This is a genomic window from Duganella callida, assembly GCF_004614165.1.
In the GTDB taxonomy this organism is placed as follows: domain Bacteria; phylum Pseudomonadota; class Gammaproteobacteria; order Burkholderiales; family Burkholderiaceae_D; genus Rugamonas; species Rugamonas callida.
In genome coordinates this window covers 1-57,671 of record NZ_SPVG01000264.1, presented here as the reverse complement: position 1 = coordinate 57,671, position 57,671 = coordinate 1, and the positions used below count along the sequence as shown (strand labels likewise).

The window sequence follows — 57,671 nt, the reverse complement described above, 5'->3', positions numbered from 1 at the left end:
GCCATCGGCTGCCTGGACGCCGCCCGCCACGCGCTGGGCCTGGACGTGCCGGGCCAGTTGTCGGTGGCCGGTTTCGACGCGGTCGAACCGTCCAACTGGCTCAGCTACAACCTCACCACGCTGCGCCAACCGATGCAAAAAATGGCGGCGGCCGCCGCCGAGCTGCTGAGCAATCTGATCGACAATGGCGGCAGCGAGGCCGAGCGGCGCGTCTTCAGCAGCCAGTTCATCGAAGGCGCCACCGCGCGCCTGACGCCGACCGGACCGCGCGCGGCGCCCCTGCCGGCGGCGGCGGTGGCAGCGACGGCCGGCATACGCCAGCTGGTCGCTATAATGTAGGGGATGAACCCAGCCAATCCTCCCCGTTTCACACCGCAAGGCCTGATTCCCACCGCCGAACAGCTCGCCATCCAGCTGGCACAGAACAAGGTGGTGCTGGTCGACGCCAACGCCGGCGCGGCCAAGACCACCACCCTGGCGCTGCGCATCGGCGAAGCGCTGGCGCGCAAGCTGGCGCCCGAACAGATCCTGGCCCTGACCTTCACGCCGGAAGCGCGCGAGGTGCTGCGTCGCCGCCTGCTGGACATCGGCGTGCCGCAAGCGCTGACCGAGCGCGTTGCCGTGCTCACCTTCGAGGACTTCGCCGCCTGGATGATGGACCTGGTCGATAACGACCACGTGCGCCAGTGCCGCGACCCGCGCGCGCTCAAGGAATATGCGCTGATGGCGGTGGACCGCACGGCCGAGCGTTACGCCGGCAGCGCCGACGGCCTGGAACTGCATACCCACAGCGTCGCGCTCAGCCAGTTCCTCGACGTCCAGCTCGGCTTGAAAGCCACCATGGCGCTGGAACGCGACGTGGAATTCATGGGCGCGGAAGAAGCGGCGGCACTGCTGGAGGTGCCGCTGACCGATTACCTGACCACGCTGGAATATGAAATCCTGCGCCTGGACGGCGGCGCCGGCGCCACCTTCCGCGGCCCGTTCGACGCCACCTACGACCTGGCCTGCAATCTGGACGGCGGCGCCCGGCTGGCCGGGCAGTTTCCCGATTACCGCCTGGTGCTGTGCGACGAGCTGCACGACCTGAACGAAGCCTCGTTCCGCATCCTCGACGCCCTGATCGGCAAGCCGCAGTGCTTTTTCGTCGGCGCCGGCGACAAGGATCAGGTGATCCACGCCCGGCTGGGCGCCAGCGCCGAGTATTTGAGCAGCCGCTTCGGCGAACGCCACCCGCGCCTGGTGCGCTACCCGCTGACCCAGACCTTCCGCCACGGCCCGCATCTGGCTTACGCCATGGCCGAATTCAAGCAGAAACCGGTGGAATCGGGCCTGCGCCTGCGCACCGAGATCCAGCAGGCGCATTATGCCAGCGCCGACGACTGCGCCGGACGCGTGCTGGCGGCCGTGCGCCAGTGGCAAGCCGATGGTTACGACATCGACGGCTGCGCCATCCTGATCCGCGACCGTCACCAGTCGATGGCGATCGAGAACGCGCTGATCGAAGCCGATATCGCTTACCGCACGCCGCCCATGGCCGGCTATCTGCAGCGCGACGAAATCCTGTTCCTGCGCGGTTTGCTGGCCATCGGCCTGCGCGATTTTGGCGCGGTCAAATCGGAGCTGGTGCGCACCGCCATCGTCGATGCGCTGGTGGCGTTCAGCGAAATGCGCTTTTCGGCGCGCAGCATGGACAACTTCAAGCAGCAGATCCTCAAAAGCCCCGATCTGCTGGGCGAGCTGTTCCTGATCGAAGACGAGCGCCGCGACATCGACCTGCCCGGCTACCGCGACGTCGCCGCCGAGGGCACGCGGCGCGCGGTGGTGGCTGCCATCGCCTGGCTGTCGACGGTCGACCCGGCGCTGCCGGCGGCGGCCGTGCTCAGCGAGCTGTGCGAACGCGTGCAGCTGGTAGCCACCGCGCGCCGCATCTTCGTACGCCCCTACGACGCCGGCGTGATCAATAAATCCGTGGCCAGCCTGCTGGCGGCGGCCGCCGCCTCCGGCCAGAGCCTGCGCGAATTCTGGGCCGCCATGAACGCGCGCGAAGCCTTTATCCGCCGCAAGCGCGACCGCAAGTCGGTGCTGATCGAGTGCGTTGCCAACGCCAAGGGCAAGGAATTCGACCACGTGATCCTGCCCTTTCTGGAAGAAGGCGAATTCCCGCACCCGTCCCAGCCCAAACGGGATGAGGAAAATCTGTTCTATGTGGGGGCGACCCGCGCCCGCGCGCGGCTTACACTGATTTCACCTGCCGATCCGGCCAGGCGCAGCGCCTTCATCAACCAGCTGCGCCTGACCCGATCGGCGGCCGCCGCCGAGGCGGCGCTGACGCGCAACGAACGCGCGCCGGTCGCCGCGCCAAGCCGCTATTATCTGCATGCCGGCTTTGCCGACAAGGATCAGGTCAAGGCGCTGGGCGCGAAATTCGATATCGCACGGCGTGCGTGGTATGTAGAAAATGGCATGGATCTGTCACCTTTTTCACTTTGGTTGAAAAAATAATGCATGTGACCAATATTTCCTAGGGAAACCCTTATATAATACCGGTCGCGGCTGCAGAACAGCCTCACACCTAGCGTGTAACGTTTATGTCCCTCAAACAAAACCAATTCGGGAGTTTTTTCGATGAAAGCTAAAACCCAAAGCCTGCTGGCTGCCTGCACCGTAGCCCTGCTGAGCGCCTGCTCGACCCCTGCTCCAGCCCCAACCCCGGCCCCAGCGCCTGCGCCAGCCCCGGCTCCAGCTCCCGCGCCAGTGGCCGCACCGGCTCCGGCCCCGGCACCAGCCCCGCTGCCAGCCTACCTGGACCCAAACAGCTCGATCTACAAAAACCGTAGCGTTTACTTCGACTTCGACAAGTACGCTGTCAAGCCGGAATTCGACGCCCTGGTCGCCGACCACGGTAAATTCCTGGCCGCCAACCCGAACGTGTCGGTTAAAGTCGAAGGCAACACCGACGACCGCGGCGGCGCCGAATACAACCTGGCGCTGGGCCAGAAGCGCGCTCAGGCGCTGATCACCGCCCTGAAAGTACAGGGCGTGAAAGACAACCAGATGGAAGCCGTGTCGTACGGTAAAGAAAAATCGACCGGTACCGACGACGCCGCCCGCGCCCACGACCGTCGCGACGACATCGTCTACCCAAGCAAGTAATCCATTGCTTAAAATGCTGTAACATGGAACGCCCGGCCCCGTGCCGGGCGTTTGTCATTTGGGCTCCCGGAACCGCATGAAAAGCAGCCACGATATCCGCAACAACTTCCGTAAAGAATTCAGCGACTGGCCGACCTGGCGCGCGCGCGTGCTGGTGGTGGCGTTCGCCGCGCTGGCCGGTCTGGCCGTGGTCGGCTTCAGCGCGGTGTCCGAGCGGGCGTTCGGCCTGTTCTCGGCGATGTATCAGCGCTGCTGGTGGTCGCCGCTGCTGTGGACGCCCGCCTGTACCGCCGCCATCGTCTGGCTGACGCGCCGGTTTGCCGCCGGCGCCGGCGGCTCCGGCATTCCGCAGGTGATGGCCGCGCTGGAGCCGGCCGCGGCCCAGGACAAACTGGGGCGGTTCGTCTCGCTCAAACTGAGTGTGGCGAAGGTGCTGCTGACCACCTGGGGCTTGCTGGCCGGCCTGTCGCTGGGGCGCGAAGGCCCGTCGGTGCAGGTGGCGGCCGGGGTGATGCTGACCGCGCGCCGCTGGTTGCCCGAGCGCAGCGGCGTCACCGCGCACGGCCTGCTGGTGGCCGGCGGCGCGGCCGGCATCGCCGCCGCCTTCAACACGCCGCTGGGCGGCATCATGTTCGCCATCGAAGAACTGTCACGCACGCCCGAACAGCGCCGCAGCGGCCTGCTGATGTCGGCCATCGTGCTGGCCGGGCTGATGGCGGTATCCATCAACGGCAATGCCACCTATTTCGGCCTGATCCACGCCACCGGCATCGACAGCGGCCTGCTGGTGCCCGGCCTGATCGTGGCGCTGGCCAGCGGGCTGGCGGGCGGGCTGTTTTCGCGGCTGTTGATCGCCTCGCTGAACAGCCCGCCGCGCGACTGGTTCAGCCGCGTGCGCGCGCGTCGGCCGGTGCTGTTTGCCGCCGGCTGCGGCCTGGCGGTGGCGGCGATCGGCCTGTTTTCGGGCGGCGCGGTGTTCGGCAGCAGCTCGGAACACACGCGCGAACTGGTGGCCGGCGACGGCCAGGCGGCCGGCCTGTTCTTCTTCCTGAAATTCATCGCCACCTGGCTGACGGCCTGGTCGGGTGTGCCGGCCGGCATCTTCGCGCCGTCGCTGGCGATCGGCGCGGCGCTCGGCAACGACATCGCACTGCTGCTCAGCTATCCGCATGCCGGCGCCCTGATCGCACTCGGCATGGTCGGGTTCCTCGCGGCCGCCACCCAGGCCCCGCTGACCTCCTTCATCATTGTGATGGAAATGGTCGATGGTCATGCAATGGTGCTGAGCCTGATGGCCTGCGCGATGGTGGCGCGCACCGTGTCGCGGGTATTGAGTCCGCCGCTGTACGCCAATCTGTCGCAGGCGCAACTGCGGCGTCTACCCCAGCCCGCCTCCCTGTAAAGAGAGAGGCGAAACCGGGCGGTAGTCGTTATGCTGGAAGTTTCCATTTACCCACTCAAGGCAGAAGGAAGTTTCATGAAAAACCTCACTACCGCAGCCGGCGCCCCGGTCGTCGACAATCAAAATACCCAGACCGCCGGCCCGCGCGGTCCGGTCCTGCTCCAGGACGTATGGCATCTGGAAAAACTGGCCCATTTCGCGCGCGAAGTGATCCCGGAACGCCGCATGCACGCCAAGGGCTCGGGCGCCTACGGCACCTTCACCGTCACCCACGACATCACCAAGTACACGCGCGCGGCGCTGTTCTCGGAAGTCGGCAAGAAGACCGACATCTTCATGCGCTTTTCCACCGTGGCCGGCGAACGCGGCGCGGCCGATGCCGAGCGCGATATCCGCGGCTTCGCCGTCAAGTTCTACACCGAGCAGGGCAACTGGGACGTGGTCGGCAACAACACGCCGGTGTTCTTCTTCCGCGATCCGCTCAAGTTCCCCGACCTGAACCACGTGGTCAAGCGCGATCCGAAGACCAATCTGCGCAGCCCGGAAAACAACTGGGACTTCTGGACGCTGCTGCCGGAAGCGCTGCACCAGGTGACCATCGTCATGAGCGACCGCGGCATCCCGAAAGGGTACCGCCACATGCACGGCTTCGGCAGCCACACCTTCAGCTTCATCAGCCCGAACAATGAGCGCTTCTGGGTCAAGTTCCACTTCGTCACCCAGCAGGGCATCGACAACCTGAGCGACGCCGAAGCGACCGCGCTGGTCGGCGTCGACCGCGAAAGCTCGCAGCGCGACCTGTTCGACGCCATCGAGCGCAAGGAATTCCCGCGCTGGAAGCTGGCGGTGCAGATCATGCCGGAAGCCGATGCGTCCAAGGTGCCGTACAATCCGTTCGACCTGACCAAGGTCTGGCCGCATGGCGACTATCCGCTGATCGACGTCGGCGTGCTGGAACTGAACCGCAATCCGGAAAATTACTTCGCCGAAGTCGAGCAATCGGCCTTCTCGCCGGCCAACGTGGTGCCGGGCATCAGCTTCTCGCCGGACAAGATGCTGCAATCGCGCTTGTTCTCGTATGGCGACGCCGCGCGCTACCGCCTCGGCGTCAACCACCACCAGATTCCGGTCAACGCGCCCAAGTGCCCGTTCCACAGCTATCACCGCGACGGCGCCATGCGCGTGCATCCGAACGAAGGCGGCCAGACCCCTTACGAGCCGAACAGCCGCGGCGAATGGGCGCAGCAGCCGCAGTTCGCCGAGCCGCCGTTGTCGCTGGAAGGCGCGGCCGGCCACTGGGATCACCGCGTCGACACCGACTACTACTCGCAGCCAGGCAATCTGTTCCGCCTGCTGACCGCCGAGAAGAAGCAACTGCTGTTTGAAAACACCGCGCGCGCCATCTACGGCGTATCGAAGCCGGTTCAGGAGCGTCACATCTACAACTGCACCCAGGCCGACCCGGCCTACGGCGCCGGCGTGCAAGCCGCCATCGCGGCGCTGGAAGGCAGGTAAGCTCGGCGCACGCGTCGTTGCGTCAGATTCCGGGACGGCCGAGCAAATCTCTGCCGTTCCGGCGCTGCGTCACGCGAACAGCCGCCAGATCGCCAGCAACTGCGCGCGCAAGACGTCAGACTGTCGCCATCACGCCCGAACGGTGCAGCAGCGTGGTGCAGCGCTGCGACAGATGCCGCACTTGCAGCGACTTTCCAGCCTTGGCGTAACGCTCGCTGAGCGCGGCGACCGCCACCAGCGCCGAATGATCGGCCAGGCGCAGATGGCGGCCATCGATCACCACTTGCCGAGGATCGTCCTGCGGGTCGAACAACGCATGGAAGTGCGTCACCGAGGCAAAGAACAGCGTGCCGTGCGGGACATAGGTCTTGACGCCGTCCGCCACTGACACTTCGACACGCACTTCGCGCGCATGGCGCCAGGCGAAACTCAGCGCGGCGATCACGATACCGCACAGCACCGCCGTCGCCAGGTCGGTTGCCACCGTAATTGCCGTCACCGCCACGATCAGCAGGGCATCGTGACGCGGCACCTTGCCCAGCACCTGCAGCGAGCTCCAGGCAAAGGTCTGCTGCGCCACCACGAACATCACGCCCACCAGCGCCGCCAGCGGGATCCGTTCGATCAGCGGCGACAGGAACAGGATAAACAGCAGCACCATGCCCCCCGCCACCGCGCCGGACACGCGCGTGCGGCCGCCGGAACCCAGATTGATCATGGTCTGGCCGATCATCGCGCAACCGCCCATGCCGCCGAACAGGCCGGACACCAGATTGGCCGCGCCCAGCGCCACGCATTCGCGGTTAGGCAGGCCGCGCGTTTCGGTGATGTCGTCGGTCAGATTCAAGGTCAGCAGGGTTTCCAGCAGGCCGACCATGGCCATCAGCGCGGCGTACGGCAGCACGATGCGCAGCGTCTCCGTATTCAGCGGCACCTGCGGCACGGCCAACGACGGCAGGCCGCCGGCGATGTGCGCCATGTCGCCCAGCGCATGCACCGGCAAATGCAGCAATTGCGACAGCACGCCCACGCCGACAATGGCCACCAGCGCCGGCGGCAGCGCCTTGGTCAGACGCGGCAACAGATAAACGATGGCCATGGTCAGCACCACCAGCGCGGCCATCCAGACCAGCGCCGTGCCCTGCAGCCACTGGCCATCGGCTTTAAAATGTTGCAATTGAGACCAGGCGATCACGATCGCCAGGCCGTTGACGAAACCCAGCATCACCGGATGCGGCACCATGCTCACCAGCTTGCCCAGGCGCAGCACGCCGAACAGCAGCATGATCACGCCGCCAAGCACCACCGTCGCCAGAAAATACTGCAGGCCATGCTGGGCGACCAGCGCCACGATCACCACCGCCATCGAACCGGCGGCGCCGGAAATCATGCCCGGCCGGCCGCCGAACAAGGCGGTGATTGTGCAGATAAAGAAGGCGCCGTACAGACCGACCAGCGGATTGAGATGCGCAACCAGCGCAAAAGCGATGCACTCGGGCACCAGGGCGAAGGACGTGGTCAAGCCCGCCAACGCGTTTTTACAGAAAGAAGACATGGGGGAGTTATCAACGGAAACGATGCGGTAACGCTACAGCCCGGCTATTTTACACGGGCCGCTTTCATTTCTCGTTGTCATGGGTGAAGTGGCGCACATTAAAAACGCCGTCGAGCGGGCACAATGGCAAGGCATCTCCGATCAACCTCAGCCGGTCAAACTACGCCATGACTACCCTGATCTCTGCCAGCCGTGCCCTGCATCGTCAAAAAATTGCCGTCGAACGGACGCTGTACGCGCGTTCGGCGGAAGAGTCGCAACTGGCGGCCCGCTGGGCCAACGCCTGGCACAAGCTGGTGCAGCGCAAACTCGATCAGAACCTGGCTACCCGCTCCGCCCCTGCGGGCATCTACTTTGGCGGACTGTTCACCAATCCGCCTTCCCGCGTCCTGCACTGATTACGCCGCGTAACGTACCTGTTGTGCTTGTGGTTGCGCCGTGCTGGCTTTCTTGGCCATCGACTGGTAGCAGCTGCCTGCGCGGCGCTCCATGCCATCGCGGTCCAGCACCGTCACGCAACCGCGGCGATAGGTGATCAAGCCTTCCTGGGCCAGCTTGCCGGCGGCGCCGGTCACACTTTCGCGCCGCACGCCCAGCATGTTCGCGATCATTTCCTGAGTGACTTTCAGCTCATTGCTCAGCGAGCGATCCAGGCGTTCCAGCAGCCAGCGGCACAGCTTTTGCTCGATGCTGGTGTGGCGGCTGCCGGCGACGCTCTGGGCCAGCTGGGCGAACATCATGCTGGTGTAGCGCATCAGCTGCTGGGCCAGCGGACCGCCGGTATAGAACACCTCGCGCAGCACCGCGGTTTTCAGACGGTAGCCATAGCCGGGGGTCTGCACCACGGCGGCGTAGGACGCGCGCTCGGTGGGATGCAGCGCCACGCCGACCACGCCTTCGCGTCCGACGACGGCGATCTCCGTAGTGGCGCCATCTTCCATCACATATTGCAGGGAGATGATGGCATTGGTCGGGAAATACGTATATTCGACGGCGTCGCCGTAATCGAACAGATGCTTACCTTCCGGCAACGTCACCAATTCCAGGTCGCCGAACAGAGCGAGCAGATCGTCGCGCGACAGGGCGCGGAGCAGATCGTTCTGTTGAGCGCCGATCAGGCTGATGGACTGTTGTGGCGCGGTGGAAGTCTGGATAGCGTTCATGTTCTGCCTCTCTCGATATAGTGTCTGTCCGGTTGATGTAGACACTATACCCAGCGGCCTAAGCCACCGGTATAGGAGCAATTTGCAGGCCTATGTAGGTTGCGAACATTGCAAAATGTCATCTTAGTCCTACGTGACCTACCGAACGGAACTTCCCGGGTCGCACTCCGGGGTCAGGTCTTCCATTGCGTCACGAGCTCGTGTGTCGCGTGTGTGTGTGATGCACCTCAAGACACCTAACTCGCCGTTGAGTACTTTGACGATATGGCCAGACCACGCAGGCTACAGTTCGCCGACGCGCTTTATCACGTCACCAGCCGCGGCGACCGCAAATCACAGATTTATCGCAATGACGGCGATCGTCTGACGTGGCTGAACATTCTGGACGCGGTATGCGCGCAATATGAATTTACGGTCTATGCCTATTGCTTGATGGGGAATCATTATCACTTGCTGGTGCGTACCGCGCAGGCAAATCTTGATCAAGGTATGCGCCAGTTGAACGGCGTGTATTCGCAATATTTTAATCGCCATCACGAACTGGTCGGGCATCTGTTTCAGGGGCGATACCACGCGGTCGTAGTCGACGCCGACAGCTATTTGCTCGAATTGGCGCGCTATGTGGTGCTCAATCCAGTGAGGGCCGGGTTGGCCGCCAGGCCCGGGGACTGGTTCTGGAGTAGCTATAACCACACCCAGGGAGTTTCGGCAGCGCCCAGTTGGCTCGATGTCGAATGGCTGTTGTCGGCATTCGACATCGATCCTGAAGCGGCGCGCAGTAAATACGCTAACTTTGTGGTGGCCGGCGTGGGACTTGCCAGCCCGCTTCAGCAAGTGCACCGACAGTTGATACTTGGCCCCGATTCCTATATCGAGAAACTGCGCCAGCCAACAAGCCTGCGCCATTCAGAGGGCATATCCAAACTCCATCAAGGGGCACTTGCGCTCCCACTGCAAGACTATCAGGAAAAATTTCCAAACCGCGACGAGGCAATCGCCCACGCTTATTTAAGCAGGGCTTACGCCATCATGGAGATAGCCCGCCATTTCCGCGTATCGCGCGCAACAGTTGACCGTGCTTTAAAAAAACACCGAGCCAAACCGTCGAGCTCGTGACGCAATGGGAGACCTGACCCCGGAGTTGCTGCCGTTAGTAGACGAGGCGCAGTTGCAGGTAGGCGGTGCGCGGGGCGCCGGCCATGCGGCCGAGGTTGCCGTCGATGTTGCGCGTGTAGTAGCGCTTGTCGGCCAGGTTGTTGACGCCCGCCGCAATTTCATAGGCTTTCAGCTTCCACGCGACGTTGGCGTTCCACAGGCGGAAGCCCGGGATCAGGCCGGCGCCGGCGTTGGCCGCTTCCGCCACCGTGTTGGCCTGGTCGGCGTATTGTTTGCTCTGGTGCGTGGTCGACAGATTGAAAGTCCAGCCTGCCAGCTTGTAACGCGCGCCCACGGTGTCGGTGTTGCGCGAGTAGAACGGTACATCCAGTCCCGCCGTCGCCCCCGATTCCTGGAGCGCCCTGGTGTAGGTCCAATTGGCGTAGACGTTCAGGCCGGCCAGCGCGCCAGCTTGGTCGAAGGTGTAGTCCACCGCCGATTCGATGCCGTCGTGCTTGGTGGCGCCGATGTTCTGGAAGGTCGCCGGCGTGACGCCCGGCACCTGCAGGATCTGGTTGTCGAATTTTAGTCTGAAGAGGGTCGCTTCGGCGCTCAGCGAGCCGGTCTTCCAGCGCGCGCCCAGTTCGGTGGTCCTGGCTTTTTCCGGCTTCAGCGGATTGGTCGGCGTCTGCGAATTCAGCTGGGTGTTCTGCACCGCGCCGAACGAGGTGGTGTAGTTGGTGAATACGGTCAGCGCGCTGTTCACCAGGTAGGCGATGTTCAGCGACGGCAGCGCCTTGTTGTTGTCGGTGCTGAACGAGGCTTTGCCGCTCAGGTCGTCTCGGGTGGAGCTGATCTTTTCGTAGCGCACGCCCGGGGTGATGCGCCAGGCGCCGACGGCGATGCGGTCGTCGATGTAGGCCGCATGCGCGTCGGTGCTGTTGACGAAGGTGGTGGTGGCGCCATTCGCGCCGGTCGCCACGGTCTGGACGTAGTTGTTGTCGTCGCCGCGCTCGCGCAGGTAGCGGTAGCCGACGGTGACGTCATGCGTCATGCCGCCGCCGTTGAAGCGCCGGGTGTAGCGCGGCTCGATGCCCAGCACTTCGTAATTGCGCGGCTGCCAGGTGATCTGGGTCTTGGCGGCGTTGATCAGCGCGCTCTGACGGAAGCTTTCGTTGTAGTACGCCTTGATTTCGAATTCCTGCGTGCCCGAGATGGTGTTCAGGTAGCCGACGTCCACGCCATGGCGGTCGCCGCTCCAGAAGTCGGTCGGACGGGTGTTCTGGAATGGATCGGCATGGTACTGCGCCACCGTCAGGCCGCCCGGCGTGCGCGACAGCACGTCGTAGTAGGACACCTTGCCATACACTTCGCTGTGTTCGTTCAGCGGATAGCGGAATTTCAGGGCGACATCATTGACGCGTTCGTCGCTGCCCTGGCGCCACTCGGTGCCTTCCATGCCGGAATACATCAGTGCCACGCCAAGGCCGTTGCCGGCGGTGCCGCCGACAAACGCGCTGTACTGGCGGTTGCTGCCGCCTTCGCCAAAGTCGTTGTAGCGCACGCTGGCGTCGCCGCTGATACCCTCGCCGGTCGGGATCTCGCGGCTGCGGAAATTGATGATGCCGCCCACGTTCTGCGGGCCGTAGCGTACCGCGCCGCCGCCCCGTACCACGTCGATCGATTCGATATTGTTCAGGCTGACCGGCGCAAACGACAGCTGCGGCTGGCCGTACGGCGCGACCGCCAACGGAATCCCGTCCAGCAGCACGGTCGAGCGCGGCGAATAGCGGCCGGTCAGGCCACGCACGCCGATGTTCAGCGAAATCGCGCTGCCCGCCGTGCCCGAGTTGTCGGTCGACTGCACGCCCGGAATACGGCGCAGCACGTCGCCGATATTGGCGGCGCCGGTCTCGGCGATATCCTCCTTGTCCACCACGGTGCGCGCGCCGGCGAAATTCTTCACGCTGTTCTGCAGGCCGGAACCCAGCCAACTGCCCGAGACCTGAATCGATTCGATAGTCGCGTCGGCCTCGGTTTGTTGTTGCGCCTGCGCGTTGGCCGCGGCCAGCAGGGAAATCGCGGCAGCCAGTGCCGTCAGCTTGAAGGGAAAATCGGACATGAGAAGAAACATTGTTGGAAATAAACGGATTGAATGATAACACTTCTCATTCTCACCGACTACTGTCCAGCGGCGTTATAATTGCGCCATGCTTGCCACGCTACGCCGTCAAACGCTGCAGATCTGGATCGCCATGCTGGCCGTCCTGTTCTCGGCGCTCGCGCCGACGGTCTCGCACGCGATTTCGGCATCGACCAGCGGCGTGCTGGCGGAGATGTGTTCGGTCGACAGCGCCGCACCCGGCAAGAAAGCGCCGACCAACATCCCGCACGGCATGGAGCATTGCCCGTATTGCGCCACGCACGGCGGCGCACCCGCCCTGCCGCCGTCGGCTATCCATGGCTTCGCCGTCATCGGCGGCCATGACGCCTACCCGCCGCTCTACTACAGCGCGCCACGGCCGCTGCACGGCTGGGGCGCCGCCCAGCCGCGCGGACCACCTGCCCTTTCCTGATCGTCAGCCTTGCTCCAGCGCCGCACATACCGTGCGCCGGCGCTGGTCACCCATACGCATCATCAGGAATACCATGAAAACCAATCTGTCCCCACTGGCGATGGCGCTGTTTGCCGCCTTCGCCGCCGCCCATGCCGAAGACGCGCCCGATCGTCAGCTCGGCACCGTGACCATCAACGGCACCCGCCCCACCTCGCTGCCAACGCAGATCCCGACCACCATCGAAGGCGTGACGCGCGATGAGATAGAACGCGGCATCAACGCCACCGATGCCGAAGACGCGCTGAAATACCTGCCCAGCCTATTGGTGCGCAAGCGCTACATCGGCGACTACAACCACGCCGTGCTGTCCACACGCGCCTCCGGCACCGGCAACAGCGCGCGTTCGGCGGTCTATGCGGACGGCATCCTGCTGTCCAACTATCTGGGCAACGGCGCCACCTTCGCGCCGCGCTGGGGCATGGTCAGCCCCGAGGAAATCGAACGCGTCGACGTACTGTATGGTCCCTTCTCCGCGGCTTACGGCGGCAACTCGGTCGGCGCCGTGGTCGATTACGTCACGCGGATGCCGACCAGCTTTGAGGCGCACGCGAAGCTGACGCTGACGCATCAGCCCCTCAAACTGTATGGCACCGACGACCGCTACGACGGCGGCCAGGGGCGCTTCGCGCTCGGCAGCCGCGATGGCGCCTGGTCGTGGTTCATCGACGTGAGCCGCACCGACAGCGAAGGCCAGCCACTGACCTTCCAGACCCGCGCCGTCGGCGCCGGTGCGGCAGGCAATGCCGGCTTACCCGTCACCGGCGCCGTGACTGGTCTGGACCGCACCAACACGCCATGGTATCTGCTCGGCACCGCCACCCAGTACCATACAGTGCAGGACCAGATCAAAGCCAAACTGGCCTACGATTTTTCGTCCACCATGCGCGCCACCTACACCTTCGGCCTGTGGCGCAATGAATCGGAAGGCCGGCCGGCCAGTTATCTGCGCGACGCCGCCGGCAATCCGGTCTATAGCGGCACGGTCAATATCGCCGGCCGCAGCTACACGCTGGGGCAGACCGACTTCAATCTGTCCAACGAAGACCTGCGCCACACCATGCATGGCCTGACGCTGAAGACCAACTCCAAGGGCATTTTCGATTGGGAGCTGACCGCCAGTCTGTATGACTACGGCAAGGACCAGCTGCGCGCCGCCACCATTGCCCTCCCCGCGGCGCTGAACGGCGGCGCCGGCCGCATCGTCAACCAGGGCGGCACCGGCTGGAGCACTTTTGCGGCCAAGGGCGTGTGGCGTCCCGGCGCCGCGCATGTGACGGAATTCGGCTACCAGCGCGAAGCCTACAAATTGGCCAGCATCGAGAACGCCACCAGCAACTGGATCGGCGGCGATCCGGCCGCCCGCAATGCGGGCTTCCGCGGCAAGACTGAAATCGATGCACTGTATGCGCAGGACACCTGGAAATTTGCACCGGCATGGAAGGCAGTGCTGGGTGCGCGCTTCGAACACTGGCGCGCACACGATGGTGCCACTTCCAACGCCAGCACCACGGCCTATCACCCCGAACGCAGCGAAAACGACGTTTCGCCCAAGGCCGCAGTCTCGTATCAGGCCGACGGCGACTGGGTGCTGAAAGCCTCGTTGGGCCGCGCGGTGCGCATGCCGACCGTCTCCGAACTGTATCAGGGCGGCATCAATGCCGCAGGCCAGCTGACCGCGAACGACCCCAATCTGCAACCGGAAAAATCCTGGACCTCGGAGCTGACGGCGGAACGCAGGCTGGAACAAGGCTATCTGCGCCTGACCGCGTTCGGCGAGCGCACCACCGACGCGCTGTACTCGCAGACCAATGTGCTGGTGACGCCCAACGTGACCAATATCCAGAACGTCGACCGCATCCGCACCAGGGGAATGGAACTGTCGTATGTTGCGGAGAACGTCTGGCTGCACGGTCTGGATCTGAACGGCAGCCTGACCTGGACCGACTCGAAGATCGCGCGCAACGACAAGTTCCCGGCCAGCGTGGGCAAGTGGCAACCGCGCATACCGGAGTGGCGCGCCACCGGCGTCGCCAGCTATGCCGTCAACGACAAGCTGTCGCTGACGCTGGCGGCACGCTACAGCGGCACGCAGTACTCGACGCTGGATAACACCGACATCAACGGCTTCGCCTACCAGGCCGCCAGCAAGTACTTCACCGCCGATACGCGGCTGCGCTACCGCTTCAATCAGCAGTGGAGCGTGGCGCTGGGCGTGGACAACCTCAATAATTACCAGTACTGGAACTTTCACCCATACCCGCAACGAACCTATGTGGCGGAGCTGAAGTTCGACCTGTAAGCATGGCGTGAGACGCCACCGAGAACCGGTGGCGTTTCCTGCACACATAAACATTCATGTGATATACTGCTTTTCATCGAATTCAACCCGGAGTCCCGTATCATGCTGAGCACTGAACATAAAGCCATCATTACCGCCACCGTCCCCATTCTGGAACAAGGCGGCGAAGCCCTGACGCGCCACTTTTATCTGACGCTGTTCAAGGACCATCCCGAAGTAAAACACCTGTTCAATCAGGCTAACCAGAACGACGGCAACCAGCAGCGCGCGCTGGCGAATGCGGTGCTGATGTACGCGAAGAATATCGAAAAGCTGGAGCAGCTTGGCCCCTTGGTCAACACCATCATCAACAAGCACGTTTCGCTGCAAATTCAGCCCGAACACTACCCGCTGGTCGGCGCCTCGCTGCTGAAGGCGATCCGTGAAGTACTGGGCGCCGAGGTCGCGACCGACGCCGTGATCGACGCCTGGGGCGCCGCCTACGGCCAACTGGCGCAGATCCTGATCGGCGCGGAGGAAAGCATCTATGCGCAAAACGAGCAGGCCGAAGGCGGCTGGCGCGGCGCGCGCAGCTTCGTTGTCGTGGTCAAGACCCCGGAAAGCGACGAGATCACCACCTTCATTCTGGAGCCGGCCGACGGCGAAAAGGTCGTGATGCATCAGCCTGGCCAGTACATCGGCCTGGAAGTGGAAGTCAACGGCGGAAAGCACCGCCGCCAGTATTCGCTGTCCGCCGCCGCCAATGGCGTCAGCTATCAGATCAGCGTCAAGCGCGAGCCGGGCGGGCTGGTGTCCAACTTCCTGCATGACTCGGTCAACGTCGGCGATACCATCGACCTGTTCCCGCCGTCGGGCGACTTCGTGCTGGCCGACAGCGACAAGCCGCTGGTGCTGATTAGCGGCGGGGTCGGCATTACGCCAACGCTGGCGATGCTGACCAAGGCGCTGACCACCAACCGCCCGATTCACTTCATCCACGCCGCGCGGCACGCCAATGTACACGCCTTCCGCGACCATATCGACGCGCTGGCTGCACGACACCCGCAACTGCAGCGCTTCTACTGCTACGAGACGACCGATGCCGACAGCCCGCAGCCGCACGCCACCGGCTATCTGAACACCGAGCACCTGTCGCAGTGGCTGCCGGAGTCGCGCGATCTGGACGCCTACTTCCTGGGCCCGACGCCGTTCATGAAGGCGATCAAATCGCACCTGGCCTCGCTGGGCGTGCCGCAATCGCAGACTTACTACGAGTTCTTCGGTCCCGCCGAAGCGCTGGCATGATGCGGTTTTTCAACCGGTGAAGGCGGCCATCCCCGGCAGCCTTCACGTTCAAGCACGTCAGAACTTGGCGCGCACCCCAAATACCAGATTACGGCCAGTCAGCGGCGCAATATCCTTCAGTACCGAAGTCGAAACGCGGATCTCGTCATTGGTCAGATTCTTCGCCAGCAGGAACCAGGTGAGATCATATTGATCGACCTTCTGCGTGTAAGACAGGTTGGCGTTCAGCTGATTGTAGGATGGCGTATCGGTGGTCTCGAATGAGGCCAGCCGATCCTGCGATTGCGCGTGAACCAGCGACAGGCCGGCGCGCCAGGCGCCCATCTTGTAGGCGGTGCTGACGCCGAATCGGGTGGCAGGCTGCAACGGCAGACTGCCGCCGCCTTCCAGCTTGCCGCGCGACGTATCGGCGAACACCCGCCCTGACCAGCCGGCGCCGGTCGGGTTGTACTCCAGTTCCGCTTCCGCGCCGTGGATCGTGGCATCGGCCTGCTCGAAGATCCGCTCGCGCAGCTCCTCGCCCGGATTGCCGTCTTCATCCAGCAGCTTGCCCGTGATATGGCCGTAGATGAAATCACTGACCTTGTTGCGGAAGATGTTGGCCTTCCAGCGCACCAATCCCGTGGTCTTCTGCACATTCAGCTCGATGTTGCGCGAGGTCTCCTTCCTGAAATCGGCATTACCGACATCGAAGGTCACGGTGGCGTCATGCGGCCCGCTGGAGTACAGCTCCTCGGTCGAGGGGGCGCGCTGCGCATAAGAGAACGTCGCACCCAGCGCATACCCCGGCACGAAGGCCCACATGCCGCCCAACGAACCGGATTGCAGATTGAAGGAGCGGTCCACGCCGGTCACCGGTTCGCGCTTGACGTGTTCCAGGCGCGCGCCGGCATTGAACTTGACCGGACCAAAGCCGGTTTCCTCCACCACGAAGGCCGCCTGCGACGCCGAGTGCGTGACCGGCACCGTATCCGGACCGCCTTCAGCGCTCAGCGCCGAGAAATTCACGTTCTCGGTCTGCACGCCAAAAGTGCCGTGCCAGCCGGCCAGCGGCTTGTGGGTCAGTTCGAACCGGGTCTCGGTCGAGTGGTTCTGGAACAGCACCTCCGGCGCGCCGTCTTCGCCGATTTCCGCATGCTTGTAGTCGGTGTAGCCAGCCTTGAATTTGAAACTTTCGAAGCCGTCAAACGGTACTTTCACCAGGCTGTCGATGTCGTAGCGAGTCTGCTTCTGGTCGATCCTGGAACCTTCGTCGCTCGGAATGCCGTACACGTTGGTCAGGCGCGAAACCGAGGCGCCGATGAAGCCCCAGCTGTCGATATACGAACCGCCGATGCCGGCGTTGCGCTCGCGCGTATCCGAATGGGGCAGGCGCCCCGACGCCGATTCCGGATCGCCGTAGACGCGGTTACCGGGAATCTTGTAATCATCGGCATTGCGGAAATTGCCATCGATATGCCACGCGAACTTGTCGGCCGCGCCGTCGATGGTGCCGGAGGCATTGCGGCCGCTGTCGACCGTGCTGCCGCGCACTTCGAGCTGGCCGGTGGTTTTCGGCTCCAGCGCGGTCGGAATCCGCTCGTTGACCACGTTGACCAGGCCACCGATGGCGCCTGAACCGTACAGCAAAGCCGCCGGGCCGCGCAGGATCTCGATCTGCCGCGCCACCGCGCCTTCCGCCGCCACCGCGTGGTCGTTGGACAGGCCGGATACGTCCGAGACGGTCATGCCGTTCTCCAGCATCTTGACGCGCGGCCCTTCAAGGCCACGGATGATGGGACGGGACGCGCCCGCGCCGAACGCCGAAGCCGACACACCCAGTTCGCTGGACAGCGTCTCGCCCAGCGAGCTGCCGGCCTTGTCGCGCAGCTCATCGCCAGCCAGCACCTTGGCCGGCGCCAGTATCTGTTCATTGGCGCCCGCGCCGAACGGGTTGGCGGTGACGACCACTTGTTGAACGGCGTCCTGGCCGGCGGCCAGCGAAGAATAGGCGGACAGGATCGCGCCGGCCAGCAGCGTACGTTGGATATTCATGAATAAAACCTCTAGCAAATGGATGACACGCGCGCGGCCACGCCTTGGCGCCGCGGCGTCGGAAACTCAAAATTCGGAACGGATTTCGGGTGTCAGGCCAGAGGGGGAGCTCTTGAATCGAAGACGCAGGTTGTGCGCTCGCAGGCGGTCAGCGTTGCCGGCAGCGAGACCGGACCGGCGCCGAGGGTGGCCAGCGCCAGCGTCAGCGGCGAGCTGGTGACGGCGGCCGCCATCTGCGCCACCGAAACGCATTCGGCGCAGACCTTGTGGGCCGCCACACCCTTGCGGTGTTCGGCGTGCGCTTCATCGGACAGCTGCACGCCTTGTTGGGACAACTCCGACCAGTGCGTGTAGACGTGCGTCACCCCGATCTGCTGCGTGAGCAAAAGCAGGAGCGCGAGGAACACATGGATGAAGGAGCGGCGTTGCATCGCAATATTCTAACCGCAAGCTTGCCGATCACGCCAGCAACTTCGGACTGATGTTATGATGCAGCCCCATGAAAAAGACCCTCATCACCGTGGCCTGCGCGCTGGCCCTTTCCGCATGCGCGCCGTTTGCAAGCAAACAGTCCACCACTTCGGAAACCGTCTCCGGCCTGCGCTTCATCGGCGAACAGCGCATTCCGCTGCGACAGCAGTATCACAACACCGTGATCGGCGGGCTGTCCGGCATCGACTATGACGCCGCCAGCGACGAGTGGGTGATGATCAGCGACGACCGCTCCAACATCAATCCGGCGCGCTACTATCGCGCCAAACTGAAATACGACGCACAGTCGTTCCAATCGGTGCAGCTGACCGGGGTGGAGACCTTCCTGCAGCTTAATGGTGCGCCTTACCAGTCCAAGGAAGAACACAAACGCGCCATCGGCGAAGTGCCGGACCTTGAAACCATCCGCGTCGATCCGCGCGACGGCAGCATCTGGTACGGCAGCGAAGGCGATGTGGACCTGGAGCTCGATCCCTTCATCCGCCACGCCACGCGCGATGGCAAGCATCTGTACACGCTGCCGCTGCCGCCGCTGTTCAAGGTATCCAGGGATCAGAAGTCCGGTCCGCGCAACAACCAGAGTTTCGAAGGGCTGAGCTTCACGCCGGACGGCCAGACCATGTGGGTGTCGCTGGAAGCGCCCATGTACCAGGACGGCCCGGAAGCGGCCCCCGAACACGGCGGCGTGAACCGCTTCACCCACTTCACGCGCGACGGCAAGGTGCTGGGCCAGTACGCCTATCCGCTGGAAGCGATACCGGCCAGACCGGGCAAGGGCAAGTACGCCGACAACGGGGTGTCCGAGATCCTGGCGCTGAGCGAGCACCGCATGCTGGTGATGGAACGCTCCGGCGTGCAGGCCGACAACGGCACCTGGGCCGACTACGTGCGGATCTATGAGCTCGACACCGAAGGTGCCTCGGACATCCAGCATCTGCCGACGCTGAAGGGCGCCAGTTACACCCCGGCGAAAAAACGCCTGGTGCTGGATCTGAACAAGCTGAATCTGCCCATCGTCGACAACCTGGAAGGCCTGGCCTTCGGTCCGCGTTTAGCCAACGGCCACGCCAGCCTGGTGATGATTTCCGACGACAACTTCAGCAAGACCCAGGTGACCCAGTTCCTGCTGTTCGAAGTCATCCCCTGATATCGACGGCGGATTCAGGCAGTTGTCGCAGCGGCAGCAGTGCTCGAAGCCGGGCACCGGGTCGCCGAAATAGTCGAGCAGCAGCTTCCAGCGGCAGAAGCCGCTTTGCGCGTAGCCGATCATGCGCTCCAGCTTTTCGCGGTCCAGCTCATGCTTTTCGTCCGGCGCCTTGCTCTTCATGAGGAAGAATTTCTGCAGCCGGGTGTCGTCGTGGTAGTACAGCAGCGTGCACTCGGCATCCTCGCCATCGCGGCCGGCACGGCCCGACTCCTGGTAGTAGGCTTCCAGATTGGCCGGCACTTGCAGGTGGATCACGAAGCGGGTGTCGCTCTTGTCGATGCCCATGCCGAAGGCGTTGGTCGCCACCATCACGCGGCGCGCGCCGTTCATGAACAGTTCCTGATTCTCGTTGCGCTCCGCCGCCTTCAGTTTGCCGTGGTAGATGGTGACGCTTTCGCCGGCCGCCGACAGCAGTTCATACGCTTCCTTGGCCGCCTTGACGGTGGCCGCGTAGACGATGCCGACACCCTCGGTGCCACGCACCAGGTCCAGCATCACCTCGTATTTTTCATCCGGATTGGTGACCTGACGTACCCGATACTGCAGGTTGGGACGGTAGATGCCGGTGTTCACCACCCGCAATTTCGGCCGGTCCAGCTGTTGCCGGATATCGGCAATCACGTCTTCGGTGGCGGTCGCGGTCAGCGCCAGCACCTGCGGACGGCCGAGCGCCTCCAGCGCCGCGCCGATTGCCATGTAGGCCGGACGGAAGTCGTGGCCCCACTGCGAGATGCAGTGCGCCTCGTCGATCACCACCAGCGCGATATTGGCCTGCTTGAGCAGCGCCTGGAATTCGGGCGTGGCCAACCGTTCCGGGGTGCAGAACACCACGTCCTTGCCGGCCTTTTCGATCGATTCCAGCGCCTCCAGCTCCTCGGTTCGGGACAGGCTGCTGTTGACCTGGGCGGCGCGGGCGATGCCGGCCTCCTCCAGCTTTTCCGCCTGGTCCTTCATCAGCGAGATCAGCGGCGAAATCACCACCGTCTGGCCTTTCAGCAGCCGCGCCGGCAGCTGGTAGCACAGCGACTTGCCGCTCCCGGTCGGCATCACGGCCAGCGTGTCGCGGCCGGCCAGCACGCTGTCGATGACGCGCCGCTGTCCGTCGCGCAGGGCTTCGATGCCGAAGACCTTGCCCAGCAGCTTGTCGACTTGTTTATGTAAAGGTGTAGTAGCCATGTCGCCCAGCGTAGCCAGGACGCGCCGCGCCGTATGTGCGAAGGCGCACCGTGTGGCGCTGAGCGCCCCGCATCTGTCATACTATTGTCTTTACCGCCTATCCCAAACAACGATGGACGCGAGACGTGAGCATGTACGGCGCCTTTTGCAGGTGGACGCCTACGTCACTGACATTCATGGCAGGAACACCGAGACTGTACAGATCATCGACATCTCCCGCATGGGTGTGGCCTTCGTCAGCGAGCGGCCGATGCCGCCGGACGAGCAGTACCTGCTCAGCTTCGCCTTCCCCGGCAGCGCGATCCGCAACGAAATCACGCTGACCATCGTCCACAGCAATCCCGTCGGCACGCACGGCCGGTTTCGCAACGGCGCGCGCTTCATCGCCATCGCCGAGGCCTGTGCCGACCGTATTGTCGATTACGTAACGACCGCCCCGGCGCACCCCGATTCCTTGTAACGCACTGTATTAGTAAGTATCTCTGGGCTGTTCAGGTGCTCGGTGACGCTGTGTCCATGCTATGATTTTTGGCTGAAGTGACAACCGAAGATGCGGAACCTACAGCATGTGGATCGTTCAAATCGCTTTACGCAGGCCGTACACGTTCATCGTGATGGCTTTGCTGATTTTGCTCTCGACGCCTCTGGCCCTGACCAAGATGGCGACCGACATTTTCCCCGAGATCGACATCCCGGTGGTCAGCATCATCTGGCAATACGGCGGCCTGTCCGCGCAGGAGATGGGCCAGCGTATCGCCTCCACCAATGAACGCAGCCTGACCACCACCGTCAACGACATCGAACATATCGAATCGACATCATTGGCCGGGTCGACCGTGATCAAGGTGTTCTTCCAGCCCGGCGCCAACATTCAGACCGCGCTGGCTCAGGTGGTGGCGGCCGAGCAGGCGCAGCTCAAGCAGCTGCCGCCGGGCGTGCAGCCGCCGCTGATCATCAAGTATTCCGCCTCCAGCATCCCGGTGATCCAGCTCGGCCTGTCGAGCGCCAGCATGAGCGAACAATCGATGTTCGACACGGCGGTGAACTTCCTGCGGCCGCAGTTGGTGACCATCCCCGGCGCGGCCGTGCCCTACCCCTACGGCGGCAAATCGCGCCTGATCTCGGTCGACCTGGACACCCGCGCGCTGGCCGCCAAGGGCATGACGCCGACCGACGTGGTCACCGCCATCAGCGCGCAGAACCTGATCCTGCCGTCGGGCACGGCCAAGATCGGCATCACCGAATTCAACGTCAGCCTGAATGGCTCGCCCGACACCATCGCCGGCCTGAATCAGATTCCCGTCCTGAACAAGAACGGCGCCGTCACCTACCTGTCGGAAGTGGCCCACGTGCGCGACGGCTTCTCGCCGCAGACCAATATCGTGCGTCAGAACGGCGAGCGCGGCGTGCTGCTGTCGGTGCTGAAGAACGGTGGCGCTTCGACGCTGGACATCGTCAACAAGCTCAAGGCGCTGCTGCCGCAGGCCGAGCAGACCATGCCCAAGGAACTGAAGATCACGCCGCTGTTCGACCAGTCGCTGTTCGTCAAGGCCGCCATCAGCGGCGTGATTCACGAAGCGCTGATCGCCGCCCTGCTGACCGCCGCCATGATCCTGATCTTCCTCGGCAACTGGCGCAGCACCTGCATCATCGCGGTGTCGATTCCGCTGTCCATCCTGTCCTCGATCCTGACCTTGTACGCGCTGGGCGAGACGATCAACATCATGACCCTGGGCGGCCTGGCGCTGGCGGTCGGCATCCTGGTCGATGACGCCACCGTCACCATCGAAAACATCGAGCGCCACCTGCACCAGGGCTCCGACCTGCACACCGCCATCATGGACGGCGCCGGCGAGATCGCGGTGCCGGCGCTGGTATCGACCCTGTGCATCTGTATCGTGTTCGTTCCGATGTTCTTCCTGACCGGCGTCGCGCGCTACCTGTTCGTACCGCTGGCGGAGGCGGTGGTGTTCGCGATGATCGCCTCCTACATCCTGTCGCGCACCCTGGTGCCGACCATGGTGATGCTGATGATGGACCACGCGCCGGGCGATCCGGACAAACCGAGCCTGCTGCAACGCATGTACAAGCGCTTCGACGCCGCGTTCGAGCGTTTCCGCGGCGGCTACATCCTGATCCTGTCCTCGCTGCTAACCCATCGCAAGCGCTTCGGCAGCGGCTTCCTGCTGTTCTGCGTGCTGTCGCTGGGCCTGGTGTTCGCGCTGGGCCGCGACTTTTTCCCGGCGGTGGATTCGGGCCAGATCAAGCTGCACATGCGCATGCCGACCGGCACCCGCATCGAGGAAACCGCACGCACCGTGGATCTGGTGGAGAAATCCATCCGCGAGATCATCCCGGCCAACGACCTGCAGACCATCCTCGACAACCTGGGCGTGCCCTATTCCAGCATCAACCTCTCGTACAGCAATGCCGGCACCATCGGCACGCTGGATGCGGAAATCCTGCTGTCGCTGCATGAAGGCCACGAACCGTCGCAACGCTACATCACTGAGCTGCGGCGGCAGCTGCCGGCGCGCTTCCCGGGAGTGGAGTTCTTCTTCCAGCCGGCCGATATCGTCACGCAGATCCTCAACTTCGGCCAGCCGGCGGCGGTCGATGTCAAAATCTCGGGCAAGGATCTGTCGGCCAATTACCAGATCGCGTCGGAGCTGATGAAGCAGATCAAGCAGATACCGGGCACAGTCGATGTGCACATCCACCAGCGCATGGACCTGCCGACCCTGGGCCTGAAGATGGACCGCACCCAGATCAAGCAGCTGGGCCTGAACCCGACCGATCTGGCGCAGAACCTGCTGCTTACCTTGTCGGGCAGCGCGCAGACGCAGCCTGCCTTCTGGCTCAATCCCGGCAACGGCGTGGTGTACAACCTGGCGGTGCAATCGCCGCAGTACAAAATCGACGACCTCGACGCGCTGCTGCGTATCCCCGTGCGCGCGGTCGGCACGCCCGGCGCGACCGGCGACGGCGCCAGCGCCACCCAGCAGCTCAGCAGCCTGGTGAAGGTGGAACCGGCCGTGCAGTCGGCCGTGGTGTCGCACTACAATCTGACGCCGGTGATCGACATCTTCGTCAGCGTCGAAGGCCGCGACCTGGGCGCGACGGCCGCCGACATCCAGCACAAGATCGACGCCATGCACGGCAAGCTCCCGCGCGGCAGCAAGATCGACATGCGCGGCCAGGTCGAAACCATGCAGAGTTCCTTCGTCGGTCTGGGCGTGGGCCTGGCCATGGCGATTGTGCTGGTGTACCTGCTGATCGTGGTGAACTTTCAGTCCTGGGTGGACGCCTTCATCATCGTCACGGCACTGCCTGCGGCGCTGGCCGGCATCGCCTGGATGCTGTTCCTGACCCGCACCACCCTGAGCGTGCCGGCGCTGACCGGCGCCATCATGACCATGGGCGTGGCGACCGCCAATTCGATCCTGATGGTGTCGTTCGCGCGCCAGCGCCTGAACGACGGCCTGCCCGCGCTGTCGGCCGCGCTGGAAGCCGGCGCCACGCGCATCCGGCCGGTGCTGATGACGGCGCTGGCCATGATCATCGGCATGGTGCCGATGGCGATCGGCTTCGGCGAAGGCGCCGAACAGAACGCGCCGCTGGGCCGCGCCGTGATCGGCGGCCTGCTGTTCGCCACCCTCTCCACCCTGCTGTTTGTGCCGGTGGTGTTTGCGTCGGTACACCGTTATCTTGAACACCGGGCCGGGCGCCGCGCGCAGGTCCACCCCGCTGCCGCTGAAGGGAATCCCTGATCATGTCCGAAAACCGTCACGCCATCCTCGGCATCCATCACGAAGGTGATGCGCACGCCCACCCGCATCGCGGCCCTATCCTCAAGCGCGCCAGACTGGTGGGCGCGGTGTCGCTGGCGGTGCTGCTGCTGGGGGGCGCCGCCACGGTGGCGCTGCGCGTGGTGCACGCCGATGCGCTGGCCAGGTCCAACGCGGAGCTGAACCGCCAATACGTGAGCACCACCAGCGTCAAGCCGGCCAAGGGTGGGCAACCGCTGTCGCTGCCCGGCACCCTGCAGGGCATGATCGAATCGCCGATCTACGCGCGCGCCAGCGGCTATGTGCTGCGCTGGAACAAGGACATCGGCAGCCGCGTCAGCAAGGGCGAGGTGCTGGCCGAAATCGATACGCCGGAAGTCGATCAGCAGCTGTCGCAGGCCATCGCCGCGCGCCAGCAGGCGGCGTCCAGCCTGGAACTGGCAAAAAGTTCGGCCGAACGCTGGGAAGCCCTGCGCAAGAAGGATGCGGTGACGCAGCAGGAGCTCAATGAACGCAGCAGCGCCTATGCCCAGGCCCAGGCCAATCTGGCCGCGGCCGAGGCCAACGTACGCCGCCTGCAGCAGACGGAGGGATTCAAGCGCGTGACGGCGCCCTTCTCCGGCGTCATCACGGCGCGCAATGTGGAGGTCGGAGACCTGATCAACGGCGGCAACGGCGGCGCCAGCAGCGCGCTGTTCCGGCTGGCGCAAGTCGATACGTTGAGGGTGTACGTGTTCGTGCCGCAGGCCTATGCGCAGCGCATCAAGGCCGGCGACAAGGTCACGATCACACAAGCCGAATTGCCTGGCAAGGAGTTCGAGGGCACCGTGGCGCGCACCGCCGGCGCCATCGACGCAGCCACCCGCACGCTGCAGATCGAAGTCAATCTGCCGAACAAGGACAACGCGCTGCTGGCCGGCGCCTACGTGCAGGTGCAACTCCCGGTGAGCGGCAGTTCGGGCGCGATGCTGGCGCCGACCAATGTGCTGCTGTTCCGTCCCGAAGGGCCGCGCGTGGCGGTGGTCGGCGGCGATGGCAGGGTCAAGCTGCAGCCGGTCACGCTCGGTCATGATCTGGGCAATAACATCGAGCTGCTGAGCGGCGTCTCGCCGACCGACAAACTGGTGGTCAACCCGCCCGACTCGCTGGCCGACGGCGATGCTGTGCAGGTGCGCCAGCCCACGGCAAAGGCGGAGAAATGAGGCCTGCGTTCCGTCCGTGCGTCTTGAGCGCCGTGCTCGCATTGGCCGCGTGCTCGCAGGCGCCGGTGTATCAGAAGCCGGCCATTGAACTGCCGGCGGCATGGCAATCGGCGGCACCGTTCCAGACCGCCGCGCCCAACGACCATGCGCTGAAGGGCGACTGGTGGGAAGTGTTCAACGACGCGCAGCTGAATCAGCTGATGGCGCGAGCGCTGGCCGGCAATCAGAATCTGGCCGTCGCAGCGGCCCGGCTGGAACAGGCGCGCGCGCAGGTGACGGTCAGCTCGTCCGGCCTGTTCCCGCAGGTCGGCCTGCAGGCTGGCGCGGCGCGGCAGAAGACCTCGGCCAACCGGCCGCTGTCCTCGACCACGACGGTCAACCAGTCGCTGGTGCAGAACAATTTCCAGCTGGGTTTTGCGGTCAACTACGAGGCCGATCTGTTCGGCCGCGTGCGCAGCACGGTGCAGAGCGCGCAGGCGTCGGCACAACAGGCCGTGGCCGATTATCAGAATGTTAGCCTGGTGCTGACCGCCGAACTGGCGGCCGACTACTTCAACCTGCGCGAACTCGATGCGGAAATCGATGTGCTAAACCAGGGACTGGCGCTGCAACAGAAAGCCTATGACTTCATCCAGGCGCGCCACGAACTGGGCGCCGCCACCGGCCTCGACCTGGCGCAACAGCAATCGCTGCTGGACGCCAGCCGCACGCAGCTCGAACTGCTGAACACCCAGCGCGCGCAATACGAACATGCGATCGCCACGCTGACCGGCACGCCGGCGCCGTCGTTCAAACTGGCGCCGGCCAACGCACCCCTGACGCCGCCGGCACTGCCGGTCGGGATGCCATCCGACCTGCTGCAGCGCCGTCCCGACATCGCCGCCGCCGAGCGCGCGGTGGCGGCGGCCAACGCCAACATCGGCGTGGCGCGCGCCGCCTATTTCCCCAGCCTGATCCTGCAGGCCAACGGCGGCTGGGACAGCAACCAGATGAGCCGTCTGATCGAGGCGCCCAGCCTGCTATGGTCGCTCGGCGCCTCGCTAACGCAAACCCTGTTCGACGCCGGCAAGACCGATGCCACGGTCGCCGTCGCGCAGGCCGCCTATACCGGCGCGGTCGCCAGCTACCGCCAGAGCGTGCTGACGGCCATGCAGGAAGTGGAGGACAGCGTGGAAAGCCTGAACACGCTGCAGCGCGCCCACGCCTCGGCCGAGGCCAGTGTGAACAGCTCGCGACGGGTGCTGGAACTGGCCAACGACCGTTACAGCGGCGGCGTCGAAACCTATTTCGACGTCATCACCGCGCAGCAGACCTTGCTGAACAACCAGCGCCTCGCCACCCAGCTACGCGGCAAGCAGATGCTCAGCTCCGTCTACCTGATCAAGGCGCTGGGAGGCGGCTGGCACAACGATCAGCAGTAAACCTATTTTGCGCTCCTCAGGAAGCACATTGAAGCGCGGGATGTACTTCACAATTTTTCAGCCGCGCGATGATGACCAGAACGATTTGCGTCAGAATTCCGCATGAAAAAGCCCGGCATGAGCCGGGCTGGCGTCAGTGGACTGGGGTGAAGATCGGTTTGTTTTTGTCCTTCAGCAGGAACACCACAAACTTGGCGGGCCGGGTCTTGCTGGCGTTGCGGCCGACCGTGTGGATGTCGTCCGGGCCTTCGTAAAAGGTGTCGCCCGGCTTCAGCGTGACTTCCTTGCCGCCTTTGACGCCCATCACGATCGAGCCTTCCAGCACGTAGATGAAACCGTACGCGTCGTGGCGGTGTACCGGATCGGCGCCGCCCGGGGCGTAATCGACGGTGATCATCGCGACTTCTTTGCCCGGCAGGTTGGTCAGGTCTTTGGACATCAACGCGGTCACCACCGGGTCGGGAGCGGCGGCTGCCGCCCATTGCGCCAGCACGATGCCGGCCGCGCACACGGCGCTTTTGAAGTGGTTCATCCCGTCCCCGCTTATTCCAGATGCGCCTTGTCCAGGCCGAAGGCTTTGTCGTACGAGCCCGGCACCATCTTGAACGCGATATTCACACGGTTCCACGCATTGATGGCCATGATCTCGAAGGTCAGGTCCGACAGCTCCTTTTCCGAATACTGGGTGCGCACGCGCTCGTACAATTCGTCCGGCACGCCCTGCTCCGGCAGCTTGGTCAGCACTTCTGTCCAGGCCAGCGCGGCCCGTTCGCGTGGCGAGAACAGCGTCGATTCGCGCCATGCGGCCAGATGGTAGAGACGCAGCGGCCGTTCGCCGTGGATGGTGGCTTCCTTGATGTGCATGTCCAGGCAGAAGCCGCAACCGTTCATCTGCGAGGCGCGGATGGCGACCAGATCGCGCACCGATTGTTCGACCACGCCGGCTTTCACCGCATGATTGACTTCGACCAGTTTCTTGAACAGTTCCGGCGACTGTTCCTGATAATTGAGGCGCTGTGTCATGATAAGACTCCCTTAAGTGATGTACGACGGGAGTCAGTGTAGGAAAACCGCGGCCACCCCGGTAGCCCCGCGGCAGGCCGCAGACTGGTGCCCTGCAAGCACCAATGTGCACCGACACGCAGCGATCAGCCCAGCGCGGTATCGATGCGCGTGCCAGCCTTCAGCGTCAGCGTCACCGGCGTCTTCTCGGCGATTTCCATCATGCGTGCGCGTTGCGCCTCATCGACGGTGCCGGTGATGTGCAGGGTACGGCGTATCAGCAGCGCGCCGTCTTCCGCGTGGGTCAGATGCAGGTCGACGTCCACCGCATCCACCGGCCACTGCTTGCGGTCCGCGTACATGCGCAGCGTGATCGCAGTGCAGGCGCCCAGCCCGGCCAGCAGATAGTCGTACGGCGCCGGGCCGGCGTCCCGGCCGCCGTTGCGCTCCGGTTCATCGGCCAGCAGCGCGTGGCCGCCGACATCCATGCTGGTGGTATAACCGTCCTTGCCTATGTGTGCCGTGCTGCGCGCCATGCCGTTCTCCTCTTGTAAAGGCTTATTCTAGCGCGCCCGCCGTGTGTCCGGAGAAGCGCTGGCGGTATTCCGAAGGAGAGACCCCGAGGTTGCGCTGGAAGGTGACGCGCATGCGGTTTTCGTCGCCGAGCCCGCACAGCACCGCGATCTGATCGAGCTGGCGCTCCGATTCCTCCAGCATGCGCCGCGCCGCCTCCAGCCGGAACAGCTCCACCGCCTTGGCCGGCGTGCGGCCGGTCTTCTCCTTGTAGACGCGGGCGAAATTGCGCGGGCTCATATTGGCCTTCTGCGCCATCACCTCCACCGTCAGCTTGTCGCTGGCCAGGTTCGCCGTCAGCCACAGATGCAGCTCGTCGAAGCCCTCGCCGCCCTTGATCTGCGCCCGCAGCAGCGAACTGAATTGCGCCTGGCCGCCGGGCCGCTTGACGAACACCACCAGCTCGCGCGCCACTTCCAGCGCGATCTGGCGGCCGTAATCCATCTCCACCATCGCCAGCGACAGATCGATACCGGCGGTTACACCGGCCGAGGTCCAGATGTTCCCCTGCCGGACAAAGATGGCGTCGCGGTCGATCTCGATCGTCGGGTGCAGCTCCACCAGCCGGTCCGACATGCCCCAATGCGTGGCGGCGCGCTTGCCGTTCAACAGACCGGCCTGCGCCAGCATGAACGCGCCGCTGCACACCGAGGCCGTGCGCCGCGCCTGGCCGGCGGCCGCCCGCAACCACTCCATCAGTTCCTGCGATTGCGCGATCGCCTGCTCGATCCACGGCGAGCCGGGAACGATGATGGTGTCTACCTGCGTCGGATCGAAGTCCGACAGCGGCAAGGTGTGCATCGGCACCCCTTCCAGCGTCTGCACCGGCCCGCCGGCCAGGCTGACGGTGCGGCGGTCATACCCCGGCAGGCCGCGTTCGCCCAGCCATCGGCAGGCGCTCCAGAACACCGTCTGAGGTCCGGCCAGGTCCAGCATGCACATCCCGGGGAAGGCCAGGAACAGCACCAGCCTCTTTTGGTAGACCGCCTCTGGCGGGATTTGCACGGTATTTGTCATTGTCGGGAAATTCTTTCATCACTAAGATTGACTGTCAATTAACAAGGAGGGGGCATGAGCCTGGTCTCTGCAAGCAATCCACCTGGCGACGCGCTGGCATCCAGCTTCGCCACCACCTACGCGGGCGTCGTGGCGTTCATCGCCGTCGTCAGCGAAGGCAGCTTCGCGCGCGCCGCGGACCGGCTGGGCATCGGCCGCTCCGCCGTCAGCCGCAGCGTGCAAAAGCTCGAAACCCAGCTCGATACCCGGCTGTTCCTGCGCACCACCCGCAGCACCGTGCTGACCGGCGAAGGCGAGCTGTTTTACGAGCGCTGTCATGCCGGCGTCGAACGCATCGTGCAGGCCGTCGACGAGATGCGCGATTTGCGCAGCGGCGTGCCGCGCGGCCAGCTGCGCGTCTGCTCCACCACCGATTTCGGCCGTCAGATCGTGGCGCCGCTGCTGCGCGGTTTTCGCACGCAGTACCCGGACATCGCGCTGGACCTGATCCTGGACGACCAGCCGACCGACTTCACCAGCCGGCGCATCGACGTCGCCTTCCGCAACGGCCGCATGGACGACAGCCAGGTGGTGGCCAAGCAGATCATCCCGATGCAGCTGCTGGTGTGCGCCTCGCCGGCATATGCCCGCGAACACGGCCTGCCGCACAGCGTGGACGAATTGAGCCGCCACCGCTGCATCAACTACCGTCAGGCTTCCGGCCGCGTGGCCGAATGGGAGTTCAAGGTCAACGGCCTGCCGCACAAGCTGACGCCGCGCGCGGCCACCACCTACAACGACGCCGGCCTGATACTGCAGGCGGTACTGAACGGTGACGGCCTGGCGCAGCTGGCCGGCTACCAGCTATGCGAACTGCTGCGCAACGGCCGGCTGCAGGCCTGTCTGGTGCAGCACGCGCCGGACGATCGCGGGCATTACCTGTGCTATCTGAATCGCCGCCACCTGCCATCGCGCGTGCGCGTGTTCGTCGACTACATGACGGCGCAGATCCGCGCCATGGACCTGCATTGCGCCACCAATTTCTCGGAAGGCTTGATCGCCGCCTGACAGCGGCGCGATTGGTGCGCAGTATGCACCACAGTGCGCCCTCCCGCGTATCTACCGCGCGGCAGACACGCATCCTAGACTGGCGGCATACCGCAATCGGGCGGTTCAACTGGAGAATACTATGAAAATCGTCATCATCGGCGGCACGGGCCTGATCGGCAGCAAACTGACGGCCATCCTCAAGCAGCGCGGTCACGAGGCGCTGGCCGCCTCCCCCAACACCGGCGTCAACACCATGACCGGCGAGGGCCTGGCCGAAGCGCTGGCCGGTGCCGACATCGTGGTCGACGTGGCCAACTCGCCCTCGTTCGAAGACCAGGCGGTGCTGGACTTCTTCACCACCTCCGGCCGCAACCTGCTGCGCGCCGAGGCCGAAGCCGGCGTCAAGCACCACGTCGCGCTGTCGGTGGTCGGCACCGACAAGTTGGCGGACAGCGGCTATTTCCGCGCCAAGATCGCCCAGGAAAAGCTGATCCGCGAATCAGGCATGCCCTACACTATCGTGCATTCGACCCAGTTCTTCGAATTCCTGGGCGGGATCGCGCAGTCGGCCACCAAGGGTGCGGACGTGCACCTGTCGCCAGCGTGGATACAGCCGATTTCCTCGGACGACGTGGCCGCCGCCATGGCCGATTTCACCCTCGGCGCGCCGCAGAACGGCACCGTCGAAATCGCCGGCCCGGACCGCATGCGCCTGTCCGATCTGGTGCAGCAGTACCTGGCATCGATCAAGGACGACCGCAAGGTGGTGGCCGACCGCAACGCGCGCTATTTCGGCGCCATCCTGCAGGACGACACCCTGGTGCCGGCCGGCGACAAGCCGCGCCTGGGCGTGCAGCACATCGCCGACTGGCTGCAGCGCTGATCCCATGCCGCCGATGCCGCTCAAGCCTCCTCCCACCTCACTGCTGGACCGCTACACCGGCGACGTTATCCAGCCGGTGTACACCGCGCGGGTGCGCGTCACCGGCGGCGAGGCGGAACATGCGCGCGCCTCCGGCGTCGCCCGTTCGGACGACGGCAACCTCGATGTGCAACTGCGCCTGCCGGCGGAGCTGGGCGGCGAAGGCGGCGGCACCAATCCCGAGCAGCTGTTCGCGGCCGGCTATGCGGCCTGCTTCCACGGCGCCCTCTGCCTACTGGCCGCCCGCTCCGGCATCGCCATCGGCGGCGCCAGCGTCGACGTGGCGGTGACGTTCGCGCGCGACCCCATGGACGGTTTGTATCTGCTGTCCGCCGACCTCACCATCGCCCTGCCCGGCGTCGAGCGCGCGCAGGCGGAACAACTGGTGCGCAATACCGAGCGATTCTGCCCATACGCCAAGATGGCGCGGCACGGCATTAACAGCGTGATTACTTTGGCGCCGGATAGATGCTAAGGGGCGGTCAAATTTGCCTGGCTTTCAGGGTGAAGACCAACAACGGGAAATGCCCTCTTAAACTCATCAGTACCGCGCGGAGGAAGCGGTGGCTGCGATTTAACGCCCAAAACGGAGGCTCTTATGCGATACCCATCCCCGTCCGGGACTAGCCACGTTTCGCAGTTCACGCAGGGCATCCAGACTTCGTTGCCTTGTTTCGCCGATCGAAATCGATAGGAAGAGATATCCCCACCACCGCCTAAAATTACCTGGGCTAAGGCGTCGGCCTCCGCACAGGAAAACGCAACCCTGGAAGTGGAATTTGCCTTTTGTAGTCCTTTCATGTGAGCCGCCAGCACCGAATCGCGACCGCGAATCACAGCTTCAACTTTCCAATTATCTATTGGGTTTTGTGAATTTGCGGTTCTATCATCATGGTTAAATCCTTCCTTTTCCACAGATGGGAATAGTGAAGTACAAATTACCTTGGGCATGATTACCTCCATATTCGGACCTGACTGGCGCAGTATCCGAGAAGAGTACCAAAGGCCATCATCGACAAAACTTTCCGATTGTCACAAAGGCAAATAATTTAGCGATTTCGGGTCAGTCAATAGCTTTTGTAAAAATTCAACGAAATTGGACAAAGGCTGAGCGATCCGCAGTTGCAGCGCCGGTCACACTCGCAGATTTGCCTTTGTAAATGCCAGGTAAAGAAGGGTAAAAGGCGTTTTTTGCCAAAATAGTCACTGGTACAATGGCAACTCTCGTAAAGTTCAAGACGGGTTGCCGTCGTCACCATGCAAAAGATACTGCTTACCTGCTGCCTCACCGGCAGCGCCCTGATGCCCGCATACGCTCAAACCTCCGCACCAGACAAGCCAGCCGACAAGCCAGCCGTCAAGCCCACCACGGCCACCAAGCCGAAGGAAGCAGCCCCGGTTGTGCCCGAAGTGACCGTATCCGCAGAACGACCCACCAATCGCATCGACCGCCAGGTCTATGACGTCAAGTCCGACGTCTCCAGCACCAACGGCAGCGCCGCCGATGCGCTGAACAACGTGCCTTCCGTGAACGTGGACCCGGACGGTTCCATCACGCTGCGTGGGAGCAGCAACGTGCAGATCATGGTCGATGGCAAACCGTCGGCCATGCTGCAGGGCGATAACCGCGGCCCGGCGCTGCAGGCCATGCCGGCCGACGATATCGAGTCGGTGGAGGTGATCAACAACCCCGGCGCCGAATTCGGCAACGAAGCCGGCGGCGGTCCTATCCTGAATCTGGTCATGCGCCGCAACCGCAAGCCCGGCGGCCAGGGCGCGGTTAACGCCAATGCCGGCACCGCCGGCCGTTACAACAGCGCCGTCAACGGCAGCTACAACGAGGGACCGTGGGGTTTCCAGGGCAGCGCCAACGTACGCCACGACGGCCGCAACTCGGTGGCCGAAGTCACGCGCGACCGCCTGGACCCGATCAGCGGCGCCTTTGTCCACAGCAGCCAGGATTCTTCCGGCCGCGGACTGAACGACATGGCCGCGCTGAACGGCACCATCAGCTACAACCTCGGTCAGAAGGACACGCTGACCGCCAGCGGCAACTACAATACGCGCACCAACGACCAGCATGGCCTCGACCATTACATCAATGGCGCCACCATGCTGGTGCCGGCCACCGATTATCTGCGCACCACGACGCGCGAAGGCGAAAGCAGGAACTTCAGCTGGGGCGGCCGCTATGACCACAAGGGCGCGCTGCCGGGTGAAACGCTGAAGATCGACCTGCGCGTGTCGGCCTCGGAAAACGAATCGGACAACGATTACGCCAACGACTACCTGGTCGGCAATCTGCCGGACAGCCGCGCGGCTCAGCACAACAACAACAGCGTGCGCATCGTCGACTTTACCGGCGACTACGAGCGACCGCTGTGGGCCGGCACCGCCAAGGCAGGCTACAAGATCGCCACCAACGACGCCGCCGCCAACACGGTGTACACCGACATCGATCCGGCCACCGGCTTCGCCACCATCAATCCAGGTCGCACCAATGCTTACGAGCTCGATGAAACCGTGTACGCGTTGTACAGCAATTACCAGATGCGCCTGAACGAGCGCTGGGGCGTGCTGGCCGGCCTGCGCGCGGAGTACACCGACATGGACATCCACCAGATCACCGGCGGTGTCGAGGCCAAGAACCACTACATCAACTACATGCCGAGCGCCTTTGCCACCTACAAGGTGAACAAGGACGCCAATCTGCGCATCGCTTACGCGCGCCGTATCCGGCGCCCCAACGCCAATGACCTGAATCCGTACGTGACCTACCGCGACGAATTCAACGTCTCGTCGGGTAATCCGAATCTGAAGCCGACCAAGACCGACTCCTTCGAACTCGGTTACGAGACCCATTTCGGCGCGCTGGAAGCCAACCTGCGCGGCTACTACCGCCGCGACACCGACGCCATCGTCGACTATCGCTACTTCGTCGCGCCCAACGTGCTGCTGACCACCAAGGCCAACGGGGAAGGCAGCCATTCGAGCGGTCTGGAATTCACGGTGAGCGGTAAACTGACGCCGACGCTGACGCTGAACACCAGCGGTAACCTGATGCGCGCGCAGCAAAGCTTCTACGACGACAGCAGCCAGCTGGTGACGCGCACGGCCAATTCGCTGAGCGGGCGCGTGCGCCTGAACTGGCAGGCGGCCAGCACCGACCAGTTGCAGGTGGCATTGCAAATGATGGGCAAGACCTTGTCGGGCCAGGGCTACCGCTCGCCCAACCACACGGTCAACCTGAGCTGGCGTCACACGCTGTCGTCGCAGTTGACCATGGTGGCCAACGTCACCGACGTGTTCAACACCAACAAGATGGAAACCATCATCGACAGCGCCACCCTGCGCGAAACCAGCACCCGCCGCTTCGATGGCCGCGTATTCTACGTCGGCCTGTCGTACCGCTTCGGCGGCCTGACCAGGAACAGCGATGCCGGGCACGAAGGCTGGGGTGGCCGCCCCGGTCCGGGCGGCCCTGGCGGACCTGGCATGGGTCCCGGCGCGGGCGGTCCGCCACCGGGCATGTGATCCGCGGGCCCGCGGCGTCCAGCCGCGGGCACCGCGTTACTTCGGTTACTTCATCACCGTCAGCTTCTGGCGCTTGCCGTCCTTGAAGGTGAAGATGGTCAGCACGCCGTTCTGGATGTCGCCGCGCGCGTCGAAGGCGATATTGCCGGTCACGCCTTTGTGATTGACCTTGGCCAGGAACGGCAGATACTTGGCCGGATCAGGCGAGCCGGCCTTTTGCATCGCTTCCACCATCGTCATCAGCGCGTCATAGGCGTACGGTGCGTAGGTCTGCACCTCGATGCCGTAACGCTTTTTGTAGGCCGCGCGGAAATCGGCCATACCCTTCTCTTGCGACGGCTCGACGCCGCCGGCTTCGGCGCAGATCACCTGGCCGTCGCTCATGCCGTCGCCGGCCAGGCGCGGCACCGAGTCGGAGCACATGCCGTCGCCGCCCATGAACTTGATCGGGAAGCCCAGTTGCTTCATTTGGCGCAGCATCGGCGCCGCCACCGCATCCATGCCGCCGAAGAAGATCATGTCCGGCTTGGTGGCCTTGATCGCGGTCAGGATCGCGGTCATGTCGGTGGCCTTGTCGTTGGTGAACTGCGTCGAGACGATGCTGCTGCCGCTGGCGGCGCCGGTCTTCTTGACAGTCTTGCTGAATTCATCGGCCAGGCCCTTGCCGTACGAGGTGCGGTCGTCCACCACGGCGATGCGCTTGGCGCCCAGGTTCTGCATGGCGTAACGCGCCAGCGCCGGGCCCAGTTGCTCGTCGTTGGCGATGTTGCGGAAGGTGGTGTTGTAGCGCTGGTGCGTGTACTGCGGCGCGCTGGCGGACGGTGTGATCTGCGGGATGCCGGCATCGTAATAGATGCGCGAGGCCGGAATCGTGGTGCCCGAGGTCTCGTGGCCGATCACGCCCTGCACCTTGGCATCCACCAGTTTCTGCGCCACCGAAGTGGCCTGCTTCGGATCGCCGGCGTCGTCCTCGGCCTGCAGCACGACCTTGTACTTCTTGCCGCCGATGACCACGCCCTTGGCGTTCAGCTCCTCGACGGCCATGCGCGCGCCGTTTTCGTTGTCCTTGCCGAGGTGGGCGATCTGGCCCGAAGTGGCGGCCACGTGGCCGATCTTGATGGTGTCGTCGGCGTGAGCGATAGCGCCAGTGGCGCCGATAAAGGCCAGCGCAAGCGCGCGGCAAACTGTTTTTGTTGTGAACTGCATAAAATCCTCATTGATTAACCCCGCTAGCATAGCAGACCCCGACGCACGATTGCCAATCTCCCCTTACACAGGGGGCGGATTGAAGTAGAATAAATATTTCCAAAAGAGAATGAATATGGACCTCTCGCGTCGCATCGCCCGTTCCCGGCCGCTGGCCACCGCTGACCTGCACGGCAGGGTCGATGCCATGAAACTGCGCGGCGAAAACGTCATCGATTTCTCCATCGCGATTTCGCACTTCCCGGCGCCGCCGGCTGTGCTGGACGCGGTACGCGATGGCCTGCGACAGCCCTCGCCCTACACCGCCGTGGCGGGCGATCCGCAAATCCGCGCCCGGCTGGCGGCCAAGGCGACCCGGGACAACCGCATTCCCGCCACGGCGGCCGAGATCCTGATCACCAATGGCGCAAAGCAGGCGCTGTACCAGGCCTTGTACGCGATGGCCGATCCGGGCGATCGCGTCATCATCTTCAAGCCGCACTGGCCGGCCTACGTCGCCACCTGCCGCCTGCTGGAGCTGGAGCCGGTGCTGCTGGACTTGCCGGAGCAATTCACCGACGCAGTGCTGGATGGCCTGCCGCCGGCGCGCGTCCTGATCATCAATAAGCCGCACAATCCCACCGGCAAGCTGCTGAACGAGGCGGAGCTGGACCGTATCGCCGCCTGGTTGCGGCGCACCGGCACCCGCGCCATCGTCGACGAAAGCTACGAAAAGCTGATCTTCGACGGCGCCCATCTCAGTCTGGCCGCGCGCGCGGACTGGCAGGCATTGGGCATCGTCACGTTGTTCTCGACCTCGCAGAGCTACGCCATGATGGGCTGGCGCGCCGCCTTCGCGGTGGCCCCGGCGCATCTGGTGACGGCGATGGAGACCGTGCAGGGACCGATCACCGCAGCCGCGCCGATGCTGATGCAGCAGGCCATGGCGGCGGCCTTCGACAGCGGCGCTCCGGAAGCCATGCTGGCCGATTACCGCCAGCGCCGCGATTTGGTGATCGACCTGCTGCGCAATGTGCCCTGGATACGTGCTCACAGTCCCGCCTCCGGTCCCTATTTATGGATGGATGTGTCGCGCCTTGGCGTGGATACCGTGGAGTTCAGCGAACGGTTGCTGAGCCAGAGCGGCGTCGCCGTGATGGCCGGCGACGCGCTGGGCGCGCCGGGCCACATCCGCATCGGCTACATCTGCGACGACGTCGACACGCTGCGCCGCGGCGTGCGCGCCATCATCAGCTGCGGCAACCAGCTGTTCCAGGACGCCTGACGCCAACATGGCTTTTCTGCTCATCCAGCTCAACACCCTGCGCAGCCGCCTGATCCTGCTGGTCCTGCTGGCCATCGCGCCGATCGCCGTCATGACTTTCGTGAACGGCGCCCGCGAACGTGCGCACGCGGTGCGGGTGGCCGAAGAAAACCTGCAGCGTCTGACCAACCTGGCCGCAGCCAACGAGGCGCAATCGATCGAAAGCGCGCGCCAGATCCTGCGCGATCTGTCCAGCATTCCCGATCTGCTGGGCGATCAGGAGGACTGCAACGCCCTGCTGGCCAACATCCAGCGGCAGAATCCCGACTACGCCAATCTGGGCCTGATCCAGCTGAACGGCAACGTCACCTGCAACGCCGTGAAAGCGCAGAACATCGTCAACCTTGCCGACCGTCCGCACTTCCGCCGCGCCGTGCACCTGCGCCGTTTCGTCGCCGGCGGCTATGTGTTCGGCCGCGTGATCCAGAAGCACACCGTGAACCTCACCTATCCGGTGCTGGACGAAGGCCAGAACGTCAAGGCAGTGGTGTTCGCCGCGCTGGACCTGACCAAGCTCGATCGCTTCGTCGCCGACATCAGGCTGTCGCCCGGCTCGCTGCTGCTGACCGCCGATTCCGAGGGCAAGATCATCTCACGCAAGCCGAATCCGGAACAGTGGTTCGGCAAGCAGATCTCGCCCGAGATGCGCACCGCCATGGCGGCCGAGGCGGGCAAGCCGGTGGTGCTGACCGGGCCCGATGGCGTCGAGCGGCTGCACCGCTTCGCCCGCGTCGGCAACAATGGCCTGACCGACTACACCGTCACCATCGGCATCCCGGTGGACGACATCACGGCCAGTGCGCGCCACGACCAGCTGCTCGACCTGCTGGCGCTCGGCGCGACGATCGGCCTCGCCTTGCTGGCCGCCTGGTTCGTCGGCGACGTGCTGGTGCTGCGCCGCGTCAAGCAGCTGGCGATTACCGCCAACAGCATCGCCTCCGGCTCGCTGGACGCGCGCAGCGGCATCAATTACGGCAAGGAAGAGATCAGCGAACTGGCGCGCGCGCTGGACGCCATGGCCGAATCGCTGCAGGAAAAGGAGCTGCAACACCTGAAGGCCGAGAGCCAGCTGCGCGACGCCGACCGCCGCAAGGACGAATTCCTGGCCATGCTGGCGCACGAGCTGCGCAATCCGCTGGCGCCGATCAGCGCCGGCGCCCAACTGCTGCAGAGCGGCCATGCCAGCGAGGCGGCCGTGCAGCGCACCGCCTCCATCATCGTGCGCCAGGTCCATCACATGACCCGGCTGGTGGACGACCTGCTCGACGTCTCGCGCGTAACGCGCGGCCTGGTGACGCTGACGCGCGCACCGCTCAACGTCGGCAAAATCGTGGCCGACGCGGTGGAACAGGCGGAACCGTTGATCAAGTCGCGCCAGCACAGCTTTGAGGTGGTGCTGCCGCCGGAACCGCTGGTGGTCACGGGCGATCACAAACGCCTGGTGCAGGTGCTGGTGAATGTGCTCAACAACGCCGCCAAGTACACGCCGGCGGGCGGTGCGATCCGGCTGGCGGTGACGACCGATGGCGGCCATGTCCACATCAGCGTCAGCGACAACGGCATCGGCCTGTCGCCGGAACTGCGCGGCCACGTATTCGAACTGTTCGCCCAGGCCGACCGCAATTCGGCCCGCTCACAGGGCGGGCTGGGACTGGGCCTGGCGCTGGTCAAATCGCTGGTGGAACTGCATGGCGGCACGGTCGGCGTTGAAAGCGAGGGTGAAAACAAGGGCAGCACCTTTACCATCACCCTCCCCGCCACCAGCCACACGCCGGCGATCGAGCAACCGAGCAGTCCGGTGAAGCCGGCGCGCAAGATGAAGGTGCTGGTGGTGGACGACAATATCGACGCGGCACAAACCCTGCAACTGCTGCTGGAGGCCGGCGGCCATCATGTCAGCGTGGCGCACACCGCGCTGGCCGCGCTGGAAACGGCGCAGGCCAGCTCGCCGGAACTGTGCCTGCTCGACATCGGCCTGCCCGACATCAGTGGCTACGATCTGGCGCGCGGCCTGCGCGCCCTGCCGCACACGGCGCACGCCACGCTGGTGGCGGTGACCGGCTACGGCCGGCGCGAAGACCGCGAACTGGCGACGGCGGCAGGCTTCGACCATTACTTCGTCAAGCCGGTCGACGTGGATGCGCTGCTGGCATTGATCGCCACCCTGCCTTAATCAATGGAGCGACCTTGAAACGACTGCTGACCAGCCTCACCATGGCCTGCGCCCTGAGCGCGCATGCACAGGAACAAAGCTTGGCGAAGATCGCCGCCGCCCCCGCCGTCCGGCAGGCGTTGGCCTATATCGAAAAGAACGAGCACACCACGCAGGCGAATATGCTGGCGATTAACGCCATCCCCGCGCCGACCTTCGCCGAGGCGGAACGCGCCCGCGATTACGCCGCGCGCCTGAAAGCGGCCGGCCTGACCGACGTCCATCTCGACCAAGCGGGCAATGTGCTGGGCACGTATAAAGGCAGCGGCAAAGGCCCGCTGGTGGTGCTGGCGGCGCATCTGGACACGGTCTACCCGGCCGCCACCAGCCTGGCAGTGCGCGAAAAGGACGACCGCATCTACGCGCCCGGCATCGCCGACAATGGCCGCTCGCTGGCCGCCATGCTGACCATCGTCCACGCGCTGCGCGAGGCAAAAGTGAAGACCGAAGGCGACCTGCTGGTGGTAGCCAACGTCGGCGAGGAAGGGCTGGGCGATCTGAAAGGCGTAAAGTATCTGTTCAGCCAGCGCAAGGATATCAAGGCCTTCGTCGGCCTGGAGCCGGCGCTGGGCACGGACGGCGACCCGGTGACGCATATCGGTACCGGCAGCCGCCGCTACAAGGTGACGCTGCGTGGCGCGGGCGGCCATAGTTACGAAGGCTTCGGCATCCCGTCCGCCATCCACGCCGCCGGGCGCGTGATTGCCCACATCGACGAGCTGCAGGTGCCGGCCGAGCCGAAAGTGACCTTCAACGTCGGCGTGGTGCAAGGCGGCCAATCGGTCAACAGCATCTCGGCCGAGGCGACAATGCTGATCGATATCCGCTCGGCTGACGCGCCGCTGCTGGCAAAAGTGGAACAGCAGATCAAGGAGGCGATCCAGCGCGGCGTGGACGAGACCAACGACCGCTGGGCCGCCAAGGACAATAAGGTCATCAGCGCCGACGTCACGCTGATCGGCGACCGTCCGGCCGGACAGATGGCGAGAGACTCGGTGATCGTCAGGACTGCAATGGCGGCGGCCACCGTGCAGGGCCGCCCGGCGTTGCTGGACAGCGCCCACTCCACCGATGCCAACCTGCCCATGAGCCTGGGCATCCCGGCCATCACCATGTCCGGCGGCGGCAGTTCCGGCGGCTACCACTCGGAGAAGCTGGAATGGTGGTCGGCGCGTCATGCGCATACCGGGCCACAGAACGTGCTGCTGACGGTGCTCGGGCTGGTCGGCGTGCAGGGCGTGGCGGCGCCACTGGCCAAATAGTGGAGGCAGTCAGGCTTGCAAGCCACATGGAAAAGAATGATAATGCAAATCATTCTCATTTATTAGATTCATCATGCGTCTCAAGTTTCTCGCCGCCTGCGTGCTGTCCACGCTGACCGTCCTCCCCGCTCTCGCCCAAACCGCCGATGATCCGGTCCAGACTGTGGTGGTCAGCGCCAGCGCCGACGCCTCGGCGGCCGGCCTGTCGAAAACCTACGGCGGCGGCCAGGTCGCCAGGGGCGGCCGCGTCGGCCTGCTGGGCACCATGGACCTGATGGACACGCCGTTCAACAGCACCAGCTACACCCGGCAATTCATTCAGGACCAGCAGGCCAAGAGCGTGGCCGACGTGTTGCAGAGCGATCCCGGCGTGCGCGTCGCGCGCGGCTTCGGCAACTACCAGGAGCTGTATGTGATCCGCGGCTTCCCGGTCAATTCCGACGACCTGGCCTACAACGGCCTGAATGGCGTGCTGTCGCGCCAATACATCGCGGCCGAACTGCTGGAGCGGGTGGAAGTCTTCCGCGGCGCGAACACCTTTCTCAACGGCGCCACCCCGGGCGGCGGCAGTATCGGCGGCGCCATCAACCTGCTGCCGAAGCGCGCGCCGAACAGCGATCTGACCGAAGTCTCGGCCGGCCTGCAGACGGGCAAACAGACGTATCTCGCTGCCGACGTCGCGCGCCGCTTCGGCGACGAAAACCGCTACGGCTTGCGTTTCAACCTCGCCCAACGCAAGGGCGACACTGGCGTCGAAGACGAGGACCGCGAAGTGCGACTGGGCGCGGTGGGCGCCGACTATCGCGGCCGAGGCTTCCGTCTGTCGGCGGACCTGGGCTGGCAGAACAGCAAAATGGCCGAGTCGCGCCCGGCCGTGAATGTCGGCGTGGGACTGGCCGTGCCGGCGGCGCCGGACAGCGCCGCCAACTTCGGCCAGCCATGGGATTATTCGAGCGAGCGCGATGTCTTCGGCACCGTGCGTGGTGAATGGGATATCGCCAAAGACGTCGTGGCCTGGGCCGCGCTCGGCGGCCGTCAGGGCAATGAGCAGAACCGCCTTGCCAGCACCCTGAACCTGAACAGCGCCAGCGGCGCCGGACAGATACGCCGTTTCGACAATGCGCGCGAAGACCACGTGAAGACCGCCGAAGTGGGCGTGCGCGCGGCCCTGCGCACCGGTCCCGTGAACCACAAGATCGCCGTCACCAGCAACGGCTTCAATCTCGATTCGCGCAATGCCTACGCCACCTCGGCCTACCAGAACACCACGCTGTACAACCCGGCCGCGCTGATCCTGCCGCCACTGACCACCTTCGGCAACAGCATGGCCGCTCCGCGCACGACCAACAATGTCACGCTGGTCAGCGCCGCCGTGGCAGACAGCATGGGCTTCCTCAACGATACCCTGCTGCTGACGCTGGGCGTGCGCCATCAGAAGATCAAGCAGGTCGGCTATGCCTATAACACCGGCAAGCAGAGCGCCTACTACAGCGAAACGGCCAATACGCCGATCGCCGCCATCGTCTACAAACTGGCGCCGCAGGTGTCGCTGTACGCCAATCGCGTGGAGAGCCTGCAGCAAGGCGCAGTGGCCGGTTCCACCGCCGTCAACGTCGGCCAGGTGTTCGATCCTTATAAACCGGTGCAGAAGGAAGCCGGCGTCAAATTCGATGGCGGCCGTTACGGCGCCACCGCCGCCCTGTTCACCACCAGCCAGCCCATGGGCGTGCTGAATCCGGCCACCAAAGTGTTCGGCATCGACGGCGAACAACGCAACCGCGGCCTGGAATTGACGGCCTACGGCGAACCGCTGCGCGGCCTGCGCGTGCTGGGCGGCGCCACCTTCCTCGATGCGGCGCAGGCGCGCACCGCCGGCGGCCTCACCGACGGCAAGGACGTCATCGGCGTGCCGCACTCGCAGATGAACGTCGGCGTGGACTGGGATGTGCCGGGTGTACGCGGTGTGGCCGTCTCGGCGCGCGCGCTGCACACCTCGTCGCAGGCGGTCAATGCCGCCAACACGCAGACACTGCCGGCGTGGAACCGCCTGGACCTGAGCGCGCGTTACGAGTTCAAAGTCGATACCCATAACGTGGCGTTGCGCGCGCGTATCGACAACGTCATCGACAAGAGTTACTGGGCCTCGGCCGGTGGTTCGCAGGGCGCCGGCTACCTGGTACTGGGCGCGCCGCGCACCTTTGCGCTGACGGCGACCACGGACTTCTGAGTTGTCCGCTTCGTGCTAGGATAAACGCCCGGCATGGCCAGACAACAAAGTGAAGCTCAAACTCATCCTAGGCGACCAGCTCAACCCGCAGCACAGCTGGTTCGCCGAACCGCGGGAGGACGTGGTATTCGTCATGATGGAAGTCCGTCAGGAGACGGACTATGTGCTGCATCATGCACAAAAAATCATCGCCATTTTCGCCGCCATGCGCGACTTCGCGCGACGCCTGCATGCGGACGGCCACCGCATCCATTACGTCCGCATCGACTCCCGCTATAACCGGCACTCCATCCCGGACAACCTGACCGCCCTGCTGACGCGCTATCAGGCCACCGAATTCGCCTGGCAGGCGCCGGACGAATGGCGGCTCGACCGCCAACTGGCCGACTACGCCGCCGGCCTGTCCATGCCGTCGGCAATGGTCGACACCGAGCACTTCTACACCGCGCGCGATGAAGCAGCAGGCATCTTCGCGGGGCGCGACCACTGGTTGATGGAGCACTTTTATCGCCGCATGCGCACCCGCCATGGCGTGCTGATGTCCGACACCGGCAAACCCGCTGGCGGCCAATGGAACTTCGACCACGACAACCGCGAATCCTGGCCCGGCATGCCGTGGGAGCCGGCCGACCTGCGCGGCCGACACGATCACAGCGCGTTGTGGGCCACCATACAGGCTTCGGGCGCGCGCAGCTTCGGCGAGCCCAACGCCGCCAATTTCGCCTGGCCGCTCAACACCGAAGAAGCTTTACAGCAGCTGGATGCCTTCATCGAACACGCCTTGCCTCACTTCGGCCGTTTTCAGGACGCGATGAGCGTCAAGGCCTGGCGCCTGTTCCACTCGCTGCTGTCGTTCGCGATGAACGTCAAGATGCTGTCGCCGCGCACCGTGGTCGAACGGGTGCAAGCCGCGTGGCGCGACGGCGCCGCGCCGCTGCCGGCCGCCGAAGGTTATATCCGCCAGATTCTCGGCTGGCGCGAGTACGTGCGCGGGGTGTACTGGCACCGCATGCCGGGCTATGACCAGCTGAACGCCTTCGGCCACACCGCGCCGCTGCCCTGGTGGTTCTGGGATGGCAAAACGCGCATGCGCTGCCTGGCCACCGCCATCGGCCAGTCGCTGGAACACGCGCACAGCCACCATATCAACCGCCTGATGGTGATCGGGAACTTCGCATTGTTGGCCGGCCTGTCGCCGCAGGAGCTGCACCGCTGGTATCTGGGCATTTATATCGACGCCTTCGAATGGGTCGAACTGCCCAACACCCTGGGCATGAGCCAGTTCGCCGACGGCGGCCTGCTGGCCACCAAGCCATATGTCTCCAGCGCCGCCTATATCGACCGCATGAGCGATTACTGCAAGGGCTGTCATTACGATAAAAAGGCCAGGACCGGCGAGCGCGCCTGCCCCTATAACGCGCTGTATTGGGATTTTTACGACCGTCACCGCGACAAGCTCGCCGGCAACCAGCGGCTGGGCGTGATCTATCAGCAGTTGCGCAAGATGGACGACGGCACGCTGGCGGCGTTGAAGGAACGCGCCGCCGACCTGCGCGGCCGTCTGGCGGAGCTCTAAGTGCTGCCGCGCTGGATCAGTTCAAAACCGGTGTTGATCACGCGCTCGGCCGGCGCTTCTTCACTGCCGTTCAGGCGATCCAGCAATGCCTGCGCCGACATCGCCCCGATGCGCGCGCCGTCCACCCGCACGGTCGACAGCGGCGGCTCGGTGCAGCCGGAAAAATTCAGGTCACCAAAGCCCATGATGGCCAGATCCCGCGGCACACGCAGGCCGCGGCTTTGCGCTTCAATCAGCACGCCATGCGCCAGCGTGTCCGAGCTGCAGAAGATGCAGTCCAGCTCCGGATGCGCGTCCAGCAGCTTGACCGCACCCATGCGCCCCTGCGGCAAGGCGCCCGGCGCCTGTATCTGGTGCGAGGCGATCACGCTCACGCCTTGCTTGGCCAGCGTGACCTGGAAGCCCTGCGTGCGCTGGCCCGCGCGCGGATCGTTGGCGGTCAGCATACCGAAGCGGCGATAGCCGCGTTCCAGCAGATGCGCGGCGCAGGCATGGCCTACTTCCTCGTGCGAGAAGCCGATCGACATGTCGATCGGATGCGAGGTCGTATCCCAGGTCTCCACCACCGGTATGCCCAGCTGCTGCAGCCGTTGGCGCGTGCTGTCGGTGTGCAGCGATCCCGTTAGTATGACGCCATCGGGACGGCGACTCAGCACCGTCTCCACCAGGATCTCTTCACGCCACATCTCGTAGCCGACGATACCGAGCAGCAGCTGATAACCCGCGGCCGTCAGCCGGTCGGTGGCGCCCTGCACCATGTCGGCGAAGGTCTGGGTCGAAATGGTCGGCAGCACCATGGCCACCAACTTGCTGCGGCTGGACGCCAGCCCGCCGGCCAGCATGTTCTTCACGTAGCCGGTGCGCTTGACCGCCTCCTGCACCTTGGCCAGCGTGGCCGGCCTCACCAGTTGCGGCTCGTTCAGCGCGCGCGACACGGTGATCGGCGAAACGCCGGCCGCCTTGGCGACATCGATCAAGGTAACCGCGCTGGGAGCGGCTGGCGGTCGATGGACGGTCATTTTTTCTTCCATGATATTGATAGCGTAATCATTCTAACTGACAAAGCGGCAGGATGGTTATCGCTCCGCAGCATGCGATTGACAAGCCCCCCCGCCACTGCCTACACTGGCCGAATGATTGCGCTATCATAAATGATAACTTGGACATGTCGAACACTTGCCGCTGCCTTGGCGCCGGCGCGGGAGCCGGCCATCGATGCCCCGCTGCTGCGTGCCGATTTTGACGATAAAAGCTGGCCCCCTGTCGCACGAGCGGGCCATCGAAGGAGGCCACGGTACAATTGTCCGGCAAATAACGGGGAAGACCAACACGGGAGACCGCATGAAAATAGCCGCCAGTTTCGCGCTTGTCGCCATCCTGATGATGCAGCCCGCCTGCGCGCAGAGGGAGCAGCGGCCCGAATCCGGTCTCTCGACCCGCACCTGGACACCCGACAACGGCAACGGCACCTTCACCAATCCGCTGTTTTATGACGAGTTCTCCGATCCGGACATCATCCGTGTCGGCGAATGGTTTTACCTTACCGGCACTACCATGCACGCCATGCCTGGCCTGCCGGTGCTGCGCTCCAAGGATCTGGTCAACTGGGAATTTCTCAGCTACGCCGCCGACAAGCTGGATTTCGGCCCGGCCTACCGCCTGGAAGACGGCAGGAACATCTACGGACAGGGCATCTGGGCGCCCAGCCTGCGCTACCGCAACGGCGTGTTCTACATCTTCACCAACGTGAACGGACGCGCGACGCAGATTTATTCCGCCATCAATCCGCGCGGCCCGTGGGCGCACTGGGAGATGAAGCGCAGCCTGCACGATCTGTCGGTGCTGTTCGACGACGACGGCAAGGCGTATGCGGTGTGGGGCCATCAGGACATGCACATCGCGCAGCTGACCGACGATCTGCTGGACATCGTCCCCGATACCGAGAAGGTCCTGTTCTCCAAATCCGACGGCATGGGCGAAGGCGCGCACTTCTACAAGATCGGCGGCCGCTATTTCATCCTCAGTGCCAATTACGCCGGCGGATTCCGCATGCCGGCGGCGCGCGCCAACTTCGTCTACGGGCCGTATGAAGTCAACCAGGCGATCAGCAAGGACGAAGGCTTTGGCATGGTGGGCGGCTACCGGCTGAAGAACAAACAGTATCCGTTCGAGGTGACGCCGCCGAACCCGGCCGCGCGCGACACGACCGCCATGCACCAGGGTGGCATCGTGCTGACCGAGATGGGTGAATGGTGGGGCTTCTCGATGATGGACTATAACTCGGTCGGCCGTCTGCTCAGCCTTGCGCCCGTGACCTGGCAGGATGGCTGGCCGTATTTCGGCCTGCCGGGCAACCTGACGCGCAATCCACGCACCTGGGTCAAACCGCGCGTGGCGGAGCCGCAGCAGATCAAGACGCCCTTCAGCCGCAGCGACGAATTTGCCGAGCCGACGCTCAAGCCGATATGGCAATGGAACCACGTGCCGGTCGATGACAAGTGGTCGCTGACCGAGCGGCCCGGCTTCCTGCGCCTGCGCTCCCTGCCGGCGACGTCATTTTGGGAGGCGCGTAACACGCTGACCCAGCGCGCCATCGGGCCGGTGTCGTCGCCGACGGTGATGCTGGAGGCCGGCGGCCTGCTGGACGACGACGTCGCCGGCCTGGCCCTACTCAACCTGCCCTACGCGACGCTGGGCGTGGAGCGCAAGAACAGCAAGCTGTCGATCGCCCTGTTCGACCAGGCCCGCAACCAGACCACGCGGGTGCCCCTGCACGGCACCCGCGTGTGGCTGCGCGCCGAGTGCGATTTCCTGAACGAGAGGGCGCGCTTCAGCTACTCGCTCGATGGCGCCAACTTCAAACCCATCGGCGATGAATTCACCATGATCTTCCAGCTGGTGACCTTTCAGGGCGTACGCTATGGCCTGTTCAACTACAACACCGGCCAGCACACCGGCGGTGCGGCGGATTTCGGCAGCATCGACATCTATCAGCCGCTGCCGCACGGCCTGATGCGCGCGATTCCGTATGCGCAGCCGGTCCAGCTGAAACCCGCCAGCGGCCGCGCCGCCACCTTGCCGCTCAACTTTACGGTGCAGGACATGGGTCTGGGTCGGGTCGCATTGCAGTCGGATGTCAATTACCTCACCGTCGGCGCCGACGGCAGCGCCACGCTGCAGCGTGTACGTCCCGGCCTGCCGCAGACGTTCCAGTGGATGGAAACGCCCACCGGCGAGCTGTTGCTGCTGTCGCTGCAGACCAATTTCTATCTGCGCGTGCATCCGCAGTCTGGCGCGCTGGTGGCCGACAGCCCCGGTCCGCTTCCGGACGGCAGCGACGGCGTCCGCTTCATCTGGTCGCCGCGTTAGCTTGGTTGACCGATCTTAAACCGCAAACGCGCGCGGTTTGACCTTATTTACGCACAGCAGACCCAACCGCAGCAGCCGGCGCCAGCCAGGCCATAAGCAATGCTCTGACCGCAACTCCGCAAGCAGCATGCCGAAAAAAGTTGCCACAAAATTAAAGACGTCCTACGATAGGCCCTCCATACCACCGGGAGGCATGCAATGCGTCTGGCTTTGCCGCTGTTGTTGATGATGGGCGTATCAGTTCAGGCGCAGGAGGAACCCGGCTGGCGCAGTTTTCACTGGGAATATGCGCAGATCGCGCCCGGCCGCTCCCCGGAAAAGGCCGGCTTGTTCCTCCCGGCGCAATTCGATGGTCGCCCCTGCACCGTGCAGCTGGACACCGGCATGAATCAGGCATTTCTGTGGCACGGCCAGAGCGGCGAACCAGGCCAACCGGTGCGGCTCGACGTCGCGGGCGTGGTGAAGCAGGTCCAGGGCGACCGCGCCCACCTGGACCGCATCCGCGCTGGCGACTGCAGCGGCATCGCCTCGGTGGGCAACGCGTTTTTCGAACACGGCAGCCTGGTGCTGGACCTGCCGCACGCCCGCTACCGGTTCGAAGCCGCCGCATTGCTGGCCGACCAATCGCGGGCACAACCACTGACCTACGCGCGCTGGTTCGGCGAAGGCGGTCATCTGCTGGTCAACCTCACCCTGCCCTCCGGCGCGGCCGGCCAGGCGCTGCTCGATACCGGCGCAGCCAGTTTCAGCATCAGTCCGCTGACGACCGCCGCCTGGGCGCAACTGGTGGAGTTGCCGCTCGCTGCCGGACCGCAGGTCAGCGAATACAAGGTCAGCAGTTGGGGCCGGCAGATCAGCTGTTTCGAGACCACCCGCCCAGGCCCGCTGACGGTCGGCGCCAGCCGCAGGCTGGACAGCTTCCGCGTATCCTACTGCCAGCTTCCCGGCTTCAGCATTCCGCAACAGATCGTCGGTCTGCTCGGCTTGCACGATTTGATGGACAGCGTGATCACCCTCGATTACCGTTCATCGCGCTGGATGATAGAAGACAAAAACCAGCCCAACTGATGTACAATCATTAACAATTAGAAACCTCGATCAAGGGTCAGCGGAAATGGAACGCCTCTCGTACCTGCTGTTTGCAGCGGCCTTGCAGGCAGTCCTGCCCGCGCGGGCCGCCGAGGTGGCCACGATCACCTTTGCCGAACAGCCGCTGCGCGCGCTGCGCGACACCAGCTTTTTCACCCTGCCGCGCGGCGCCCGCCCGCAAAATGGCGACATCCTCGAAACCCGCGGCAGCGGCGCGCAGATCGAAGGCATCGGCGCCACCATCGCCGCCGTGGGCCCGGCCACCGTGATCCACCTGAAGCTGGGCGGCGTGCCGGAACTGCGCCTGCTGCAAGGCTGGCTCAAGGTTCAGGCCGGTAAATCGCCCGGTCCGGCCATCGTCAGCGGACCGCTCAGGCTGACGCTGGCCAGCGGCTCCATTATCCTGCACAGCGAAAGCGGCAAGACCGAGCTGTTCGTCGAGGATGGCGAGCCGGCCGTGACCGAAACCGCAACGGGCAAGCCGGCTCGCCAGATCAAGGTCGCGCGCGAGCAATATGCCATCGTCACCGCGGCGGCACCGCTCAAAGCCCTGCCGCGCCCGCCCAAGGACTTCATCGCCGGACTGCCGCCGGGCTTTGCCGACATCCTGGTGTCAGTGCCATTCAAGGGCGCCGAGCCGCCAATCAGGAAGGAAGGCCCGGCCACCTTTGAGGAAGCGGCGCCCTGGCTGAGCGATGCGCCGGCGCTGCGCCAATTGCTGCACAACCGTTTTTATCCGCCGCCGCCGCCGAAGAAGGATGCGCCCAAGGCTCCCGTCAACTCCAACATCGTCTTCCCATGAGACTGTCGCTCGCCGCCAAGTTCAATATCGTGTTCCTGGCCATCTTCGGCATCGGCTTTGCCGCCGCCACCGTGGTCACCAACTATCTGCTGCAGCAGAACGCCCGCGACGAGACCTTGCAGAACGCGCGCGTGCTGATGCAATCGGCGCTGGCCGCGCGCAGCTACACCACCGGCCAGATCGTGCCGCTGCTGCAGACCCGCCTCAAGTATGAATTCCTGCCGCAGTCGGTGCCCTCCTATGCCGCCACCGAGCACCTGAATCAGCTGCTTAAATCCTATCCCGACTTCAGCTACAAGGAAGCGGCGCTGAATCCGACCAACCTGCGCGACCGCGCCGCCGACTGGGAAGCGGACCTGATCAACACCCTGCGCGCCAAGCCGGCGCTGAAGGAACTGGTCGGCGAACGCAGCACCTCGACCGGTCCGGCGCTGTACCTGGCACGCCCGCTGCAGATCACCAATGCCGCCTGCCTGGCCTGCCACAGCGTGCCGGACGCCGCACCCAAGACCATGCTCGACATCTATGGCCGCAACAACGGCTTCGGCTGGAAACACATGGAGATCATCGGCGCACAGGTTGTGTCGGTGCCGCTGGAAGTGCCGCTGCAGCGCGCCGCCGTGATGTTGCGCACCTATATGCTGTCGATGCTGGGCATCTTCGTGTTCCTGTTCATCGCGCTGAACGTCATGGTGCATTTGTTCGTCACGCGCCGCATCAAGGCCATGTCGCAGCTGGCCGACCAGGTCAGCATGGGCGAATTCAGCGCCGAGGAGCTCGACGTCAAGGGTAACGATGAATTGTCGGTGCTGGCCCGCTCGTTCAGCCGCATGCGCACCAGCCTGGCCAGCGCGATGAAGATGCTGGAAGAATGACGATGCTGGAACAACTGGGCAAATACCGTATCGACCGCGTGCTCGGCAAGGGCGCCATGGGCGTGGTCTACCTGGCGTTCGATCCGCACATCGAGCGCGTGGTGGCGCTCAAGACGGTGCGCAAGGAAATGTTCAGCGATGCCCAGCAGGCCGACCTGATCCACCGCTTCAAGAACGAAGCCATGGCGGCCGGACGTCTGCAGCATGCCAACATCGTCAGCGTCTACGATTACGGCGAGGACAGCGAGACCGCCTACATCGCCATGGAATACGTGGAAGGCGTTGGCCTGAATACGCTGATGGTGCCGGACCAGCCCACCGATCCGGCCCGCATCAGGGCCTGGATGGGCGACCTGCTGCTGGCGCTCGACTACGCCCACGCGCGCGGCGTGGTCCACCGCGACATCAAGCCGGCCAACCTGCTGATTACGGCCGGCGCCCAGGTCAAGGTCAGCGATTTCGGCATCGCCCGCATCGAATCCTCGACGCTCACGCAGACCGGCTCGATGATCGGCACGCCCAGCTACATGTCGCCGGAACAGTTCCGCGGCGAGACGGCGGACGGCCGCGCCGATGTGTTCTCGTCCGCCATCGTGCTGTATCAACTGCTGACCGGCGTGCGACCGTTCACCGGCTCGCCGTCGGTGGTAATGCAGCAGATCCTCAACGATACGCCGCCGCCACCCTCCAGCCTGGTGCCGTCGCTGGACCCCGGCTACGATGCGGTGATCCAGCGCGCACTGGCCAAGTCGCCGGCCGACCGCTATCCGTCGGCGCGCGCCTTCCTGGACGCCCTCCACCGCGTCGGCCAGGACCCGGCCACGCCGGCCGATGATGACGACCGCACCGTGCTGGCTGCCGGCCTGCAGCCCTACACCGCGGCGCCGCCCGGTCCGCCGACCGGCAGCGTGGGCAGCAGCGCCATCGAGACCATGACGCCCTGGAAGCGCGAAGCCGCTCCGGAACTGGAAACCATGCTGTCGCGCCAGATCGGCCCGCTGGCCCGGTTGCTGCTGAAGAAAGCGCTGAGCAAGGCCGAGGGCCTGGACGAGGTCGGCGAACTGCTGTTGCAGCACATCCCGTCTGAAAAGGGCCGCCAGGAATTCCAGCAAGGTGTGGCGCTGGTGAAGAAAAAGCTGCTGGCCACCGGCACCGGCGCCGGCATCGCCAGCGCGCGCACCACGCTGGGCGGCGGCGCGACCGGCACCGCCGTGATCGGCGCCGACGGACGCTCGGCCATCCGTACCCCGGTCGCCTTCGACGAAGCCTATGTCGACGCCACCACGCGCACGCTGACCGCGCTGATCGGCCCCATCGCCAAGGTGGTGACCAAGCGCGCCGCGCGCCAGACCAGCGACCGGAACGAATTCCTGCGGCTGGTGTCCGAACATATCGAGTCGCTGCCTGACCGCACGCGCTTTCTCACTGAACACGGTGCTATCTGATCCATGAACGCCTGGATGCCGCTCTCCGCCAGCCACCTCTACCACCTGCCCGCCGCCGTTGCGCTGGGCCTGACCGATGTCGGCCTGGTCCGGACCGGCAATGAAGACAATTTCCTGATCGACGCCGACCTGGGTCTGGCCATGGTTGCCGACGGCATGGGCGGCCACCAGTCCGGCGAAGTCGCCAGTGCCGGCGCATTGACGGCGGTGCGCGATTATCTGCGCGCGCACGGCGCCGAGCTGCCGCGCGAAGACAGCGACGATGCCGACGCCACCTGGTCCGATCCGTCGATGCGCGCGGTCGGCCTGATCTACAACGCGCTGGACGCGGCCAACCAGCATCTGTATCAACTCAACCTGCAGCGCGGCAGCCCGGACGGCGGCGGCATGGGCACCACGCTGTGCGGTTTCTGGCATCCGCCGGGCCATGCGGCGCTGGTGCTGTTCAACGTCGGCGACAGCCGCCTGTACCGCCGGCGCGACGGCCGTCTGGAGCAGCTGACACGCGACCAGACCTTGTATCAGCAGGCGCTGGACGCCGGCATGTTCGAGCACCTGCCGGCGCGCAATCTGCTGGCGCAGGCCGTGGGGCCGTCGCCGGCGATCATGCCGGAAGTGCGTTCGCTGCCGGTGCCGCCGGGCACGCTGCTGATGCTGTGCAGCGATGGCTTGTACGGCGCGGTGCCGCATGGCGAGATGGAGCAGGCGCTGGCCGGCACCGATGCGTCCACGCTGGAAAACGCCTGCGCGCGCCTGATCGCGCTGGCCAAGGACTACGGCGGCCGCGACAACATCACCGTGCTGCTGACCCAGTACGCCTGAGTCGCGGGTCACGCCCGCGCACGCGGGAATCGATGGAACCTCAGCTCCGCGTGCAGCACCGCCTGCGCGACGGCCCGTCCATGCGTAACCACACCGTCAAGCCGCAGGCCAGCCGTGACCATGCCAGTCGCCGTCCAGCAGCGCGGCAAAGGCCGATGCCGGCGGCAGGCCGCGGCTCAACAGCATGCATGGCGCGATCTGCGGCGAACCATCCGTCCACCACAGGCACTGACCCGCCAGCGCCGCGCCGGCGATGTGGCGCAACAAACCCGAACTGCCGGCATTCGCCAGCTGCGGCCCCAGCGGCTGCGATTCGTCGAGCAGCATCACCGCCCCGCCGGGCGCGGCGTCGGCGTGCGGCGTCGGCACCGAGCTCAGCGTGGCGTCGAACTGCTCCAGCGAAAAGCCCTCCTCCAGCGACCACAAGGCCAGCGCTTCCAGTTGCGCATACCAGTCGTCATGCTTTTGCGCGCAATCGAGCGGCGATGCCGGCGCCGGCAACGCCCGCGCCAGCACCAGCGGAAAATGCCGGCCGACCCGGTCCACGCTGGGCATCATCAATCCCGCCCAGCCATGTTCGCCGCAGACGTCCGACGACAGCGCAAAACGCCAGATGGGGCTGCTCAGATACGTGTTCAACCAGCGCGGTCCCAGTACCGTCCGGCTTTGCTGCAGCCCCTCCTGCAGCCAGGCGTCCCACACGCGCAAAAAATCCGCTCCCAGCCGCCGGCTGACAAAATCGCCATGGCTGGTGACCTTGCCGAAGAAGCCGGCGCGCGGATCCACTCCGGACGCATCCATGCTCACCATCCGGCCGGGCAGCGGAACTGTTCCAGCGGCTCGCGCCGGAACGGGTTGATCACGCTGCTCGCGGTCAGCTGATACTCGACCTTGCGGCCATCCAGATCGTAGCTCAGCTTGTAACGTTCACCCTGTGCGCTGGGTTCCAGCGTGCCCTTGTCCAGCATGCGGAACCAGCCCCACGGCCCCTCGCTGCGCACGTCGTTCTTCAATGCGGGCGTCGCTTCCAGGCGGATTTGCCCGCCGCCCTTGCCGCTCGGCAGAGAGATCGCCACCGGACGACCGGCCGCGCCGGCCGCATAGGGCACCAGCTGGCCATCGATGTCGAAACTGACCTTGCTCAGCGCCGGATCGGCGCCCAGCGGCGTCAGCTCGAAGCGCAGCGACGGCTGGCGGCCGCCGGCGGCAAAGAAGGTGTCACGCACGCGGGCGGCGCGCTGGAACTGGTTCAGCACATCTTGCGACACACCCTGGCCTCCGCCAGTGGTATCGCGCCATCTCCACTGCGGGCCGCCCATATCGACCTGCGCCGCCAGATGACGGGTGAAGAAATCGTCCACCAGACCGCCGGGCGCGAAGAATTTGCCGAAATCGTCCGGAGTGACTTCCTTGCCGGCGCTGCGCACCAGCGGATAGCGGCCGGCGATGGCGTCCTGGCAGAACGGTCCGGCGGCGGCGTTCCACAACGCCTGCAGACGTGCCTTCTCGCTGCCCAGCGTCAGTCCGGCACCGGCGTTGTCGATATTTTTCAGCATGCCGCCCAGTGGCGCGGGTTTGTCGTCCGCTTCGCGTTTCAGGCGCTGCATCACCTCGGCGGGTGGCGGCGGCGTGCCGGCGCGGCGCGCGCTTTCGGCGGCGTCGAAATATTGCGACGCGTCCTTCAGCATGGCCAGCAAGGCTTCCAGCGGCGCCGGACCCGCGCCGCCTGCCGGCGCGGCCACCAGCTTATGCAGCGGCTCGAAATGCTGATCCACCGGGTTGAGCGCCCTGGTGTCGGCCGGTGGGGCGTCGTCCGCTCCCAGCGCCGATTCCAGCTTCTGGCGCGCGGCCGCCAGCTTGCTGCGCACGGCGTCGTCCAGCGCGGCGGCAGCCGGCTTGCGGCCGGCGTTTTCCAGCGTGGTTTCCTTCGCCGCAGCCTGCATGAAGGCGCGCAGCGGCGAGTCGGCGCCGGCCAGCGCGTTGGTGATGCGCGCGCCCTGATCCAGACTGGAGAACGGTGCGATGCGCACGTCGGCCAGCAATGCATCCCATTGCTTGATGTAATCGGCGTAGTACAACTGCAGCACGGCGGCGCGCATTTGCTCGCTGGTGGTGGCGGCCACCGCGCCTTCGGCCTCGCGGCGGTCCAGCACCCAGCTGTCCTGGGCGATGTCGATCATCGCCTGCGGCAGCTGCTTGAGCATTTCACGGTAGCCGGCCACGCTGTAGACACCGGGGATGCCGCGTGTCAGCGGCTCGCCGCTCTGGCGTGCCAGCAGCAGCGAGACATCGCGGCCGGCGGCGCGGTTGACGCTGAATTCCGGCAGTCTGGCCTGCGCCACCTGGCGCTTGAGACGATTGTAGACGCGCTGCGGCAGCGGCATCATCGCCAGCGTCAGGCGGGTCTGGGCGATCAGGCCGGTATCCAGCGCGGGCGGCTCGGCACTATCGTCGGCGCCGTCGAACAGCGCGGCGACGTGCATTGCCAGCTGGTCGCGCTGTTCCGGACTGGCGTCCGGCAGATTGCGGCGCCAGTCGAAGCTCAGCCAGGCCTGCACCGATTCCGCATCGAGATGGCTGGGCTGCCCCAGCATCAGATACACACGCAGGGTTTCGTACAACAGCTCCTGGTTATTGGCGTCGCCGCGGCGCAGCACATCCTCCAGCCGATTGGCGATGCGCGGCAGCAGCGTGCCGCGCAGCAGGCGACGATAGGTGGTCTGCGCCCCGGCGCCCAGCTTGTCGGCCTGATTCAGGCCGAAACGGTTCAGCAGCGGCACGCCGGCGTCGCGCTGGGCATAACCGCCCGGCAACTCACGTGCCGCGTTCAGCAGCGGCAACACGCCGGTGACGCTGCCTTCCAGCGGCGCCGCGCGCGCCAGCTTTTCCAGCTCGGCGCTGCGCACCGTCACCTCATCGACGTAATGCCGGTTGCGCACATAGCTGGTCAGCAGGCCGGCGCCGACCGCTACGAACAGCACGGCGGCCAGGCCGCCCGCCAGCCAGCGCAAACGCTGACGGCGCTGTTCGTAGCGGCCGTCGCTGCCGCCCAGCCAGGCCTCCTTGAACATCAGTTCGCGCAGCAGGCGGGTGATGAAGTAGCTGCGGCCACTGGCGGCATTCGGTGCCAGCGCCTTGCGGTCCAGCCCAAAGGTCGAAGCCAGCGATGCCATCACGCGGTCGATCGGGCTGCCCTCCTGCGTGCCGCTGGTGAAGTACACGCCGCGCAGCAGCGCCGCTTCTTCAAAGCGCGTGGCCTGGAACACTTCATTAAGAAAGCTGCCGAGCACCTCGCCGATGGCGGCAAACTGCTGCGGGAAACGGTAGACCAGCGCGCGTCGCTGCAAATCGCGCTCCTGCTGCACGCGTTCCAGCACGCGCACCTGCAGCTGACGCTCGAGCTCCTGGAAGCGCGCGGGGAAGCTGGCCAGCGCCGCCGCCGGCTGGCCGTCGGCCGGCACCGGGAAGGTCATGCCCCACACCTGCGCGCGTTCCTCGCGGCCCAGATTGTCGAAGAATTCCATGAAGCCGGCCAGCAGGTCGCACTTGGTGACGGTGACATAAATCGGGAATCCGGTCCCCAGGCTGGTGTGCAGTTCCTGCAGGCGTGCGCGGATCGCCTGCGCCTGCGCCAGCCGTCCGGCCGCGCCCTGCTGCAAGAGATCGGCCACGCTGACAGTGACCACGGCGCCGTTGATGGCGCGGCGCGGCCGGTGCTTTTTCAGCAGCGCCAGGAAGCCGTTCCAGCCGGCCTGGTCAACCTCCTGGTGGCTGTCCTGGGTGGTGTAGCGGCCCGCCGTGTCCAGCAGCACCGCCTCGTCGGTGAACCACCAGTCGCAGTTGCGGGTGCCGCCGACGCCGCCGATGGCGCCCGGCCCCAACGCGTCGGCCAGCGGGAATTTCAGGCCGGAGTGCAGCAGCGTGGTGGTCTTGCCGCTGCCCGGCGCGCCCACCAGCATGTACCACGGCAGTTGATACAGATATTGTCCGGTCCAGCGC

Annotated in this window: 45 protein-coding genes (1 of these 45 running past the window's edge); 30 read left to right on the top strand and 15 right to left on the bottom strand. The window is 64.8% G+C overall.

All coding sequences use genetic code 11. From position 1 onward, the window contains the following. The 5 genes from E4L98_RS27685 to E4L98_RS27665 form a co-directional block, all read left to right on the top strand. Positions 1-339: the 3' end of a LacI family DNA-binding transcriptional regulator gene (locus E4L98_RS27685; protein ID WP_135204760.1), read on the top strand. The gene continues 807 nt to the left of window position 1, outside the view; only the last 339 of its 1,146 coding nucleotides appear in the window; its start codon lies off the left edge, out of view; it ends in the stop codon at positions 337-339. A gap of 3 nt (positions 340-342) precedes the next feature. Continuing rightward, a complete protein-coding gene (locus E4L98_RS27680) occupies positions 343-2,505 on the top strand; it encodes an ATP-dependent helicase (protein WP_135204759.1) in 2,163 nt (720 codons plus the stop codon). Positions 2,506-2,628: 123 nt separating this feature from the next. Continuing rightward, positions 2,629-3,156: an OmpA family protein gene (locus E4L98_RS27675; protein ID WP_135204758.1), complete on the top strand. Its 528-nt coding sequence runs from the start codon at positions 2,629-2,631 to the stop codon at positions 3,154-3,156. Positions 3,157-3,232: 76 nt separating this feature from the next. Beyond that, entirely contained in the window at positions 3,233-4,558 is a 1,326-nt protein-coding gene (locus E4L98_RS27670; protein ID WP_135204757.1) for a chloride channel protein, read from the top strand. 75 nt (positions 4,559-4,633) lie between these two features. Continuing rightward, positions 4,634-6,073: a catalase gene (locus E4L98_RS27665; RefSeq protein WP_135204756.1), complete on the top strand. Its 1,440-nt coding sequence runs from the start codon at positions 4,634-4,636 to the stop codon at positions 6,071-6,073. A gap of 115 nt (positions 6,074-6,188) precedes the next feature. Here E4L98_RS27665 and E4L98_RS27660 read toward each other — a convergent pair whose 3' ends face one another. Then, positions 6,189-7,628, bottom strand: a complete 1,440-nt coding sequence (locus E4L98_RS27660) for a SulP family inorganic anion transporter (RefSeq protein ID WP_135204755.1) — start codon at positions 7,626-7,628, stop codon at positions 6,189-6,191. Between the two features lie 167 nt (positions 7,629-7,795). On the opposite strand from E4L98_RS27660, the gene E4L98_RS27655 reads away from it, so the two are divergent. After that, on the top strand, positions 7,796-8,026 hold the full coding sequence (locus E4L98_RS27655) for a hypothetical protein (RefSeq protein WP_135204754.1): 231 nt from the start codon (positions 7,796-7,798) through the stop codon (positions 8,024-8,026). Here the strand turns inward: E4L98_RS27655 and E4L98_RS27650 are convergent, their stop codons facing one another. Next, positions 8,027-8,791 carry a Crp/Fnr family transcriptional regulator gene (locus E4L98_RS27650; RefSeq protein ID WP_135204753.1) on the bottom strand — a complete coding sequence of 255 codons (765 nt, stop codon included), beginning with the start codon at positions 8,789-8,791 and terminating at the stop codon, positions 8,027-8,029. A gap of 264 nt (positions 8,792-9,055) precedes the next feature. Between E4L98_RS27650 and E4L98_RS27645 the strand changes: the two genes are divergently transcribed. Beyond that, positions 9,056-9,907 (top strand): transposase, encoded by an 852-nt coding sequence (locus E4L98_RS27645; protein WP_135204752.1) that lies wholly within the window; start codon positions 9,056-9,058, stop codon positions 9,905-9,907. Positions 9,908-9,941: 34 nt separating this feature from the next. On the opposite strand, the gene E4L98_RS27640 is transcribed toward E4L98_RS27645, so the two are convergent. After that, positions 9,942-12,008, bottom strand: coding sequence for a TonB-dependent receptor family protein (locus E4L98_RS27640; protein WP_229257606.1), 2,067 nt, complete (start codon positions 12,006-12,008; stop codon positions 9,942-9,944). Between the two features lie 88 nt (positions 12,009-12,096). On the opposite strand from E4L98_RS27640, the gene E4L98_RS27635 reads away from it, so the two are divergent. From E4L98_RS27635 to hmpA, 3 genes are all read left to right on the top strand, one after another. Further along, positions 12,097-12,462 carry a DUF2946 domain-containing protein gene (locus E4L98_RS27635; RefSeq protein ID WP_135204750.1) on the top strand — a complete coding sequence of 122 codons (366 nt, stop codon included), beginning with the start codon at positions 12,097-12,099 and terminating at the stop codon, positions 12,460-12,462. A gap of 73 nt (positions 12,463-12,535) precedes the next feature. After that, on the top strand, positions 12,536-14,803 hold the full coding sequence (locus tag E4L98_RS27630) for a TonB-dependent receptor (RefSeq protein WP_135204749.1): 2,268 nt from the start codon (positions 12,536-12,538) through the stop codon (positions 14,801-14,803). A 102-nt stretch (positions 14,804-14,905) separates the two neighbouring features. After that, positions 14,906-16,087 carry an NO-inducible flavohemoprotein gene (hmpA, locus tag E4L98_RS27625; protein WP_135204748.1) on the top strand — a complete coding sequence of 394 codons (1,182 nt, stop codon included), beginning with the start codon at positions 14,906-14,908 and terminating at the stop codon, positions 16,085-16,087. A gap of 57 nt (positions 16,088-16,144) precedes the next feature. On the opposite strand, the gene E4L98_RS27620 is transcribed toward hmpA, so the two are convergent. Further along, positions 16,145-18,121, bottom strand: coding sequence for a TonB-dependent receptor (locus E4L98_RS27620; RefSeq protein ID WP_135204747.1), 1,977 nt, complete (start codon positions 18,119-18,121; stop codon positions 16,145-16,147). 92 nt (positions 18,122-18,213) lie between these two features. Beyond that, positions 18,214-18,486: a hypothetical protein gene (locus E4L98_RS27615; RefSeq protein WP_135204746.1), complete on the bottom strand. Its 273-nt coding sequence runs from the start codon at positions 18,484-18,486 to the stop codon at positions 18,214-18,216. Positions 18,487-18,620: 134 nt separating this feature from the next. Between E4L98_RS27615 and E4L98_RS27610 the strand changes: the two genes are divergently transcribed. Continuing rightward, the gene (locus E4L98_RS27610) at positions 18,621-19,760 is read left to right on the top strand and encodes an esterase-like activity of phytase family protein (RefSeq protein ID WP_135204745.1); all 1,140 of its coding nucleotides are present in this window, start codon (positions 18,621-18,623) and stop codon (positions 19,758-19,760) included. On the opposite strand, the gene E4L98_RS27605 is transcribed toward E4L98_RS27610, so the two are convergent. Next, positions 19,665-20,996 carry a RecQ family ATP-dependent DNA helicase gene (locus E4L98_RS27605; RefSeq protein WP_135204744.1) on the bottom strand — a complete coding sequence of 444 codons (1,332 nt, stop codon included), beginning with the start codon at positions 20,994-20,996 and terminating at the stop codon, positions 19,665-19,667. The two genes, E4L98_RS27610 and E4L98_RS27605, sit on opposite strands and share 96 nt — an antisense overlap. A 112-nt stretch (positions 20,997-21,108) precedes the next feature. On the opposite strand from E4L98_RS27605, the gene E4L98_RS27600 reads away from it, so the two are divergent. The 4 genes from E4L98_RS27600 to E4L98_RS27585 all read left to right on the top strand — a co-directional run bounded on the left by E4L98_RS27600 (position 21,109) and on the right by E4L98_RS27585 (position 27,407). Continuing rightward, positions 21,109-21,456 (top strand): PilZ domain-containing protein, encoded by a 348-nt coding sequence (locus tag E4L98_RS27600; protein ID WP_135204743.1) that lies wholly within the window; start codon positions 21,109-21,111, stop codon positions 21,454-21,456. Between the two features lie 106 nt (positions 21,457-21,562). After that, positions 21,563-24,766 carry an efflux RND transporter permease subunit gene (locus tag E4L98_RS27595; RefSeq protein WP_135204742.1) on the top strand — a complete coding sequence of 1,068 codons (3,204 nt, stop codon included), beginning with the start codon at positions 21,563-21,565 and terminating at the stop codon, positions 24,764-24,766. Between the two features lie 2 nt (positions 24,767-24,768). Next, positions 24,769-25,986 carry an efflux RND transporter periplasmic adaptor subunit gene (locus E4L98_RS27590; RefSeq protein ID WP_135204741.1) on the top strand — a complete coding sequence of 406 codons (1,218 nt, stop codon included), beginning with the start codon at positions 24,769-24,771 and terminating at the stop codon, positions 25,984-25,986. Further along, on the top strand, positions 25,983-27,407 hold the full coding sequence (locus tag E4L98_RS27585; protein WP_135204740.1) for an efflux transporter outer membrane subunit: 1,425 nt from the start codon (positions 25,983-25,985) through the stop codon (positions 27,405-27,407). The genes E4L98_RS27590 and E4L98_RS27585 overlap by 4 nt, the downstream gene beginning before the upstream one ends. Positions 27,408-27,540: 133 nt before the next feature. Here the strand turns inward: E4L98_RS27585 and E4L98_RS27580 are convergent, their stop codons facing one another. From E4L98_RS27580 to E4L98_RS27565, 4 genes are all read right to left on the bottom strand, one after another. Beyond that, a complete protein-coding gene (locus tag E4L98_RS27580; protein ID WP_135204739.1) occupies positions 27,541-27,939 on the bottom strand; it encodes a cupin domain-containing protein in 399 nt (132 codons plus the stop codon). Between the two features lie 11 nt (positions 27,940-27,950). Further along, positions 27,951-28,430, bottom strand: a complete 480-nt coding sequence (locus E4L98_RS27575; RefSeq protein ID WP_135204738.1) for a carboxymuconolactone decarboxylase family protein — start codon at positions 28,428-28,430, stop codon at positions 27,951-27,953. Between the two features lie 125 nt (positions 28,431-28,555). Then, the gene (locus E4L98_RS27570; protein WP_135204737.1) at positions 28,556-28,945 is read right to left on the bottom strand and encodes an OsmC family protein; all 390 of its coding nucleotides are present in this window, start codon (positions 28,943-28,945) and stop codon (positions 28,556-28,558) included. A gap of 22 nt (positions 28,946-28,967) precedes the next feature. Beyond that, positions 28,968-29,999 carry a GlxA family transcriptional regulator gene (locus E4L98_RS27565; protein ID WP_135204736.1) on the bottom strand — a complete coding sequence of 344 codons (1,032 nt, stop codon included), beginning with the start codon at positions 29,997-29,999 and terminating at the stop codon, positions 28,968-28,970. A 54-nt stretch (positions 30,000-30,053) separates the two neighbouring features. Here E4L98_RS27565 and E4L98_RS27560 point away from each other — a divergent pair, with 54 nt between their 5' ends. The 3 genes from E4L98_RS27560 (at position 30,054) to E4L98_RS27550 (ending at position 32,425) form a co-directional block, all read left to right on the top strand. Further along, positions 30,054-31,046, top strand: coding sequence for a LysR family transcriptional regulator (locus E4L98_RS27560; RefSeq protein ID WP_135204735.1), 993 nt, complete (start codon positions 30,054-30,056; stop codon positions 31,044-31,046). A gap of 121 nt (positions 31,047-31,167) precedes the next feature. After that, a complete protein-coding gene (locus E4L98_RS27555; protein WP_135204734.1) occupies positions 31,168-31,911 on the top strand; it encodes an SDR family oxidoreductase in 744 nt (247 codons plus the stop codon). 4 nt (positions 31,912-31,915) lie between these two features. Beyond that, positions 31,916-32,425, top strand: a complete 510-nt coding sequence (locus tag E4L98_RS27550; RefSeq protein WP_135204733.1) for an Ohr family peroxiredoxin — start codon at positions 31,916-31,918, stop codon at positions 32,423-32,425. Here the strand turns inward: E4L98_RS27550 and E4L98_RS27545 are convergent. After that, a complete protein-coding gene (locus E4L98_RS27545; RefSeq protein ID WP_135204732.1) occupies positions 32,422-32,901 on the bottom strand; it encodes a hypothetical protein in 480 nt (159 codons plus the stop codon). The genes E4L98_RS27550 and E4L98_RS27545 overlap by 4 nt on opposite strands. A gap of 351 nt (positions 32,902-33,252) precedes the next feature. Between E4L98_RS27545 and E4L98_RS27540 the strand changes: the two genes are divergently transcribed. Beyond that, entirely contained in the window at positions 33,253-35,484 is a 2,232-nt protein-coding gene (locus E4L98_RS27540) for an outer membrane beta-barrel family protein (RefSeq protein WP_229257605.1), read from the top strand. Positions 35,485-35,529: 45 nt separating this feature from the next. Here the strand turns inward: E4L98_RS27540 and E4L98_RS27535 are convergent, their stop codons facing one another. Beyond that, positions 35,530-36,690 (bottom strand): branched-chain amino acid ABC transporter substrate-binding protein, encoded by a 1,161-nt coding sequence (locus E4L98_RS27535; protein WP_135204730.1) that lies wholly within the window; start codon positions 36,688-36,690, stop codon positions 35,530-35,532. A 115-nt stretch (positions 36,691-36,805) separates the two neighbouring features. On the opposite strand from E4L98_RS27535, the gene E4L98_RS27530 reads away from it, so the two are divergent. From E4L98_RS27530 to E4L98_RS27510, 5 genes are all read left to right on the top strand, one after another. Beyond that, complete coding sequence (locus E4L98_RS27530; RefSeq protein ID WP_135204729.1) at positions 36,806-37,954, top strand: pyridoxal phosphate-dependent aminotransferase; 1,149 nt, start codon at positions 36,806-36,808, stop codon at positions 37,952-37,954. A 7-nt stretch (positions 37,955-37,961) separates the two neighbouring features. Further along, entirely contained in the window at positions 37,962-40,166 is a 2,205-nt protein-coding gene (locus tag E4L98_RS27525; RefSeq protein WP_135204728.1) for a hybrid sensor histidine kinase/response regulator, read from the top strand. 14 nt (positions 40,167-40,180) lie between these two features. Beyond that, positions 40,181-41,467: a M20/M25/M40 family metallo-hydrolase gene (locus E4L98_RS27520; RefSeq protein WP_229257604.1), complete on the top strand. Its 1,287-nt coding sequence runs from the start codon at positions 40,181-40,183 to the stop codon at positions 41,465-41,467. Between the two features lie 73 nt (positions 41,468-41,540). Next, positions 41,541-43,694 (top strand): TonB-dependent receptor, encoded by a 2,154-nt coding sequence (locus E4L98_RS27515; RefSeq protein ID WP_135204727.1) that lies wholly within the window; start codon positions 41,541-41,543, stop codon positions 43,692-43,694. Positions 43,695-43,743: 49 nt separating this feature from the next. Then, positions 43,744-45,270 (top strand): cryptochrome/photolyase family protein, encoded by a 1,527-nt coding sequence (locus tag E4L98_RS27510; RefSeq protein WP_135204726.1) that lies wholly within the window; start codon positions 43,744-43,746, stop codon positions 45,268-45,270. Here the strand turns inward: E4L98_RS27510 and E4L98_RS27505 are convergent. Next, the gene (locus tag E4L98_RS27505; protein WP_135204725.1) at positions 45,267-46,289 is read right to left on the bottom strand and encodes a LacI family DNA-binding transcriptional regulator; all 1,023 of its coding nucleotides are present in this window, start codon (positions 46,287-46,289) and stop codon (positions 45,267-45,269) included. The two genes, E4L98_RS27510 and E4L98_RS27505, sit on opposite strands and share 4 nt — an antisense overlap. Positions 46,290-46,611: 322 nt before the next feature. Between E4L98_RS27505 and E4L98_RS27500 the strand changes: the two genes are divergently transcribed. The 6 genes from E4L98_RS27500 (at position 46,612) to E4L98_RS27475 (ending at position 53,672) form a co-directional block, all read left to right on the top strand. Further along, complete coding sequence (locus E4L98_RS27500) at positions 46,612-48,639, top strand: glycoside hydrolase family 43 protein (RefSeq protein ID WP_135204724.1); 2,028 nt, start codon at positions 46,612-46,614, stop codon at positions 48,637-48,639. A 198-nt stretch (positions 48,640-48,837) separates the two neighbouring features. After that, positions 48,838-49,707, top strand: a complete 870-nt coding sequence (locus E4L98_RS27495) for a hypothetical protein (RefSeq protein WP_135204723.1) — start codon at positions 48,838-48,840, stop codon at positions 49,705-49,707. A 46-nt stretch (positions 49,708-49,753) separates the two neighbouring features. Further along, on the top strand, positions 49,754-50,530 hold the full coding sequence (locus E4L98_RS27490; RefSeq protein ID WP_135204722.1) for a hypothetical protein: 777 nt from the start codon (positions 49,754-49,756) through the stop codon (positions 50,528-50,530). Continuing rightward, positions 50,527-51,405: a Tll0287-like domain-containing protein gene (locus E4L98_RS27485; RefSeq protein WP_135204721.1), complete on the top strand. Its 879-nt coding sequence runs from the start codon at positions 50,527-50,529 to the stop codon at positions 51,403-51,405. Before E4L98_RS27490 ends, E4L98_RS27485 begins: the two co-directional genes overlap by 4 nt. Positions 51,406-51,407: 2 nt before the next feature. Next, positions 51,408-52,850 (top strand): serine/threonine-protein kinase, encoded by a 1,443-nt coding sequence (locus tag E4L98_RS27480; RefSeq protein ID WP_135204720.1) that lies wholly within the window; start codon positions 51,408-51,410, stop codon positions 52,848-52,850. Between the two features lie 15 nt (positions 52,851-52,865). Then, positions 52,866-53,672, top strand: a complete 807-nt coding sequence (locus tag E4L98_RS27475; RefSeq protein ID WP_135204719.1) for a PP2C family protein-serine/threonine phosphatase — start codon at positions 52,866-52,868, stop codon at positions 53,670-53,672. Positions 53,673-53,768: 96 nt separating this feature from the next. Here the strand turns inward: E4L98_RS27475 and tagF are convergent, their stop codons facing one another. Continuing rightward, a complete protein-coding gene (gene tagF, locus E4L98_RS27470; RefSeq protein ID WP_135204718.1) occupies positions 53,769-54,473 on the bottom strand; it encodes a type VI secretion system-associated protein TagF in 705 nt (234 codons plus the stop codon). Positions 54,474-54,475: 2 nt separating this feature from the next. Beyond that, positions 54,476-57,671, bottom strand: a 3,196-nt coding sequence (gene tssM, locus E4L98_RS27465; RefSeq protein WP_135204717.1) for a type VI secretion system membrane subunit TssM, incomplete at its 5' end; no start/stop codon positions are given.

Excerpts from the sequence above, each read along its gene's own strand:
- E4L98_RS27650 (WP_135204753.1), bottom strand. The coding sequence starts at position 8,791 with ATGAACGCTATCCAGACTTCCACCGCGCCACAACAGTCCATCAGCCTG.
- E4L98_RS27680 (WP_135204759.1), top strand. The coding sequence starts at position 343 with ATGAACCCAGCCAATCCTCCCCGTTTCACACCGCAAGGCCTGATTCCC.
- E4L98_RS27590 (WP_135204741.1), top strand. The coding sequence starts at position 24,769 with ATGTCCGAAAACCGTCACGCCATCCTCGGCATCCATCACGAAGGTGAT.
- E4L98_RS27485 (WP_135204721.1), top strand. The coding sequence starts at position 50,527 with ATGAGACTGTCGCTCGCCGCCAAGTTCAATATCGTGTTCCTGGCCATC.
- E4L98_RS27570 (WP_135204737.1), bottom strand. The coding sequence starts at position 28,945 with ATGGCGCGCAGCACGGCACACATAGGCAAGGACGGTTATACCACCAGC.
- E4L98_RS27530 (WP_135204729.1), top strand. The coding sequence starts at position 36,806 with ATGGACCTCTCGCGTCGCATCGCCCGTTCCCGGCCGCTGGCCACCGCT.
- E4L98_RS27565 (WP_135204736.1), bottom strand. The coding sequence starts at position 29,999 with ATGACAAATACCGTGCAAATCCCGCCAGAGGCGGTCTACCAAAAGAGG.
- E4L98_RS27585 (WP_135204740.1), top strand. The coding sequence starts at position 25,983 with ATGAGGCCTGCGTTCCGTCCGTGCGTCTTGAGCGCCGTGCTCGCATTG.
- E4L98_RS27555 (WP_135204734.1), top strand. The coding sequence starts at position 31,168 with ATGAAAATCGTCATCATCGGCGGCACGGGCCTGATCGGCAGCAAACTG.
- E4L98_RS27475 (WP_135204719.1), top strand. The coding sequence starts at position 52,866 with ATGCCGCTCTCCGCCAGCCACCTCTACCACCTGCCCGCCGCCGTTGCG.
- E4L98_RS27500 (WP_135204724.1), top strand. The coding sequence starts at position 46,612 with ATGAAAATAGCCGCCAGTTTCGCGCTTGTCGCCATCCTGATGATGCAG.
- E4L98_RS27540 (WP_229257605.1), top strand. The coding sequence starts at position 33,253 with ATGCCCGCATACGCTCAAACCTCCGCACCAGACAAGCCAGCCGACAAG.
- E4L98_RS27495 (WP_135204723.1), top strand. The coding sequence starts at position 48,838 with ATGCGTCTGGCTTTGCCGCTGTTGTTGATGATGGGCGTATCAGTTCAG.
- E4L98_RS27605 (WP_135204744.1), bottom strand. The coding sequence starts at position 20,996 with ATGGCTACTACACCTTTACATAAACAAGTCGACAAGCTGCTGGGCAAG.
- E4L98_RS27575 (WP_135204738.1), bottom strand. The coding sequence starts at position 28,430 with ATGACACAGCGCCTCAATTATCAGGAACAGTCGCCGGAACTGTTCAAG.
- E4L98_RS27535 (WP_135204730.1), bottom strand. The coding sequence starts at position 36,690 with ATGCAGTTCACAACAAAAACAGTTTGCCGCGCGCTTGCGCTGGCCTTT.
- E4L98_RS27665 (WP_135204756.1), top strand. The coding sequence starts at position 4,634 with ATGAAAAACCTCACTACCGCAGCCGGCGCCCCGGTCGTCGACAATCAA.
- E4L98_RS27630 (WP_135204749.1), top strand. The coding sequence starts at position 12,536 with ATGAAAACCAATCTGTCCCCACTGGCGATGGCGCTGTTTGCCGCCTTC.
- E4L98_RS27595 (WP_135204742.1), top strand. The coding sequence starts at position 21,563 with ATGTGGATCGTTCAAATCGCTTTACGCAGGCCGTACACGTTCATCGTG.
- E4L98_RS27640 (WP_229257606.1), bottom strand. The coding sequence starts at position 12,008 with ATGTCCGATTTTCCCTTCAAGCTGACGGCACTGGCTGCCGCGATTTCC.
- E4L98_RS27660 (WP_135204755.1), bottom strand. The coding sequence starts at position 7,628 with ATGTCTTCTTTCTGTAAAAACGCGTTGGCGGGCTTGACCACGTCCTTC.
- E4L98_RS27505 (WP_135204725.1), bottom strand. The coding sequence starts at position 46,289 with ATGACCGTCCATCGACCGCCAGCCGCTCCCAGCGCGGTTACCTTGATC.
- tagF (WP_135204718.1), bottom strand. The coding sequence starts at position 54,473 with ATGGATGCGTCCGGAGTGGATCCGCGCGCCGGCTTCTTCGGCAAGGTC.
- E4L98_RS27600 (WP_135204743.1), top strand. The coding sequence starts at position 21,109 with ATGGACGCGAGACGTGAGCATGTACGGCGCCTTTTGCAGGTGGACGCC.
- E4L98_RS27545 (WP_135204732.1), bottom strand. The coding sequence starts at position 32,901 with ATGCCCAAGGTAATTTGTACTTCACTATTCCCATCTGTGGAAAAGGAA.
- E4L98_RS27645 (WP_135204752.1), top strand. The coding sequence starts at position 9,056 with ATGGCCAGACCACGCAGGCTACAGTTCGCCGACGCGCTTTATCACGTC.
- E4L98_RS27655 (WP_135204754.1), top strand. The coding sequence starts at position 7,796 with ATGACTACCCTGATCTCTGCCAGCCGTGCCCTGCATCGTCAAAAAATT.
- E4L98_RS27490 (WP_135204722.1), top strand. The coding sequence starts at position 49,754 with ATGGAACGCCTCTCGTACCTGCTGTTTGCAGCGGCCTTGCAGGCAGTC.
- E4L98_RS27515 (WP_135204727.1), top strand. The coding sequence starts at position 41,541 with ATGCGTCTCAAGTTTCTCGCCGCCTGCGTGCTGTCCACGCTGACCGTC.
- E4L98_RS27670 (WP_135204757.1), top strand. The coding sequence starts at position 3,233 with ATGAAAAGCAGCCACGATATCCGCAACAACTTCCGTAAAGAATTCAGC.
- E4L98_RS27525 (WP_135204728.1), top strand. The coding sequence starts at position 37,962 with ATGGCTTTTCTGCTCATCCAGCTCAACACCCTGCGCAGCCGCCTGATC.
- E4L98_RS27620 (WP_135204747.1), bottom strand. The coding sequence starts at position 18,121 with ATGAATATCCAACGTACGCTGCTGGCCGGCGCGATCCTGTCCGCCTAT.
- E4L98_RS27560 (WP_135204735.1), top strand. The coding sequence starts at position 30,054 with ATGAGCCTGGTCTCTGCAAGCAATCCACCTGGCGACGCGCTGGCATCC.
- E4L98_RS27635 (WP_135204750.1), top strand. The coding sequence starts at position 12,097 with ATGCTTGCCACGCTACGCCGTCAAACGCTGCAGATCTGGATCGCCATG.
- E4L98_RS27610 (WP_135204745.1), top strand. The coding sequence starts at position 18,621 with ATGAAAAAGACCCTCATCACCGTGGCCTGCGCGCTGGCCCTTTCCGCA.
- E4L98_RS27480 (WP_135204720.1), top strand. The coding sequence starts at position 51,408 with ATGCTGGAACAACTGGGCAAATACCGTATCGACCGCGTGCTCGGCAAG.
- E4L98_RS27550 (WP_135204733.1), top strand. The coding sequence starts at position 31,916 with ATGCCGCCGATGCCGCTCAAGCCTCCTCCCACCTCACTGCTGGACCGC.
- hmpA (WP_135204748.1), top strand. The coding sequence starts at position 14,906 with ATGCTGAGCACTGAACATAAAGCCATCATTACCGCCACCGTCCCCATT.
- E4L98_RS27675 (WP_135204758.1), top strand. The coding sequence starts at position 2,629 with ATGAAAGCTAAAACCCAAAGCCTGCTGGCTGCCTGCACCGTAGCCCTG.
- E4L98_RS27580 (WP_135204739.1), bottom strand. The coding sequence starts at position 27,939 with ATGAACCACTTCAAAAGCGCCGTGTGCGCGGCCGGCATCGTGCTGGCG.